General features: G+C 60.8%; 34 protein-coding genes and 1 tRNA gene. 25 read left to right on the top strand and 10 right to left on the bottom strand.

Annotation, left to right across the window (positions count from 1 at the left end):
- Positions 1 to 67 precede the first annotated feature (67 nt).
- The 6 genes from EN990_RS21530 (at position 68) to EN990_RS21555 (ending at position 13,271) form a co-directional block, all read left to right on the top strand.
- A complete protein-coding gene (locus EN990_RS21530; protein WP_206526351.1) occupies positions 68 to 9,691 on the top strand; it encodes a hypothetical protein in 9,624 nt (3,207 codons plus the stop codon).
- 139 nt (positions 9,692 to 9,830) lie between these two features.
- Positions 9,831 to 10,337, top strand: coding sequence for a tail fiber protein (locus EN990_RS21535; protein ID WP_013528764.1), 507 nt, complete (start codon positions 9,831 to 9,833; stop codon positions 10,335 to 10,337).
- Between the two features lie 13 nt (positions 10,338 to 10,350).
- The gene (locus EN990_RS21540) at positions 10,351 to 10,851 is read left to right on the top strand and encodes a tail fiber protein (protein ID WP_127366767.1); all 501 of its coding nucleotides are present in this window, start codon (positions 10,351 to 10,353) and stop codon (positions 10,849 to 10,851) included.
- Between the two features lie 9 nt (positions 10,852 to 10,860).
- Entirely contained in the window at positions 10,861 to 11,385 is a 525-nt protein-coding gene (locus tag EN990_RS21545) for a tail fiber protein (RefSeq protein ID WP_013528766.1), read from the top strand.
- Positions 11,386 to 11,412: 27 nt separating this feature from the next.
- The gene (locus EN990_RS21550) at positions 11,413 to 12,723 is read left to right on the top strand and encodes a hypothetical protein (RefSeq protein ID WP_127384855.1); all 1,311 of its coding nucleotides are present in this window, start codon (positions 11,413 to 11,415) and stop codon (positions 12,721 to 12,723) included.
- 11 nt (positions 12,724 to 12,734) lie between these two features.
- Positions 12,735 to 13,271 (top strand): GNAT family N-acetyltransferase, encoded by a 537-nt coding sequence (locus EN990_RS21555; RefSeq protein ID WP_245461126.1) that lies wholly within the window; start codon positions 12,735 to 12,737, stop codon positions 13,269 to 13,271.
- A gap of 72 nt (positions 13,272 to 13,343) precedes the next feature.
- On the opposite strand, the gene EN990_RS21560 is transcribed toward EN990_RS21555, so the two are convergent.
- Positions 13,344 to 13,613, bottom strand: coding sequence for a hypothetical protein (locus EN990_RS21560; protein ID WP_064992649.1), 270 nt, complete (start codon positions 13,611 to 13,613; stop codon positions 13,344 to 13,346).
- Positions 13,614 to 13,882: 269 nt separating this feature from the next.
- Here EN990_RS21560 and EN990_RS21565 point away from each other — a divergent pair, with 269 nt between their 5' ends.
- On the top strand, positions 13,883 to 14,671 hold the full coding sequence (locus tag EN990_RS21565) for a SapC family protein (RefSeq protein ID WP_063169576.1): 789 nt from the start codon (positions 13,883 to 13,885) through the stop codon (positions 14,669 to 14,671).
- A 43-nt stretch (positions 14,672 to 14,714) separates the two neighbouring features.
- On the opposite strand, the gene EN990_RS21570 is transcribed toward EN990_RS21565, so the two are convergent.
- Positions 14,715 to 15,278, bottom strand: a complete 564-nt coding sequence (locus EN990_RS21570) for a type 1 glutamine amidotransferase domain-containing protein (RefSeq protein ID WP_127384856.1) — start codon at positions 15,276 to 15,278, stop codon at positions 14,715 to 14,717.
- A gap of 424 nt (positions 15,279 to 15,702) precedes the next feature.
- Here EN990_RS21570 and EN990_RS21575 point away from each other — a divergent pair, with 424 nt between their 5' ends.
- The 4 genes from EN990_RS21575 to EN990_RS21590 all read left to right on the top strand — a co-directional run bounded on the left by EN990_RS21575 (position 15,703) and on the right by EN990_RS21590 (position 20,877).
- Entirely contained in the window at positions 15,703 to 16,998 is a 1,296-nt protein-coding gene (locus EN990_RS21575; protein ID WP_164766137.1) for an integrase arm-type DNA-binding domain-containing protein, read from the top strand.
- A 194-nt stretch (positions 16,999 to 17,192) separates the two neighbouring features.
- Positions 17,193 to 17,966 carry a hypothetical protein gene (locus tag EN990_RS21580; protein ID WP_127367971.1) on the top strand — a complete coding sequence of 258 codons (774 nt, stop codon included), beginning with the start codon at positions 17,193 to 17,195 and terminating at the stop codon, positions 17,964 to 17,966.
- Positions 17,967 to 18,052: 86 nt separating this feature from the next.
- Positions 18,053 to 18,298, top strand: coding sequence for an AlpA family transcriptional regulator (locus EN990_RS21585; protein WP_245460873.1), 246 nt, complete (start codon positions 18,053 to 18,055; stop codon positions 18,296 to 18,298).
- 74 nt (positions 18,299 to 18,372) lie between these two features.
- The gene (locus tag EN990_RS21590; RefSeq protein WP_164766138.1) at positions 18,373 to 20,877 is read left to right on the top strand and encodes a phage/plasmid primase, P4 family; all 2,505 of its coding nucleotides are present in this window, start codon (positions 18,373 to 18,375) and stop codon (positions 20,875 to 20,877) included.
- A gap of 889 nt (positions 20,878 to 21,766) precedes the next feature.
- Here the strand turns inward: EN990_RS21590 and EN990_RS21595 are convergent.
- From EN990_RS21595 to EN990_RS21605, 3 genes are read right to left on the bottom strand one after another with little or no spacing between them, the layout of a single operon-like run.
- Entirely contained in the window at positions 21,767 to 22,201 is a 435-nt protein-coding gene (locus tag EN990_RS21595; protein WP_127367969.1) for a DUF6527 family protein, read from the bottom strand.
- A complete protein-coding gene (locus EN990_RS21600) occupies positions 22,188 to 23,369 on the bottom strand; it encodes a ThiF family adenylyltransferase (protein WP_127367968.1) in 1,182 nt (393 codons plus the stop codon). Before EN990_RS21600 ends, EN990_RS21595 begins: the two co-directional genes overlap by 14 nt.
- Entirely contained in the window at positions 23,344 to 23,628 is a 285-nt protein-coding gene (locus EN990_RS21605; RefSeq protein ID WP_127367967.1) for a multiubiquitin domain-containing protein, read from the bottom strand. Before EN990_RS21605 ends, EN990_RS21600 begins: the two co-directional genes overlap by 26 nt.
- Before the next feature lie 122 nt (positions 23,629 to 23,750).
- Between EN990_RS21605 and EN990_RS21610 the strand changes: the two genes are divergently transcribed.
- From EN990_RS21610 to EN990_RS21625, 4 genes are all read left to right on the top strand, one after another.
- Positions 23,751 to 24,095: a helix-turn-helix domain-containing protein gene (locus tag EN990_RS21610; RefSeq protein ID WP_127367966.1), complete on the top strand. Its 345-nt coding sequence runs from the start codon at positions 23,751 to 23,753 to the stop codon at positions 24,093 to 24,095.
- Position 24,096: 1 nt separating this feature from the next.
- Positions 24,097 to 24,672, top strand: a complete 576-nt coding sequence (locus EN990_RS21615) for an ImmA/IrrE family metallo-endopeptidase (protein WP_127367965.1) — start codon at positions 24,097 to 24,099, stop codon at positions 24,670 to 24,672.
- Positions 24,673 to 24,932: 260 nt separating this feature from the next.
- Positions 24,933 to 25,433: a hypothetical protein gene (locus EN990_RS21620; RefSeq protein WP_127367964.1), complete on the top strand. Its 501-nt coding sequence runs from the start codon at positions 24,933 to 24,935 to the stop codon at positions 25,431 to 25,433.
- 11 nt (positions 25,434 to 25,444) lie between these two features.
- The gene (locus EN990_RS21625; protein WP_127367963.1) at positions 25,445 to 25,888 is read left to right on the top strand and encodes a hypothetical protein; all 444 of its coding nucleotides are present in this window, start codon (positions 25,445 to 25,447) and stop codon (positions 25,886 to 25,888) included.
- Between the two features lie 138 nt (positions 25,889 to 26,026).
- Here EN990_RS21625 and EN990_RS21630 read toward each other — a convergent pair whose 3' ends face one another.
- Both EN990_RS21630 and EN990_RS21635 read right to left on the bottom strand, forming a co-directional pair.
- Complete coding sequence (locus tag EN990_RS21630) at positions 26,027 to 27,229, bottom strand: ATP-binding protein (RefSeq protein WP_127367962.1); 1,203 nt, start codon at positions 27,227 to 27,229, stop codon at positions 26,027 to 26,029.
- 721 nt (positions 27,230 to 27,950) lie between these two features.
- Complete coding sequence (locus EN990_RS21635) at positions 27,951 to 28,454, bottom strand: hypothetical protein (RefSeq protein WP_127367961.1); 504 nt, start codon at positions 28,452 to 28,454, stop codon at positions 27,951 to 27,953.
- A 140-nt stretch (positions 28,455 to 28,594) separates the two neighbouring features.
- Between EN990_RS21635 and EN990_RS21640 the strand changes: the two genes are divergently transcribed.
- Positions 28,595 to 28,834, top strand: a complete 240-nt coding sequence (locus EN990_RS21640) for a helix-turn-helix transcriptional regulator (protein ID WP_245460872.1) — start codon at positions 28,595 to 28,597, stop codon at positions 28,832 to 28,834.
- 42 nt (positions 28,835 to 28,876) lie between these two features.
- Here the strand turns inward: EN990_RS21640 and EN990_RS21645 are convergent, their stop codons facing one another.
- Positions 28,877 to 29,560 carry an HNH endonuclease signature motif containing protein gene (locus tag EN990_RS21645; RefSeq protein WP_127388385.1) on the bottom strand — a complete coding sequence of 228 codons (684 nt, stop codon included), beginning with the start codon at positions 29,558 to 29,560 and terminating at the stop codon, positions 28,877 to 28,879.
- A gap of 730 nt (positions 29,561 to 30,290) precedes the next feature.
- Here EN990_RS21645 and EN990_RS21650 point away from each other — a divergent pair.
- The 5 genes from EN990_RS21650 (at position 30,291) to EN990_RS21670 (ending at position 41,742) form a co-directional block, all read left to right on the top strand.
- Positions 30,291 to 30,866, top strand: coding sequence for a hypothetical protein (locus EN990_RS21650; RefSeq protein ID WP_127367959.1), 576 nt, complete (start codon positions 30,291 to 30,293; stop codon positions 30,864 to 30,866).
- 252 nt (positions 30,867 to 31,118) lie between these two features.
- The gene (locus EN990_RS21655) at positions 31,119 to 34,625 is read left to right on the top strand and encodes a helicase-related protein (RefSeq protein WP_127367958.1); all 3,507 of its coding nucleotides are present in this window, start codon (positions 31,119 to 31,121) and stop codon (positions 34,623 to 34,625) included.
- Positions 34,626 to 34,642: 17 nt separating this feature from the next.
- Positions 34,643 to 35,464 (top strand): hypothetical protein, encoded by an 822-nt coding sequence (locus EN990_RS21660; RefSeq protein WP_127367957.1) that lies wholly within the window; start codon positions 34,643 to 34,645, stop codon positions 35,462 to 35,464.
- A complete protein-coding gene (locus EN990_RS21665; protein ID WP_127367956.1) occupies positions 35,461 to 38,376 on the top strand; it encodes a DUF1156 domain-containing protein in 2,916 nt (971 codons plus the stop codon). Before EN990_RS21660 ends, EN990_RS21665 begins: the two co-directional genes overlap by 4 nt.
- 9 nt (positions 38,377 to 38,385) lie before the next feature.
- Complete coding sequence (locus EN990_RS21670) at positions 38,386 to 41,742, top strand: DUF499 domain-containing protein (RefSeq protein WP_127367955.1); 3,357 nt, start codon at positions 38,386 to 38,388, stop codon at positions 41,740 to 41,742.
- Between the two features lie 189 nt (positions 41,743 to 41,931).
- On the opposite strand, the gene EN990_RS21675 is transcribed toward EN990_RS21670, so the two are convergent.
- Positions 41,932 to 42,006, bottom strand: a tRNA-Gly gene (locus EN990_RS21675).
- Between the two features lie 254 nt (positions 42,007 to 42,260).
- Between EN990_RS21675 and EN990_RS21680 the strand changes: the two genes are divergently transcribed.
- The 4 genes from EN990_RS21680 (at position 42,261) to EN990_RS21695 (ending at position 44,871) form a co-directional block, all read left to right on the top strand.
- Complete coding sequence (locus EN990_RS21680; RefSeq protein ID WP_127384857.1) at positions 42,261 to 42,758, top strand: prolyl-tRNA synthetase associated domain-containing protein; 498 nt, start codon at positions 42,261 to 42,263, stop codon at positions 42,756 to 42,758.
- Positions 42,759 to 42,842: 84 nt separating this feature from the next.
- Positions 42,843 to 43,844, top strand: a complete 1,002-nt coding sequence (gene trxA / locus EN990_RS21685; RefSeq protein ID WP_063169575.1) for a thioredoxin — start codon at positions 42,843 to 42,845, stop codon at positions 43,842 to 43,844.
- Between the two features lie 106 nt (positions 43,845 to 43,950).
- On the top strand, positions 43,951 to 44,622 hold the full coding sequence (locus EN990_RS21690; RefSeq protein WP_013528774.1) for an LON peptidase substrate-binding domain-containing protein: 672 nt from the start codon (positions 43,951 to 43,953) through the stop codon (positions 44,620 to 44,622).
- A gap of 9 nt (positions 44,623 to 44,631) precedes the next feature.
- On the top strand, positions 44,632 to 44,871 hold the full coding sequence (locus EN990_RS21695) for a Trm112 family protein (RefSeq protein ID WP_127388386.1): 240 nt from the start codon (positions 44,632 to 44,634) through the stop codon (positions 44,869 to 44,871).
- Positions 44,872 to 44,966: 95 nt separating this feature from the next.
- On the opposite strand, the gene EN990_RS21700 is transcribed toward EN990_RS21695, so the two are convergent.
- Positions 44,967 to 45,658: OB-fold nucleic acid binding domain-containing protein (locus EN990_RS21700; protein WP_245469200.1), on the bottom strand; the 692-nt coding region annotated here is incomplete at its 5' end.

The following is a 45,658-nucleotide window of genomic DNA, read 5'->3' on the forward strand; positions in this document are numbered from 1 at the left end:
CTACTACGCCGATGGCGGCCTCGCCGGCGCCGGCACGCTGGCCGACCCGACGACGCTGGACGACGCCGTGACCAAGTCGGGTGCGAACGGTTTTGTCGTGGCGCTTGGCGGCAACGGCAATCTGACGACTGGCGGGGTGACGCTTGCCAATGGACAGACCGTCATCGGCGGCGGCGAAAGCGTCACCGCAAGGCTTTTCGGCGGCGGCACCAGCACCTTCAACCTGGGCGGCAGCGACGGCACGATCCAGGGCACCAACGTCGCCAACCCCGTCTTTACGCTCGGCAACGGCAACACGCTCAACGGCATCACCATCACCGGCGGCGGCGACGGCATCTTCGGCAACAACATCACCGGCGCGACGCTGACCAATGTGACGGTCACCGGTGCGGGCGGCAACGGCGCCGACTTCACGGGCAGTTCGACCGGCATCACCGGCTCCAACTTCACCGCCACCGGCAACGGCCTCGACGGCCTGCACATCGACGGCGACGGCACCTACAATTTCACCGGCACGACGCTGCTGAAGGGCAATCTCGACGACGGTCTCGATATCACCGGCAAGGGCACCTACACCTTCGCCACCGTCAATGCGCAGGACAATACCGACCGCGGCATCACCGTGCAGGGCACGTCGACCGGAGGCACGTTCACCACCACCGGCGGCACCGTGTCAGGCAATGGCGGCACCGCCGTCTTCATCGATCCGATCACCGCCCATGTGGTGCTGGACTCGATCAGCCAGAGCGGCGGCACGTCGGGTGTCGTGCTGGAGAATGTCGCGGGCAGCTTCACCGTCAACGGTGCGACGACGATCTCCAACACGACCGGACCGGCGATCGCCATTTCGGATTCGCCGGCGACGATCCGCTTCGGCGACATCAGCATCACCAACCCCGGCGCCGACGGCATCTCGTTTGCCGGCGTCAATGCGGCGGTGGTCGCCGGCAACATCGTCATCTCCGGACTGGGTGTCGGCACCGGCCTCGACTTCTCCGGATCCAAGACCAATTTCACCGCGCAGTCGCTCAGCAGCACCGGCACCGGTGCTGCCGGCTCGATCGGCATCGATCTGACGTCGCCGAGCGTTGGCGGCGCGGTGATCATCATCACCGATGGCGGCGTCATCACCAATGTCGATACCGGCGTGCGGCTGGGCATTGCCGGCACGCCGGGCGCCACGGCCAACGCCGAATTTACCTTCGGCGGCAATTCCAGCTCCATCTCCGGCATCACCGCCTCGCTCGATGCGCGCGGGCTCAATGAGGGCAGCGGCCACTACGCTTTCGGCACGACCGCGTTTTCCGGCCCGCAACTTTACGATCTGCGCAATTACATCTTCGTTGCGGCCGGGGCTTCGGGCGGCGGCACGTCGATCACCGACCTCGCCTCGATCGAATATGCCGACAGCATTACCGCCAGCGACGCGATCATTGTCCTGGTCAACCGCGGGACAATCGACGACGCCACCGGCTTCTCGCTGAGCGACGGACAGGAACTGGCCTCGTTCGGCAATGACCGCGCGTTCTCGCTCGGCGGGGTGCCGTTGAATGTCACCGGCACCAACATCCATCATGACGAATCCATATCGGATTCAGCGGGTGCGGCGACGCTGACCAGTTCCGGCGGCGGTAATGTCGTGACGCTGGGCAACGGCAACACGCTGCTCGATTTCAACGTTTCCGGGGGTTCCGGCTCGGCGATCTACGGCCTGGGCATCAACGGCCTGACCGTCCAGGGCGTGACGGCCAGCAATGTCGGGTCCGGCCTCTACCTCAATGGTGTGACCGGCACGGTCTCGGTCGACGACCTGACCGTCCAGACCGCATCTCAAACCGGCATCGTGCTTGTCGATTCGAGCGCGACCGTCGATTTCACCGGCAACACCAAGATTACCAGTGCCGCCAACGTCGGGCTGTTCGCCAACAATTTCGACGGCATCGCCACCTTCGACGATCTCGACATCAGTGGCGGCGGCAGGGGCGTGGCCATCTGGAGCGGCTCGAGCGGCACGCTGACTTTCGCGGCCGCGAGTTCCATCACCAACACGGACGATGTAGCCTTCAACATCAACGGTGCGGTGCCCAACGTCACCTACAACGGCACGATCGACCAGGCCAATGCGGCCAACGCGGTCAGGATCATCGGCCAGACCGGCGGCACCGCCACCTTCGGCGGCAAGATCACCGCCAGCACGGGCTCGGCCAACGCGATCGACCTGTCCGCCAACACCGGCGGCACGGTGAAATTCACCGGCGGGCTGGACCTGACCACGACGACCGGTACCGGCTTCGATGCCACCGGGGGCGGCACGATCACAGTCGCGGCCGCGGGCACGGAGCAGATCACCACCGGCACCGGCCGGGCGATCAATCTCGACGGCATCACCATCGGCACCGGCGGCATGGCGTTCGACAGCATCACGACAGGCGTTGCGACGGCCACGGCGCTCAACTTCAATGCCGTCTCGGGCGGCCAGTTCCTGGGTGGCAATGTCACTGTCGGCGGCACCGCTGCCGGCATCAACGGCCTTGCAATCAACGCTTCGTCATCGACCTTCACCATCACCAATCTGGTGACGACCAATGTCGCGGGCACCGATGTCAGCCTGACCAACAATACGGGCTCGATCACGATCCTCGGTGGCACCATCGCCAATTCGGGCGCTGGCGACGGTGTCGTCGTTTCCGGCGGCAGCGCGACAGTCGGCGTAGCGGCCAACGTCTCCAGCTCGGCAACCGCGCCAGGCGCGGCGGTCAAGGTCGACGGCACCACCGGCGGCTCGGTGACCTTCAGCGGTACGGTCACCTCGACCGGCACCGGCGATCTGTTCGATGTCGGATCGACGCTGACCCCGGCCGGCGGCGCCATCAGCTTCACTGGCCCGACCTTGTCGGCGACGGGTGGCGGCGGGGCGCTTGTCAGCAGCCTCGGCGGCACCGCGACGTTGAACGTGACCGCGCCGCTGTCGATCACCAATGCCACGGGCACCGGCCTGTCCGTCACCAATGTCGCCAGCACGGCATCGGCGAGCTTTGGCGAGGTCACCGTGACGACGCCTGGCGGCACCGGCATCTTCATTGCCGACAATGGCACGGTCACCTTCGGCACAACCCAGGTTACGCTGGGAGCGGCAAGCACCGCCGGCATCGAGTTCCTCGACATCAACGAACATATCAGCTTCGGCACGACCACGATCGACGAGGTTGGCGCCAACCAGACCGGCATCGACTTCAGCGGTTCCTCGAGCGGTTCCTCGACAAGGGCCGATTTCGGCCTGACCACGATCACCGGCACCGGCAGCCTGACCTCGCGCGGCATCGACCTGTCGTCGACGACCGGCAACAAGACCATCGCCTTCCTGCGCGGCTCCAGCATTTCCAATGTCGGCGTCGGCGTCGAATTGTCGTCGAGCGGCGCCACCGCGACCTCGGCCAACGCCAACTTCACCTTCGGCGACGGCACGTCCGCCGATGGGCTGCAGTCCTCCATCAGCGCCGCCGCCGGCGGCTACACCGTCAATACGATCGGGCTCGATCCGACGCTCGGCAATTATGATTTCGACGACGTCAACTTCACCGGCGCCGCCCATCTGGCCAGCGCGGTCGGTGGGACCATCATGATTTCCCAGGGCGGTGGCATCGTCCACGCCAACACGGACGGGCTCAGCGCCGACGTGACCACCTACACGGTCGCCGAGGCCGATGCCATGACCGGCACGCTGAACTTCGCCTTTGTCGGCACCGTCGATCTCAGCGGCACCCCGTTCACGCTCGATTCCGGCCAGTCGATCATCGGCTTCGGCAACGGCGCCTCCATCCTCACCTCCGGTACCGTCCAGCCGGTCAATGTCCAGGGCAATCTCGGCGCTACTGGCGGCAACGTCACCGGCGATGAGGGCGTGGTCAAGAGCACGGGCAGCGATACCCTGCATCTGCTCGGCAACAACCAGGTGCGCGACACCGCTTTCGACTTCAGCGGCGGCAGCGGCTCGGTCTTCCTCGTCGACGGGAGCGCGGCTGGCTTCGTCAATACCGGCGGCATCTTCATCGAAGGCGTCACGGTCAGCAATGTCGCCGTGGGCCAGACGGCGTTCAAGGTCGCCGGCCTCGACACCAATTTGTCGATCGCAGACAACAACGTCAACGTTGCCGGCACGCTGCTCGACGTCGATGGCGGCGCCGGCAACATCACGGTCACGCGCGGCACCTTGCCCAACAGCGGACCGGCCGGCACGCTGACCGGCGGCGGCATCAACCTGCAGAACCTGACCGGCACGGTGACCATTGGCGACGGCACGCTGACCAACACCGGCGCGAACACGGCTTTCAATGTCGGCTCGACGACTGCCGGGAGCGGCGGCAGCGCGATCATCTCCTATGCCGGCACCATCAACAGCAACGGCACCGGCGCGGCTGTTTCGATCCAGAGCATGACTGGCGGCTCGGTGACGCTGTCGGGCAACCTGACTGATACCAACGCGGCCGCTGGCGGCAATATCGTCATTGCCGGCAACGACTCGGCCGCGATCACCTTCTCGGGCACCAGCAAGGTGATCAGCTCGGGCGCGACGGACGCCGTCAGCCTGGGTCTCGTTGGCAATTTCCCCGCAGGCACACCGGCCCCCAACACCAATTCCGCGATCAATTTCACCAATGGCGGTCTCGACATAACGACGACGACCGGCACCGGCTTCATCGCCTTCGGAGATTTTACCACCGGCGCCGTTACGGTCACCGGCACGGGCAACGAGATCAATTCCGGCGCCGACGGTCTTATCTTGTTCGGCGCCAATGTCGGCGCCGGCGGCGTTGCCTTCGACAGCGTCTCGGCCGTATCCACGAGTACCGGCGCTGGTGTGCTGCTTGGAGGTATCAATCTCGGCGGCGACGTCAACATTGGCGGCCTGAGGGATACCGGCTACATCGGCGCTTCATTGATCGGCCTGAGCGGCGCCGGCGTGGTCAATTTCACAGGCAAGACCGATCTCGACGTCAGCTACAGAGGGTTCGATATTGGTGGGCCGCTGGTCGGCACCATAAACATCGCCAATGTCGCCGGATCCACCCTGAACATCGATGACGCCGAGATCGGTATCGCATTGACGACCTCGAGCGGGACCGTCAACGTTGGCGGGAATGGCGGCAGCGCCAGCATCGGCGCGACGACAAGCACCACTGGTTCAGCGATCACGCTCGCCGGCGGCAATGATCTTGTCCACGCCACACTTAACTACACCGGCTCGATCAACGTCAGCGCGGGCAGCGTCTTGCAAGTCGGCGGCGGCGACTGGAGCGAGCTCAACATGAGCGGTTCGGTCGTTTCGACCTCGGCAGTAGCACTGCCGGGGACAGCGGTCTTCACCTTCAGCGGCAACGCCGAGGGCGTGTACAATATTTCGAGCACGATCAATCATACCGGGAGCGCCGTCGGCGTCTTGTTTGACGGATCGTCCGAGGGAACGGCCACCTTCTCCGGCACCTCGAAGATATTCGACACCAGCAGCGGCGCCAACGGCGCCATCGTCAAGCTCCCCAGCATCGGTCCGACCCAGGGCACGGGCACACTGGCCTTCACCAATGGCGGCCTCGTCATCACCACCTCGAGCGGCGCCGGCTTCACCGCCAGCACCTTCGCCGCCGGCACGGTCAGCGTCAGCGGCGCCGGCAACACCATCACCACCGGCACGGGCACCGCGCTCGATCTCGACAGCGCGACGGTCGGCGCAGGCGGCATCACCTTCGATTCGATTTCGAGCAACGGCGCCGCGACCGGGGTGTCGCTCAACAATGTCGGCGGCGGCGCCATCGACCTCGGCGCGGTCAACCTGCAGAACATCACCTCGCGCGGCGTCGACATTTCCGGCACGCTCGGTTCGGCGCTGAGCTTCGACAGCCTGAACATCGGAATCGCGGCCAGCGCCACCAACGCCGTCGGCCTCGACCTCAACGGTGCGGCGCTCGGCACGAGCACCATCACGGCGGACGATTTTGATGTCGATGGAGGCAACTCCACAGGGTCGATCGGCATCGACATGGCCGGCACGACCGGCACCGGCACGATCCAGCTCGGTGACCTCCTCAACAACAATCCTGGCCCGGCTGGCCAGACGTCGACCATCACCAAGGTCGCCCAGGGCGTCCAGTTCTCCAGCGCCACCAACGCCAGGCTGGTGTTCGGCGACGGCGGCAGCCCGGCCGAATCGAAGATCGAGACCTTCGGCAACGGCCAGGTCATCCACGCCACCGACACGCTGCCGACCAATGGCGACTACAATTTCAACGACGTCAATTTCAGCGGCGACACGTCGAACCTGTCTTCGTACAAGGTCTACTATGTCACCGCCGATGCCACCGCCCTTGGCGACGGCAGCCTGCTCAATCCAGGCACCTATGCCAACGCCCAGGCATCTACCGCCAATGTCATTGTGCTCATCAACAAGAACGTCGACGGCGGCCAGGCGACGATTGACCTCGGCGGTACGTCGTTCCAACTCGATGACGGGCAGGTACTGCTCGCCTTCAAGAGCGACGACGCGGCCGTCGATGTCTCGCAGCTTGGCGTCGATACCAGCGCCGGCGCTTCGGCTGCGTTCCATTTCACCACCGTGCAAAACTCGCCGATCATCGCGGCACCGGCGGGCATCGACACGCTACGGCCGATCCTGCAGAGCAACACAGCCGGCTCGGTGGTCGATCTGGCGACATCAGGCTCGGGCGTCGTCACCGGCGGCCTCCAGAACCTCATCATCCGCAACACAGGCACCGGCACTGGTGTCGCCGTCAACGCGACGTCCGCCTCCAGTTTCTTCCTCCGCAACAACGACATCGCGGCCGGCGGCAGGGCGCTCGATTTCTCCACATCAGCTGCGCCGGCCAACACGCTTCTGCTTTCGATCGACGGCAATACGCTGAAATCGACGGGATCGGCGCTGGCCGCGTCCTTTGCCGGCCAGAACATCAGCGCGACGGACAACTCGGTCGAGATCCAGTCCTTTGCCGACAACACTGTGCTCGGCGGCACTGGCGGCGGCATCGCCTTCAACAATGTCCGCTTCGACTCCAACGGCGCCGGCGGCACTGTCAGCGCCGGAACGATCGGTGTTGGCTCACCAGGCCCAGGGCGCGTCCAGGGCGACGGCCTCAGCTTCACCAACACCAGCGGCACCCTCGATCTCGGCGCGTTCAGCGTCTTCAACAATGGCGGCACCGGCGTCCTAGCCAACACCAAGACCACCAATTTCACGCTGAACAGCAGCAGCGGCGGCGTCTTCACGGGGAATGGCGCGGCGTTCGATCTCGATCCGCTGACCGTCAACATGGTGGTGACCAGCATCAGTTCAGGCGGCAGCAGCGGCGGCATCATTTTCGACCGCATCGCCGGTACCTTCACCGTCACCGGCAACACGAGCGTTGCCGCGGCGACGACTGCCGGCATTATGGCGATCAACGCCGGCAACACCGGCGTCTTCACCTTCAACACGGTGACACTGAACAGCGCCGTCACGGCGGGCGGCGGCATTCAGGTGGCGAGCGGTACGCTCAACATCACCGGCCTCGCCAACATTGACACGACCACCGGCGTCGGCGTCTCGCAAACCGGCGGCACGGTCAGCTTCACCGGCGGCGTGACCATCGACACCGCCAGCGGCACCGGCATTGTTGGAACCGGCGGCACGATGGGCATCACAGCTACCGCTGCCGCAGAAACGGTGAGGGCGACCACCGGCCAGGCGATCAATCTCTCTGGCGTCGCCGCCAGCATCGCGCTCGATTCGACCAATTCGGTCGGCGGCGCCAACAATGTCAGGCTGACCAACGTCAGCGGCACGGTCGACCTCGGTTCCGGCGCGCTGAGCGGTGCAACGGGTACGGCGTTCCTGGTTTCGGGCGGTTCGGCCAATATCGATTACAATGGCACCATTACCCACACCGCCAACGCCACCGCGATCGACGTCCAGAACCACACCGGCACCGCCGGCGGCGGCAGCACGATCTCGTTCGACGGCGCCATAACATCGAATAGCTTTAGCGACGGCATCAACCTGGTGGCCAATGGCGGCACCAACGGCACGACGATCAGCTTCACCAACAAGCTGGCGATCGATACCTCAACCAGCGACACCACCGGCTTCAGCGCCACCGGCGGCGGCACGGTTACCGCCACCGGCCCCGGCAGCACGATCAATTCGGGGACCGGCACCGCGCTCGATGTCGAGAACACGAATATCGGCTCGGGGAACCTTGTCTTCCAGAGCATCACATCGAATGGCGGTAGCGCCAACGGCATCATCCTGGTCAATACCGGCACGGCGCTCGGCAATGGCGGCTTGCATGTGACTGGAAATGGCGCCAACGTCGGCGCGACCGGCGGGGGCGTCATCGCCAACAAGACCGGCGCCGATGGCAGCGCCACGCAAGGCACCGGCATCTACCTCAGCAATACGAAGGATGTGCAGCTCAATGGTCTGCAGCTGAACGATTTCGACAATTTCGGTATCCGAGGGTTCGAGGTGAATGGCTTCGCGCTCACCAATAGCGTGGTGAACGCAACCTCTGGCACGAACGGCACCAGCGCCGCGGCCGACGAGGGCTCGATCAGCTTCCGCGCCGCCGATGCCGCCCATAACGGCCTGACCGGCACGGTCGCCATCACCAATTCGGTGATCGCGAACGGCCTTGAGGACAATTTCAACGTCTTCAACAACAGCGGCACGTTGAACATCACTGTTTCGGGCTCGACCTTCCGCGACACCTCCGTGGGACCGCCAGGCAATGTCGGCCTGCTGCTGCAGGCCGACGGCACCGCCAACATCACCGGCCTTGTCACGAACTCGTCGTTCCTGCGCAATTTCGCGAGAGGTATCCAGCTCATCAACAACGGCTCGGGCAACATCGATTTCGATGTCGGCCAGGCCGGCGTCGCCGGCAGCGGCGGCACCTTCACCGACAATTTCGTTGGCGTGGACATGGATCAGAACGGCGCCGGCACCTATAATTTCAATGTGCTGAACGCGACCTTCACCACGGCCAACTATGCGACCCTGTTTGGTGCCGGCGGCGCGGGCTCGCAGATCAACGTCAACCGCGGCGGTGCCGCATCGCCGGTCGTGCGTGGCCTGTTCACGGGCAACATCCTCAACAACAACATCAACAACGCGGATTCCGGCACCGGACCAGGTATCAGTGTCTCCGTCAACGGGACCGCCACCGGCAGCAACACGGTGACCGTCAAGCTCGACGGCAACACTGTCACGCACGTCGCGAACTATGGCATCCTGGTCGCGAACGGCGACGGCAATGGGATCGTCAATGCCACCATCACCAACAACACCGTCAGCACGACGACCGCAGCCGCGCTCGAGGCGATCCGCGTCAATGGCGGGATAACCTCGAGCCAGGCTGGTGCCTCCGGCACGCCCGACAATGGCACGCTGACTTTTGATATCCATGGAAATACGCTGAGCGTCGATCCGTCAGCTGGCGTCACCGATATCCGCGTGCGGCAGCGGTTCAATGTGATCGACAAGATCGAAGGCTATGCCGGCAGCGCCACCGACGACACGGCGGTTCAGGCCTATCTCGCCAGTCTCAACAGCCATTCGGGTGGCGGTGCCGCGACAGTGGCCGCCGACCACAACAACACCGGCTTCGGGACCATTGTTGGGGTTACGGAGCCGCCCCTGCCATAAGCGGGCGTTGCGCGCGTTGGCGCTGGAATAAATTACAAAATGTATTGGCCGAGCAGATTGCTTTGTGCCGGTGGGTGATCTAACGTAACGTCATGTAGAGATTGGCTTTTTACTACAAATTGAACGTTTGGGGGTGTATATGGCCGAGCCGTATCTCTCGGAAATCAAGTTGATTTCTTTCAACTTCCCTCCCCAAGGTTGGGCGTTCTGCGACGGGCAGCTCCTGCCGATCAACCAGAACCAGGCATTGTTTGCTCTGCTGGGCACGACCTATGGCGGCAATGGGCAAACGAATTTTGCATTGCCCGACCTGCGTGGGCGCGTTCCGACGCACACCGGTGGCCAAGGTCATCTTCTCGGCGAACGGGGCGGCGAGCAGGCGCATACGCTCACACTTTTGGAGATCCCCCAGCATTTTCACAGCGCCAGCGCGACATCGGCTTCCGGCGATCTCTTCGTCGCCACCGGCAATGTGCTTGCGGCATCGCCCGCGCAGCTTTACGCGCCGGGAACGTCCAATCTGACTGCGCTGACACCGAGCAGCGTCACCGCGATGGGCGGCAGTCAGCCACACGACAACATGCAGCCCTATCTGGTGCTGAATTTTTGCATTGCTCTGGTAGGCATCTTCCCGTCGCGGAATTGAAGGACGCGCAGCCATGACAGTTTACATCGGCGAGATTCGCATGTTCGCGGGAAACTTCGCGCCCGCCGGCTGGATGTTCTGTCAGGGCCAGACGATACCCATTTCCGAAAATGATGCCCTGTTCCAGTTGATCGGCACCACCTATGGCGGCGACGGTGAGGAGACATTCAAACTGCCGAACCTGGCCAGCCGCGTGCCGCTCCATCAGGGGACCGGATTTATCATCGGGCAAACCGGCGGCGTCGAGGACGTGACGCTGAGCATACAGCAAATGACCGGCCACACGCACGCGATGCTGGCAACGACCAGCGTCTCCAGCCAGACGAGCCCCGCCAACAATGTCGTGGCCCAGTCTTCCACGGGCAAGCTCTATGTCGAGGACACGCCCACGGCGAACCTCGCCAATCCCGTGGTCGGCATGTCTGGCGGTGGCTGGCCCCACACCAACCTGCAGCCTTATCTCTGCGTCAATTTCATCATCTCGCTGTTCGGCGTTTTCCCGACCCCAACATAGGACAGGACCATGTCGGACCAATTCGTAGCAGAAATCCGAATTTTCCCGCTCAACTTCGCGCCCGTGGGCTGGGCGGTCTGCGACGGCCAGATCCTGCCGATTTCGCAAAACACGGCCTTGTTCTCGCTGCTGGGTACGACCTATGGCGGCGACGGCAAGTCGACCTTCGCCTTGCCGGACATGCAAGGCAGTGTGCCGATGCAGCCCGGCCAAGGTCCAGGATTGAGCTTTTATGATCTCGGGCAGTTCGGCGGCTCGGACACGGTCACCTTGCTCGAATCGGAAATGCCGATGCACAACCACAGCATCCGCGCCGTAACCGACCCCGCCGACCTCCAGATCCCGACGCCGACGCGGGCGATCGCCAGGTCGACCAACGCCAACGCCTACAAGAACACGACCGTCAACATGGTGCCGATGGCGGCCAACATGCTGGCTCCGGCGGGTGGCGGCCTGCCGCACAACAACCGGATGCCCTACCTCACACTAACCTTCTGCATCGCGCTGCAAGGCATTTTCCCACCAAGAGGCTGACCGAGCCAACAGGGCAGGACCGATATCATGGCCAAGAACGCAGAACCGAAATCGAAGGCCCCCGCGGCGAAGACGCCGGCGCGGAAAGCGCCCTCCACGGCCAGGGCCCGCCCGGCGCCGTCCAGCCCCCCACCCATTTACCAGCACAAGCCGGCCGGCGCTTCGTTCTTCGAACTGTCGCGGCTGATGGTGGTGGGGATCGATTCCGCCAAGGGGCAGTTGATCCAGAAGGCGCAGCTTTCGCCGAACGGGCCATGGCCTTCGGCCTGGTCGTTCATCGCGCCCGGCGCCTGGGTGATCATGACGGCGGGGCTGACCAGGGACGGCCGCGTCGCGGTGGTCGCGCAGCCATCGGGAACCACCAACCTGTCCTTCATCACCGAGGACGCCAACCAGATCGGCCCGGTCGAGAAATGGACCGCGCCGATGAGCATTGGCACACCGCCCGGTGCCACCTCCTATCAGAAACTGACGATGGCGCGCGATGCCGATGGCCGCGTCGAAATCTTCCTCACCGACAATCTGGGCCGCATCTGGTGGATCTACCAGAACCCGGATGTGATTGTTCAAGTGCAGAAAACCATCACGCCGCCCGGCACGACGACGCCGATCGTCGTCACCGTCGACGAGCTCAGGCCGCCCGTCCAGCCGTGGAGCGCCTGGATCCAGCTGACCGGGCAGCTCGTGGCGATCACGGCGCTGCGCCAGGCAGACGGCCGCATCGCGCTGTTCGGCATCAACTCCGCCCTCCATCTCTATCGCTGCCAGCAGGCCAAGGCCCAGGCGCTGACGGTCGCCGACTGGACGCCATGGGTGCAGATCGACGCCGGCTACCCCTTCACGGAAATGGCGCCGATTGTCGGTCCGCTGGGCGGCACCAATCTGTTTGCCATGACGCAGCAAGGCCAGGTCCTGCACACCAAGCAATTGCCGGCCGGCTCCGATACCTGGACGGCCTGGGCGACGCCCGGCTACAGCAGGGTCCCCAAATACACGCTCTGCGCCGGCATCCAGGGCGATGGCGACATCATGCTGGTCGCCTCCGACCAGCAGCATGTCCACTCCTTCAACGCCCAATATGACGCCGCGACCCAGAACTGGTCGGGATGGCGCGATTTCAGCGGCTCGGGCGCCAACACCCGCCTGTCGCTCGATTACAATGCCGATGGCCGCCTTGCCCTGTTCTCGATGATGGTCCAGAACGACGGCACAAATGGTCTGTGGACCATCAACCAGATGGCCATGGACAGCTCCGAATGGGAGTGGACGTGGACGGCGCTGGCCACCAGCAACCTCAAGCAGATCGTCGTCGTGCGCGACCTGACGCCGCCGGTCTGACGTCAGGCAGCGTGACAGAGGCGAAGCAGGCGTATCGGCTCGCAGCCTGGTCCCGGTCGGAGAAGGCCGGGCTCGGCTTCCGCGCCGCGACAGAGGCGGATCTGCCGTTCCTGTCGCGGCTCTATGCCTCGACGCGCGTGGAAGAACTCGCCGTGACGGCGTGGACCGAGGCACAGAAGGCCGAATTCCTCGGCATGCAGTTCCAGGCGCAGCACGCGCATTACCAAAAACACTATCCCGAGGCCGACTGGCTGGTGGTGGAACGCGCCGGGCTGGACATCGGCCGCCTCTATATCGAGCGCTGGCCGAGCCAGCACCGCATCATCGACATTGCCTTCCTGCCGCATCATCGCCGCAAGGGCTACGGCACCGCACTGCTGCGCGATCTCATCGACGAGGCATGGTTAGCCGGCAAATCAGTATCGATCCATGTCGAGAAGCACAATCCGGCCAGGTGGCTCTATGTCAGGCTCGGTTTTGCGGTGGTCGAGGACAAGGGTGTATACGATCTGATGGCGTGTGCGGCGCCGAGGGGCGGGGCGGGGTGAGACGATGGCTGTCCCGCTGGCGTCAAGGTTTCGCGCCGCAGCGCAAGCGTCGCCTCAAAAAGCAAACGTCGCCTAGTTGAACACCGCTTCGTACAGCCGCCCGGCCGCATCGGCGGCGACCGGCACGATGAAGATCTCGTGGCTGCCGCTTTCCCCGGTGAAAAGGTAGGTCGCCTGCGGCAGCGCGATGTCGCGCGGGCCTCTGAACAGCAGCGAGAAACCGCCGCCCGGGCGCGGGCTGGCGGCGATGGGTTTGACCGCGCTCAGTTCGAGCGGGATCTGCTTGCCCCCGGCTTCGATGGTGAAGGTTTGTCCCTGCTCGAAATCCGATACCGACGCCATGCTATCAACCTCAATCCACCTTGCAGGCGGCACTGTCGCCGCTTCGCCGCAAGCTGTCCAGAGGCGGGCAGGCGGCGGTCGTGTTCCCCAAGACAATCGATCGCCGCAAATCCCAAAGATACAGCACCGCCTGTCCTTTTATGCGCGCAAGAGACGCTGTAGTACTTTGTCCTGCGCGGGATTCCTTTCGATCCAAGATCAGCGCAAACAAAGCATAGATCCCGGCTTCGGGACCATTGGCAGCCTGATGGGCGTGCGGGAGACGGATGATGGCGGATGCAAAGACGGACGTGACGGGCGATGCGCTGCCGCTGTTCTATTCGAGGCCCGAGGCGCTCAATCCGGCGCGGCACGGCTCGCTTGGCCTGACCGCGCGCAGTGACTTCGGCTTCGCCCGCTCGGCGCACGCCATTCCGGTGGTCGCGTCGGAAATGCCGGCGGCGATGCGCTCCTACCCGATCGTCTTCATCGGCCCGGCCAAGTCGCCGGTGATCATCACCGGCGTGCGCCAGAACGAGAATTTGTTCGTCGATGCCGACGGCAAATGGACCGGGCCGCACTACATCCCCGCCTATGTCCGGCGCTATCCTTTCATCCTGGCCGAAGACCCGACATCGGCCGGCCGGCTGACGCTGTGCGCCGACCGGGCCAGCAATCGCATCGTCGACCAGCTGCTGGCGCCGTTGCGCGACGACAAGATCCTGCCGTTCTTCGCCGGCAACGAGCCGACCGAAGCGACCAGACAGGCGCTCGCCTTCTGCAACCAGTTCCAGATCGACTTCCGAGCCACCCGCGAGATGGTCGAAAAGATCGATGCGCACGGCCTGTTTTCGCCGCGCCAGAGCAAGGTGACGCTGGAGGGTGGCGAGGTGCTCAACCTCACCGACTTCCAGGTGATCGACGAGCCGGCCTTCAACAAATTGAGCGACGAGGCGTTTCTCGACCTGCGCAAATCAGGCGCGCTCGGCCTGCTCTATTGCCACCTCGCCTCGACCAACAGCTGGACCTCGCTGGTGCATCAGGCATCGCTGCGGAAGGCGGATGGGGCGAAGGGCTGACTGTGAAAAGCTTGCGCGGTCGATCGTCTGGGCGGACAGGCGGCTAGGCAGCAACCCTTCTGTCGTGCCGCCCTTCCCTGATCTCCTCGGCGAGCTTGTCGCAGAACGCGTCGAGATCGCCGGGATTGCGACTGCTGACGAGCCCCTGGTCGGTGACGACTTCGGTGTCCTCCCACAGACCGCCGGCGTTGATCACATCGGTCTTGATCGATTTGTAAGACGTGACCCGGCGACCCCTTACGATGCCGGTCTCGGCGAGAAGCCAGGGCGCATGGCAGATCGCGCCGACGACCTTCTTGGCCGACCAGAACGATTCGACGAAGTCCAGGGCCTTTCGCTCGACGCGCAGCAGATCCGGATTGATGACCCCGCCAGGCAGGACGATCGCGTCATAGTCGTCCGACCGCGCCTCATCCAACGTCTTGTCGACAGGAATCTCCCGACCCCAGTCCTTGAGGTCCCAGCCTTTGATCTTGCCGCTTGCGAGCGACACGACATCGACCTCGGCGCCCGCCTCGCGTAATTTTTTGAGCGGAACTTCAAGCTCGGATCGTTCGAACCCGTTTGTCGCAAGGATAGCGACGCGCTTACCGGAAATATCCTGCATTGGTTTTTCTCCATCGTTAGGTGGTGGAGGGCTAACGAGGCGAGGCGGGAAGCGTTCCTGGCTGTAATTTTATGTGACATGAGAGGCGGATGGACGAAGCGCAGTTCGGCCCAAGCTCCCAGTTCGACAATGTCCAAAAACGAAAAAGCCGCGGCGGACCGCGGCTTTTCGATGCTTGATTTCCTTAGAGGAAATTGGAGCGGGTGAAGCGATTCGAACGCTCGACCCCAACCTTGGCAACCCATTGATTCGACGACGCTTTTCGTCACGCCAAGTAACTCCTTCATCCAGAAAACGATTGTCTATGGGCGCGGGGAGCGGAACGATCAGTTCCGTCGAGTTCCGTCGAAAACCGCGCCCTGCGGCTCCCCTCGGAAACCCGGCGAACGATCAACGAAGAGGACCCGGATACCCGGGGGAGCAAATGGCCACGACCAGCAAGAAGCGCCTTACGAACCAGTTCCTTGAACGCATGACACCGCCTAAGACCGGTCGGCTAGAGGTCGGTGACGACTTGTGCCCCGGTTTAATCCTACGGGTCTCCGATCAAGGGGCGAAATCCTTCTCGGTGATCTACCGGGTCCTCGGCGAGGGCGGCCAGACCGAATCCGGCCGCCATTTAGCCGGCAAACAGCATCGAATCACGCTTGGAAGATGGCCGGTGGTCAGTCTGGCAGACGCCAGAGAGCGTGCCCGGGCAATCTTAGGCAAGGCCGGCGCCGGCGCAGACCCGAGAGCCGAGCTGGCCTCTAGCGTGCGAGAGCGGCGGGCAAATACATTCTCGGCGGTATTGGAGCGACATATAAGGCAGGACGCAGCAAGGACCATATCGAGCTGGCCAAACGTCGAGCGGGTGTTGCGCCTGCACGTTGTGCCGCATTTGGGTGACACACCGATTGCGGATATCCGGCGATCCGACGTGCACGAAATCATCGACAACATTGTTGCAAGCGGCCGGATTGGAACGGCGCGTGAGGTCCGCAAGCAGATGTCACGCATCTTCAACTGGGCGGCCGACCGCGAGCTCATCGCCAACAACCCACTTAGCGGTATGAAGCGAAACGATCTGGCGCGAAACACGGAGGCCGGACGCGCGCTTAGCGACATCGAAATCCGCTCGATCTGGATGGCTGCGGACGATTTGCGTTATCCGTTTGGCTCGCTCTATCAGACGCTTATGCTTACAGGCCAGCGCCGGGCGGAGTGGGCCTTTTGCAAGCGTTCCGAGATCGATGCAGACAATCGGTGGCTGGACCTTGGCAAGGAGCGCTTCAAGAGCCGTCGCGAGCACATCGTGCCGATGTCGGCACCGCTCTGGGCTTTGTTCGAGCGGCTGCCAGTTTGGACCGGCGCCAACGACTACTTTGTTTTCTCGTCGCGGCATGGTCGTGTTCCAGTTGCCGGCTTCTCCCAGGGCAAGCGTGCGCTGGACGACCTGGCCCAGGAATATCTGCGGAAGGAACTGGGCAAGCCGGAAGCCATCCTCCAACACTACCGCATCCACGATTTCCGGGTGACCTGCGAAACCCGACTAGCGCATCTGGGCTTCAACCAGGAAGTTCGCGACGCCGTGCTCGGCCATGCCAAGCCGGGGTTGCAGAAGACCTACAACAAGCACGACTACCTGGAGGAGAAGCGGCGGGCGCTGCAGGCGTATGCTGAACACGTGCTGACCGTGGTTGTGCGTGGTAGCCAAGGGCGGCTATCGACTGCGGCCTAGAGCGGAAAAGCAGCCGGCGGCGTGGCCACGGTGATGGCTGGAGCGGCGAGCAGATCGGCAGGCTTCAACATGTAAACGGCCAAAGCATCACCGGCCTTGCATGTCCGTGAAAGCTTATTAGATGCGTTTCACAGCCAGCATCGATCGTCCGACAAAGGGATGGCCGAACGTCCTTGGCGACCGGAGCATCCGACTTGACAGAGAAAATCGCTGAGGTTGGGGAGAATCCATGTCGTGCACCATCTGAGGGAGAAACCACTACCATTTCATCTCAGGACGCGATGGAGGTTGCACGCCGCGTTCGGCGCGTTAATCCGACGGGCGACCCGAAGAGAGATACGCCCTTAATCGGCAAAGAGAGCAGCCTGTTCGAAGCAATGAAGCGAGCCGAACAAGCGCACAGAGATGCCCTGGGGATCGAGGCTGCGGCTCCACGCCAAAGGACGGCAAATCGAAAGCTGCTAAAGGCGCTGGAATCAGCTTTGCATGCCTTGGAGAATTCGTCGGTCAATCTGGCAATGATAGACCTCGATCTCGACAGGTCGTATGAGGAACCAGACAGCAATCGTGACCTGCGCGGCTTGCTTAAGAGAGCCGTAGCTGGCCTGAGAGCGGACGAGCACCTTATCCCCACGACCACGGACAGGTCTCTTCGCACTCCGATGAAGGATGACGCGGGCAAGGAGGTTCGCGTCAAGACCAGCGGTCTAAAGGCATTAGTCGGCGTGCTATTCGACTACGTCCGAAGTGAGACTGATATACCCTGGAGCGATCAATCGGACGAAGACGGGTCGATAGTCAACAATGGCGTGAGGCTGGCAAAGAAATTGAAGGCATCACGGAAAACGAGGTCGACTGTGAAGAAAAGGGCATCGGCACCGGCTCTCATGATGGTGTATGAGGTGGCCCGGCTCATCGACCCCGGATACACTGTCGACCAATGCTCGAACGCCATGCGGCCGCGCTAAACTTTGCACCCCTCGCCGGGTTAGCGCTTTTGCCCTGAGCACATTCATCACGCATTCCTCCGGTCACTGGTTACTGGAGGTGAAGAGTGGCAGATCGCTTTATCAGCATGGACGAGGTCATTGACCGGATCTCGTTCTCCAAAACGCACATTTATCGCAAAATCGCGGCAGGCTCGTTTCCGAGGCCAGTACCCCTTGGGCCACATAAAATTGCTTTCCTTGAACGGGAGATCGAGCAGTGGATGGCTTTGCGATTGGACGCGCGCGACTCTTTTGAGGGGGTACACGAGCGCAAGCTGCGCGCGGCTCGTGCCGCCAAAGGCACTCAATGAATCTCGGGTCGAAGGTTGTGCACCTCGAGGTGCCGTCTGGAGCGGCCGAAGGGGTAGATGGGCAGCAAGCCATCATGCCCGAGATGACGCCGGAAAAAGGCGACGGCATGGACGACAACAGTTTGCATGCGTTCCTGACAAGTCGACTGCCTCTGGCCTTGGTAAGAATTGACAAACGCGCCAGCTCAAATCAGCGATCAACATACTGCCGCGTCTTCAGAGACATTGACCAGGCCGTAGCATGGGCTCAGGCGAGCAACCTGGAAGGCGATCATATCTACGTCATCAACAATGCGCCGCCCGAAGGGTGGGCACCCCGGAATGGAAACCCACCAAAGGAAGCTGAGATCGCGCTGCGTACCCGGCTTCAGGTTGATCTTGACCCTGCAGGCGAGGATCATGATACCGCCCGCAAGCATGCGCTGGAAGTAATAGGGAGCATGCCATTACAGCCCACGATGATTGTGGACAGCGGTCGCGGTATTCAGGCGCACTGGGATTTGGTCGAACCCACAGGCGACATGCAGAAAGCGAAATCCGCAAATGAGGCCCTGATCGCTTGGCTACGCAAAGCGACCTCGCCAATGTTGGTAAAAGTTGACGGTGTTGCAAACGCGAATCGGATGATGCGCCTTCCGGGCTGCATCAACCACAAGACCGGCCGGACTGCGGCTATCATTTCAGCCAGTTCGGACCGCACTTATTCGCTCGAGCACTTCGCTGCCTTTTCGGTTGTAACAGTCGTGCCGGTGTCGTCACCGGCACGAGACGACAAGCCGTTCCATCCGAACTTCGCAGACAAGGTCAGCGGGGCGGACCCAAGCCCGATGCAGCGTGATCTCCTGCACGCGTTGTCTCACCTGACACCTGGAGATTTGGATTCGGTACCTGACTTGGCGAATCTTCCGACAGATTTGGCCCGGATGCAGGCGCGGCTGGGTGTACGAGGACCGAAGGACGTTAGGCTAAGCGGCGACGGTCAGGCGATCAGGGTTCCGCTTGACGAGGCGGGATATACTGAGAGCGAGGCTTCTCTTGCCTTTGCGGGAGAGTGTGTCCGAAGCGGCGCCCCATTGGAGCTCGCACTCTCCTTTCTGGTGAACGCCCACTGGGCGATCGGAGGTCATGCCAGCCGCCAGAACGACAAGTTTCGTGCGGCGCAGCGGGCGCTCGCAGAGGCGATCCTGAATAATGAGCCGGCGCCTCGCGTTGCCGGTGTCGACGGCGCGCCGGCATTCAGCCAAGAGCACCTGGCGCTGACTTTTGCCGAGGCGCACTGCAGCTCCATGCGCTACGTTCCGGAATGGGATCAGTGGCTCGTTTGGGATGGCCATCGGTGGGCAAAAGACAAGACCCTTGACGTTCACGACCGGGTTCGCCACCTGGCGCGCGACGCTGCCCGCCGAGTTGACAAAGCTTCTGAAGCTTACAGGCTCTGCTTGGCGAGTACCAGCGCTGCCGTTGAGCGCCTCGCGCGCTCCGACCGGCGCCTGGCGGTGCCGGCAGAGATCTGGGACGGAGACCTGAGGGTGTTGAACACGCCGGACGGCATCGTCGACCTCGATACGGGAAAAGTGCTTTCGCACGATCCCAGTGCGCATTGCACGAAGATGGCCCGCGTTGGCCCCGCAGGTGAAGGGATTGCGCCCGAACGTTTTCTCCGCTTTCTGTCGGAAGTGACTGACGGCGATCAGGAATACGTCGACTATCTTCAGCGGATGTGCGGCTACTTCCTCTCCGGCGAAACGTCGGAGCATGCATTGTTCTTTGCGTGGGGCACAGGTCGCAATGGCAAGTCGGTGTTCGTAAACACGGTCCGATTCATCCTGGGTGACTACGGTACATCCACGGCGACGGACACGTTGACCGCCAACAGCCAGCCGCAGCACCCGACCGAATTGGCTGATCTTCGCGGAGCGCGGCTCGTCACGGTGCAGGAGACCGAGGACGGTCGGCGATGGGCTGAGGCCAGGATCAAGCAGATGACCGGTGGCGATCCGATCAAGGCTCGCTTTATGCGGCAGGACTTCTTTGAGTATCTCCCGCAGTTCAAGCTATTCATTGCCGGAAACCATCGGCCCGGTTTTACCACAGTAGACGAGGCGATTCGGCGACGTATCCATCTGCTGCCGTTTACGGTCACCATTTCCGAGAAGAACGTCGACCGGAATCTGGAAGGAAAGCTGCGCGAGGAGGCGCCGGCCATCCTGCGCTGGATGATTGATGGGTACAGTAAGTGGCGCGCAGACGGACTGGAGCGACCTGCCCGGGTCAAGGCTGCCACACAGGAGTATCTGCAGGATGAAGATCTACTGGGCCGATGGATCAGCGAGTGTTGCGATCGTGATTTGACCCACAAGGAACCCGTTGCGGACCTCTTCGAGAGCTACATGATCTGGTGTCGGGCAGCCAATGAACGCGCCTTTTCTAAGAAGAAGTTCAGCTCAAGCTTGAAGGATCGCGGCGAGCGGCATGACGACACCGGCGGAAAACGCGGGTTCATCGGGCTGAGGCTGACCGCCGATGCCCGGGCCGCCGTGCGGAGTGCTCGGTCGGTCGTTGACGCCCCACCGTTCTGAGAGACGTCATGCGGATTATGCGCATGTCCTGCTTTCCCAAAAGAGGGGGGGCAGGTTGGCTGTGTCTTTCTGTTACAAAGCAGGGCGTCCGCATAAAGCGCATGATCTCCCCCTGTCTGTGCTCTCCGTCCCGCTGACTGCTGGTCGCGCTAACCTCGTCGAGCGGTCCCACCTTGGCGCATGTGCCAGCTCCATGGCCGCGTGTCACAACCGCGCCCAGCCCCGGCGGATGGTCGTCCGGGCACCGCAAGGAGCAAAAATGAACGACAAACTTTCTCGGAATACAGATCTCCGTCTTGCACTCGGTGAAACCGACAAACGTGAAGAGTGGGAGCAGTTCTATGAGCGCTACCCTACCCTGCGCGTCCGGCACGTATCACAGGCGATCCGACAGCGTACCCCTCTCCGATCGCGAAATTCCCTCGGAGGAGACGGCTTCTCAGGGTTCCAAGTCACTGCAGATGGACGAAGCTACACCGTCGTCGTCGTCGCTGATGACCCAACGGAGTGGACAATATTCGGCATCCACACGTTTCGCTCCTGGGTCCAATCGATGCTAGACCCGATGGCAGTCCATCATATCCTCGCCCTTTCGCAGAAGGCTGCGAGGAGTACGCATACCGCTGACTTTGACGTTTAGTCAAAACTCTCTCGGTCGACGGTCCGCATATGCCAAGGCCGGCCTGGTTCCAGACCGGCCTTCTTCCTGGCTACATGGCGGACCACTCTTCCGCGCGATTGTCATGACAGCGGCGGACCGTATCTAGACCGGGATGGGCCGCCAGCGTTAGGTCTGCGGACTATGAGGGTCCGACGCGAATGCAAAAAGCGCCTCGCCCATGCGCGCGTCGATGGCAGATCTTTCAGAAGCGAGCGCCAGAAGCCGAAGCTATTTGCGCCACGGCCGCTGGATTGCAGCAATCGTCGACGTCCAGGCAACCAGAGCGCCGGCCAGCAGTCGACGAACCCAACTGGGCCTCGGTGGTGCAAGGCGCACAGCATCTTCGACATCCCGCCTTTGCACAGCGGCAATGGCCTCAGGTGACATCGACCTTGCCCATAGAACACGGTTGTCCGAAACGATGTAATGCGACCGGCAAGGAAAACTCCAGTTGCCAACGGAAGGGGTCAGCGAGACCCTGCCATTTCGTTCGACTACGCCCCATTTGGCGGGGTTCAGCGGCGTCACCACTTCAAGACCGCAGCCGCAACAGCAAAGATGGGTGGCCGTGGAAAAACGTCGCGAGACGTACAGTACGCCCGCCTCGACATCGTCGGGGATGTATTCGACGAACCTTGGCTGAAGACGATCAACCGGCGCCATCAAGTCCCTCGGTGATGATTTCGCCGCTTGCGATGGAGTATCCGAGGTAGACCGACTGCCGGCTATCCCGATAAATCGTCGCCAGCTTCTTCCATTGCATGACCGCCAAGGCGGCGTTCAGCGCGTTTAGCTCGGCGACCTGGATGTTGCTGGTATATTCATTGGCGCCGCCGGCGTCGTCGGCATAGGAAATATGCGGTGCGGCAAGGCCGCGTGTTTCGGGCGTGCTGACAGTGACACGTACAATGCCCCCAAGGCGCCCATCGTCGACTGTCACGCCCATGCCGGCGTCGACGAACGAGATGCCATTGGCCACCAGATAGTCAATGACTGCGCGTTTGGCGTGACCGACATCCATGCAGACGAAAACAAAATCGAGGCCGGCCAGCGCCCCGACGTTCGTCTCATCGAGAAAAAATGCGTGCGGTTTGATTCCGCGGTGCAAGCGCGAATAAATACCAGCAAACCGGTCGACTTTCAGCATGCCATCCTTCAGTTCGTCCAGACTGGCAGCTCCTGGTGCGCGGAATGCGTTGTGCTGGGAAAACACGTCTCCATCGAAGAGATGGATTTCGGCGACCGAGCTCTTTGCGACGAGATCAAGAATATAGCTGCCTGTGCCGCCGAGGCCCGCAAAGCCGATCTTTTGTCCGGCAACCTTCGAGTTAATCGCGCCAATGCCGGCGCGGCTCGTTGCCGTGTCGACATACTGGAACACTGACTCCTCGGCCTCGGCTGCGATAGCTGAAAAAATCCGGGCTGTGGCGGTCGGATCGAGCTTTGCTGCCTCGCCGGCGATGCGCCCTATGTATGTCGTCATCTTGTGGTGGTAGTCGCGGTAGTCGGCCTTGGCGGAGAAGGTAAAGGCCGCATGCAGGCCAGGGGCCAGGTCCTGCGGCCCGGCTCCATTTTCGATCGACCTGATTTTGGCGCCGTCTGCATGGCACGGGTGTGCTCCAGTCCAGTAGCAGACATGCTTGCGGGGCTTCGCGGTGACATCCCCTAACAGCGACAGCGGCGAGATCAGTGTCGCGCGTTCTATGCTGCATGTGGAAGTGACAAAGGGGACGTTCCTGACAAGCAGGAAACCGTCCCGAATGTCGATGTCATAGCCCTCATTTTGCAGACGGAGCAAATCACGACTAAGAGCGATTGGTCGACGTGACATCGAACTCCATCCCGTCCTTGGTTTTCACCGACTGGCCTTCGACTAACGTGCCCGCCGGCTTGTTTCCTTGTCCGCGGGTGTACTGGACCGTGTACTGGATACCATCGCCGGTAGGATGGCCGGGAAAGGCGATGTCAACCACCTCGTCGAAGGAGATCTCCTCCTTCTTGGGCAAAGTTTTCGCACGTCCGTTCACGATGATCGTGACCGTCTTCTCTTTCCCGTGCGGGGCATTTTGTGCGGCGTCGGCGACGTCCATGGCTTTCTCCTTGATGCGGGTTCGAGCAATCAATTGCGAAATCGCAATCGATTTGATACCAGTATGGAGATTCGGGATAATTGCAAGATCGCAATCGATTCCTTTTTTGCAACGGAGACGACGTGACAGACAACTTTGATACGGAATCATTCTTCGCAGCACTGAACGCGACTCGCCTGATCAAGCAAATGACTTGGAAAGATGTCGCGGAGGCGACTGGAGTTGCCGCCTCCACACTATCTCGGATGGGCCAGGGCGCAAAACCCGATGTAAACGGGCTGGCTGCCCTTCTGAAATGGTCGAAGCTCAAGGCCGAATCGTTTATTCCTGGAACGACAGCAGGCGAGGCACCGGCACTAGCCAAAATCACCGCGCTTTTACGCGCCGACCCCAACCTCACGCCGACAAACGCCAAGCTGATGGAGGAGATTGTTCTCAGCACCTACAACAGGTTGAAGGAGAGCTAACTTGGCATTTCGGCATGGCTTCAAGGCTGAGGCAAACCGCATCGCGCTTAAAGTGCGCGATAAGATGGGGCTTGGGCCGATCGATCGAATCGATCCCATCGCGATCTGCGCCGAGTTCGACATTGTCTTGCTGAAGCTCAGCGAACTCGACTGCGACGCCAAAGCATTTCTCGGCAGGGATCAGTCCGCATTTTCTGCCGTGACCGTGCCGCGCGGTGCGACCACTGCGATCGTCCACAACGATTCGCACCATCCGCACCGACAGCGCAGCAACATCTGCCACGAACTGGCGCATTGCTTCCTCGGACATAAATGCACGCCGCCGCTGACAGCAAAGGGCGAACGCTCCCGCGATGGTGGAATCGAGGCGGAAGCCAACTTCCTTGGCGGCTGTCTACTCATCTCAAATGAGGCAGCGCTCAATATCGTCAGCCAAGGGCTGGTATCGGTTGCCAAGCAGCTGTACGGCGTCAGCCAACCAATGCTCGACTATCGATTGCGCGTCAGCGGCGCCCACACCATCCATGCGCGCCGGGTCGGTGCGGGCAGCCGCAATCGCGCCGGCGCCATTTCTTAGGCTGGCGTGACCTCGCCGCCTGTCGGGTCGGCGGACTGACCTCCATCGCGTCGCGATTGCCGCGGGAGGGACCCCTGCAAGGAACGGCGAGCCAGCTTTTTTGACCGGGGCGGGGACTCAGCCGGGTTCAACCGCCGAGGGATCGTACACTGGAAAAGTTATCCAATGTATGCCTGTCATGCATTGACAGAGAGCAATGTGCAATGTATCCCTCCTATACGTTGAATGATTGCGCAACAGACAACATAAGGGAGGCGACGATGACTATGGAAACCGAAAAGTTCACGGTGAACGTAAACAAGGAGGCGATGGCTGCCATTCGCGAAGAGGCTCGCGCCCAGGGCATCGAGGCCAGCGCTCTGATCCAGCGCGCCATCCATAAGCTCGCGATCGACACCGAGTGGATGGACAAGGCCACCAGCACGATGCTGAAGGCCCAGTACAAGACCATCGACAAGTTCGTTGAGCTCTCAAAGGTGCTTTTTGCCACGGGCCGCTTCGACGAGCACTTCGTGCTGACTGTGTTCCAGGCCGCCATGGAAAAGCCCGAGCTGAAAGCTCAGTACGAGCGCGCGATCGGCGGCGATGCTTACGCGGTCAAACTACCGGGCAAGACGCCGCTGAATATGTATCTCGGCTGGTACATCAAGAACGCGATCGGCGCCGAGCCCAAGGTCGACGCGAACAATCAGCCGGTGCGCGCACAGGTGCGCGGCGAACCAATCCAAAGCTACACTCTGTTGCGTCACAGCGGTCAGTAAGGGAGAAGGTCATGCAGATGACGATGGACAAGCTGAAGGCAATGTCGCCGGAACGGCGGGCAACGCTCTACGAAAATGCCAGGAAGCGCCTCGAACAAGGCGGTCAAGAAATTATAGACCTGATCAACGCGTCCGGCCTGCCGCTTCGTTCCGGCGGCATCACCTTCTCTGACCCGGTTCACCTCCGTATGGAAGAGATCGCATGGTCCAGTCAGGGCAAGAGACTCATGTTGGAAGCAACAGAGGCAGGTCTACCGGCCTTGGCAGGCGTCGAACCGTTGATCGTCGCTGACCTTGGACCTCTCTATCACCCGCATGACCTTGGGACCGTCGACGCCGGCTCCATAGTTGGTCAAGTGATGCGCCATCTCGGCTATGAACTCGTCGATCGCAACGACATGCCGCCGGGTTCCGTGGCGAAGACTGCCGCGACATGGAGGCCACGGGTTAGGTAGTTGACACGCGATGGATTGCAAAGCGCCATGGCGACGAGTCCGAGCACTTGTTCTTCATCATGATCTTTACGGATTCTCGGCCGCGCGCGCCTGGAAATGACAGATCTGTCTGGCCATCGAGGATGCGACAACGAAGCGTCATGGAGCGGCGTTAACGGCTGGTGCCGCTTGTAATTCGGGCAGGACGGCTGCCGCTTGCGTGGCCAGATAACCCTCGATCGTTTTCTTGGAGGCGAAGCTCTGCAATGCTCTAAGTGGCTCTGCGCGGATAGCGTCCTGCAGCGCGGCTATTCCCTCTTGAGTGATGTAGCGACGTTTCACCTTCGCGTCGTACTCATGGTATGGCAGTTCCATCAGGTTGAACGCCTTTAGCAGCGGCAAGACCCCGCTCTGGTTCAGTGCAACTTCGTTGCCGCACACCTGGTGCACGACGTCTGCCAACGCCGCTGCTGCTTCTGAGGGAAGGTTCTTGTCAGCTTCGGCAAGGGGCGCCCGGACAACTTCGCCTAGCGACACCTTTCCGACCACCATGTAAGCTGGCGATCCTTCTTCCTCCTTCTCAGTAAAGCGTCCCTCCTCAATGAAGTTCATGGAGCGCGCAGTCTCGTGCGACACGTACAGGTTGGTAGACTTGTTGGCATCGCCGAACGTGGTGATGTCTACAACTCCAGCGCGTTCCACGCCGACTCGCTCGACGGCTTCGATGGTCTCCAGCAGCATCGTCATGCGCCGCTCTTCGCGCGCATCGAGTAATGCCTTGAGTTCCGGGTAGCCGATGGCCGAGGTACGAGCCGTATAGCGGTAGTAGATAGTGGCCTCGATGATTACTGGCTCGGTTACCTTCTTGCCGGTTGGATCCGTGAAGCTCCGATTGCGTGTCTTGGTGCAGATCACCGGCCGGTCAAGCGCCGGCTCGACGGCCATAGCGAACACGGTTTTGCCGTCCACCTCATAAACCTTGCTCTCGAACGGCAGTTCTGGCGCGAAGTCTTGGCGCAGCAGCGTGGAGATGTCTGCCTCGTCGGCGATGTCCGCCGGCGGCGTGCCGACTATGACGCGGGGATTGTTGTCGACGCCAAAGACGAGAAAGCCGCCCTGGGTGTTGGCGAACGCAGCGATCGTGCGCTCATAGGCTGGAAGGTTGGCACGAACGAACGCCTGCTTAAATTCGAGCCGTTTACTTTCGCGGCTGGTCACTCTCAGCGTTCCGGCGTCATAGGCAATCAGATCGGACAGTTTTTCCGGCAACATCTCGTGGATCCTTGAAGCGTAGCTCCCGTCGGCGACACTTTCGTCGCACAGATAAGTGGCCGCCACCACCATGTGCTTTGGCGCGATCATGCCGGTATCGGCCGATCGCCGAATCGGCTCAATGCGCGCACGTTAGAGGCAAGATCTGTCTGGCACGAGTTCGCGCTGACCCTCCCAGGCTCTTTGACCGGAGGGCCACGGCCGCTGAAAAAGCGCTGCTGCTCCCCCGACGCTCCCCGAACACCGGACCAGCGCCGGCAAGACGCCCGCATCAACAGGCTTTGCGTCCCGGCACCCTAACCCTTACAGGAGTATGCCAGCCTATCAACTGCCCCGAGCGGCTGCGCTGGATCAGTTTGAACCTGTAGGCACGTTGTGCAAGTGTGGGAACGTGAGCAGGTGGAGGGAACGATGGTACCGTATCGTGCGCACAAGGATGCGATTGTTGGGGTGCTCCGCGACCGCGCCAAGCAACGTCGGACGATCTTCTACAGCGAGTTGGGCTCGGCACTAGGTATCCCAGCCCAGGGCCCATGGAAGCCAATCCTGGACGAAATATCTCGCGAAGAAACGTCAGCAGGTCGGCCGGACATCACGTATCTCGTTGTCTCAAAGACTACGAACTTGCCGGGTCAAATAGGATTCACTGCGGCAAGGCCGCCGTCGATGGACCAAACAAAGACAGCGCTCGGAACGATAGAAGCCGTTTTCGGGCACTACTCTTGAGCCACCTCGCCTGGCTTTCGTTTTCAATTCGAGCCCTTTTGCCCGGCTAAGAACCTGAAAGGGATGGGGCGAGCCTCTTAAAGCCCTACTGGGCAAAGCCTCTGAAACAAGGCAGCATCTTAATCGCTGCTCCCAGCCCAGAAAGGTCAAATTCGTGCTGGACCTCAGCACCGTCAAATAAATCTGTGACGCCAATCACAATGGTCTTTCCGGATATGGCCTGTCGGGTAAATTCTGGCACTTCTGAATCAGGAACGAAGGCAGCGTCGTTCTCCGAAGAAAGCGCCCAGCTCTGGAGGGGCGAAGGCAGTGATTTATCGACCCGATACCGCACGCTGACGTCATAGTTATCGCCAACCATATATTGCCCGATGTCGGTCAAAGCCTCTAAGTCCGGACCTCTGCAGCGCCAACTCAGCCTGGTATCTTCGCCAGGACTGTAAGTGACGATAAGACTCCGGTCTTCGTCGGTGACGCCGTCCTTCTTTTCTATGAACCTGAAACTGCCGATAGTGTCGTTTGCTTCGGCTGATATTGATATAAACGAGATGAGGCAGCATCCAAGTGCCGCCAAATAGGCGAATCGCATTGATATGACCCTCCCAGGCCGAGCGGTCGATAGCTGATGCCGACGAGCTCGCCCCCAGACAACTCTGTCACAATACCCTAATTTGGGGTACACCGATTTAGGGTTTTATTGAACAGCCAGTCTCAGCACTGGCGCTGCCCTTGTCCTCACTTCGTTCCGATCTCTACCGCAAGATGATCGTGCTTCTCGTTGAAGTGCGCAAGGATGCTGGCATCACCCAGGTCGAACTGGGTAGGCGCCTCGGGCAGCGGCAGACATTTGTCTCGAAGTTCGAGCTGGGAGAGCGGCGCCTGGACGTGGCCGAGTTCGTCACCGTTGCGAGGGCGATCGGTGCTGACCCTCTTGAGATCATACGGGTAGCGGAATCTGAAAGTCGCTGAGCGCGCGTCAATTAGTACCCCGATTGGGTTCCGGACGGCCGGCTACGTGGACGTCTGATCGGCTTGCATTTCGGTAGTTAGATTAAGCCGTTTCCGCAGCGCCGCCGCCAGCTTAAATGCATCATGAATCTTGGCGAAGAGCGGCCCAAGGTCTAGGCCGTGATACCGGCCGTATTCCTTACGTACGGGTTCCATGACGACCAGCTTCCAAGTGCTGGGCTCCAGCATGATGACGCCGGCGTCGAATAGCCGGTGCAGGTCGGCGCGCAACGGGATGCCGTTCCATCCTTCGTCGCAGCCGCCGCAGGACACGGGCAGAACGTGGGCAGCCTCCAAGGCCATCAGTGTCTCGCACCCGGTCACGAGACAGCGCGCACCGAACAGGTCGAAGACCGCGCGGCGAAACTTGGCTTGACCCGGGCGCTCCCAAACCTCGGCCAGACGGCGCTGGCGCTCGGCCGTGCTCTCCGCCTCGTCCTCCGGGCTGTCTATCAGCTGGAACTCCAAGTTCTCGAAGTATCGTCGGAATACGTTGGTAATCGGGTTGTTTGTCATAGGGCTCCCGGCGATCTCGTTCGCCAGGCGCCCAAGCGGCTTCACAGGGTAAGCCGCGCCCTCGTGCATCAGGAATCCCGTGCTGGATCTGCGCGTCTGCCCGTTGGGTTTGGGATAGCTCTCATAAAGCCATTCCCGTCCGTTGGCTTTGGCCAAGCGGATCGCGTCCAAAGCGTGGTTCCGTTCGAAAATTAGGTCAGTCACCGGTCGGCAGCCCTCCCATCGCTTTCGGATGCCAGTATACGCTATCGCGGGATTCCCGCGGCATGCAAGCCGTCGACGTACTCAGCCAAGGCGGGGGAGGACACCGTTTTCCCACCCGTGGGACGCAAGCCTTTCTTCTGGCCGGGACGGGAGCTAAGTCGCTGAAAGAGCGTTGCCGCACTGCGCTCCCCAGCGACCGGCCCAGCGCCGGTACGACCGCGCGCGCTCCCGGTTCCAATGCGAAAGGCATCTCCAATCTGATCGAATTGGACCGTGGGCTGCCCGCAAATCCTCACCTCATAGCAGCCCACCGTGAACTAAAAGTTTTCCCCATGAACTTCTCTGATTTTTATCCAAGTTGTTGATTTACAACAAACTACTGCGCCTTGACTGCCATGCTCATCCAAAACGGTATCTAGATACTCTTGGTCTGGTCGTATAAATTTTTGCCATTAGCAGCCCTTGATCGCACGGAGACCAAACATGTTCTGGAAATCACTATTCGCCCTTGCGAAGATCGAACCACTGCCCGCGGTCGTCATTATTGCCTTGGCGGCACTCATTGTCGTCGGCATCGCCCTCACAAAAATTCCGAGCTGAGATGGAGGCCGTAGCTCAGAGCCGGTGGTCGCGCCTTCCCACGGCCTGGATTCATGATACGGGTCTCAGGCTTTTCAGGACGGGACACCTCCTGGGTGTGTCCACCGCAGCGCTGAAGGTGCTCCTGGCAATCGTTGTCCGCGCCGAGAACAAATCTACCGCACAGGCAGCGCAAACCCAGGGATCTGCATGTATGTCATATGACGAACTGATAGACCTAACAGACTTGTCGCGCGCTATGATTTCGTCGGCGGTTAAGCTACTGACGAGTGCTGGCATCGTTATTGTAAAGCGGGAAGGCCGGGGTGGGAAGAATCGCTACTTTCTTACCGGGTATGGAGAAACGGATCGGTACGGTAAGATTCCCAACAAGACGCTTTACAGGCAGGCTCCGTCGGATCGGCTGTCGGCGCTTCATGAGCTCTCATGTCGGCGCGAGTCGGACATGAACGCACTGAAGCTCTACCTGCTCTTCTGCGCCTTTCGGGACGGAAAGACCAATGCCGCTATGATCGGGTACGAGAGGATTTGGATTTACACAGGAATCCCGGAAGCAAAAATCCGCCGTGCGATCTCTGTACTGATCGAACACGGCTTTATACAAGTCGATCGTGATCGATCATCGGCCGAAAAGAAGAACCATCCAAATCGCTACGAGATCCTGGGTCTCTGATGATCGCATGCCTACAGAACTTGCTCACAGTTTGGCGCACAGCCACAGCGAGAGCTCTAGCAATTTCTCGATGTATGGATTTTGCGTCATGCTGTGGTACGGGTGGCAGCCTATGAGCAACCTTCGCTACGACAAGCAAGGCGGAGCGTTCCAAATTCGTATTGCGTTCTGTTGGCAATTGATTTTGTCGCTGTCGCCTGGCGGGCTTTCTCTGCCCCGATCCGTGCTCCGTTGTTCTCTCATCGAGGTTGCATGAGCACGTTCGAAGGAATCAAGCCTGGTGCGCGTATCAAAGGCCTCGATGCCGCAGGTATCGCGGAGGTCGTTTCGGTTTCCAAATTCGGACCTGACGCGGTGAATCTGGTTTTCCGGGTCAATGGCAAAGTCGCAGAGCGGCTTGTCTACCGCGGCGAAGAAACCGGCTTTGAATTCGTAATGGCTGGCCGTACTTACGCCTTTGATGCGGATGGCGCCCTTCTGCGCTTGGCGTCCGAAGCATATCGCATTCGGCTTGCCCACCTTTTCGATCCCTACCTGGCGGTCAGTGCTTCACAGATCGAGGCGCTTCCGCACCAGATCACGGCCGTCTACGGCGAAATGCTGCCGCGACAGCCGCTTCGCTTTCTGCTTGCAGACGATCCAGGCGCCGGCAAGACAATTATGGCCGGGCTCCTGATCAAGGAGCTCTTGATTCGAGGCGACCTTGAACGTTGCCTGATCGTCGCGCCTGGAAGCCTTGTCGAACAATGGCAGGAGGAAATGGCCGAAAAATTCGGCCTGCATTTCGATCTCCTAACGCGTGATCAAATCGAAGCCTCCGTCACGGGAAACCCGTTCGCTGAAAAGAATCGCCTCATCGTTCGCCTGGATATGGCGGCTCGATCGGAAGAGCTGAAGGCTAAGCTCGGAGCGGCTGGGGATTGGGATCTGATCATCTGCGACGAAGCCCATCGCATGGCCGCGTCGTATTTCGGCGGCGAAGTTAAGGAAACTCAGCGTCACAAGCTTGGCAAGCTGCTCGGGACGCGAACCCGGAACTTCCTTCTGATGTCCGCGACTCCGCACAATGGCAAGGAAGCTGACTTTCAACTTTTCATGGGATTGCTCGACGCAGACCGGTTCGAGGGCCGGTTCCGCGAAGGCGTTCACAAAGCCGACGTATCCGACATGATGAGGCGGTTGACCAAAGAAGAACTCTATCGCTTCGACGGTACGCCGCTTTTCCCTGAGCGCCGGGCCTATACCGCTAGCTTCGCCTTGTCCCCTGTCGAGGCCAAACTCTATCAGGCGGTCACGACCTACGTGCGCGAAGAGATGAACCGCGCGGATCGGACAGGCGACGATAAGCGCCGGTCGAATGTGGGCTTCGCGTTGCAAATCCTTCAGCGCCGCCTTGCCTCTTCGCCGGCCGCGATCCACCGCTCGCTGGAACGACGCCGGAAGCGCCTGCAAGACCGATTGCATGAAGAAAGACTTATGCGTCAGACCGACTCGGCCCCACTAACCCACGCGCCGGTTCTGCCCAGCTATGACCCTGACGACATTGATGAGGTGCCGGGCGCGGAAGCGGAAGCCGCCGAGGAACAGATCGTCGATCGAGCAACAGCGGCCGCCACCCTTGCTGAGCTTGAAGCCGAAATCCTTATTCTGAAAGATCTCGAAGACCGTGCGCTGAGGCTGAAGCTTTCCGGCCAGGATGCCAAATGGCGCGAGCTTGAATCCATTCTCGACGAGCCGCTGATGCTGGACGCCGCAACTGGCCTGCGTCGCAAGGTGCTGATCTTCACTGAGCCGAAGGACACACTCGAATATCTGCAACAGAAGATTGCAGCACTTATGGGCGATCCTTCGGCTGTGGTCGTCATTCACGGCGGCATCGCGCGCGAAGCTCGGCGCGGCGCCATTGCCGCCTTTAATTCCGATCCGCGTGTGCGCGTGATGATCGCGAACGACGCTGCAGGTGAGGGCGTGAACCTTCAGCGTGGCGCGCATCTGATGGTCAACTACGACCTGCCGTGGAACCCGAACCGCCTCGAACAGCGTTTCGGCCGCATCCATCGCATAGGCCAGACTGAAGTTTGCCACCTGTGGAATCTCTGCGCAGCAAACACGCGTGAAGGCGAAGTCTATCGCCGCCTGCTTGAGAAGCTTGAAGAGGCCCGTGCCGCGCTAGGCGGCAAGGTCTATGACGTGCTCGGCGAGCTGTTCGAAGGCCACGCGCTACGGGATCTCCTCGTCGAGGCAATTCGCTACGGTGATCGGCCGGAAAAGAAGGCCGAGCTTTTCCGAAAGGTAGATGGTGCGGTTGATGTCGAAGCTATCGAGAAGCTGGTCGCCGAACGCAAACTAACCTCCGAAGGCATGAACCCGAGTTCGGTCGCCGATATTCGCGAACAGATGGAGCGCGCGGCAGCCCGTCGCCTGCAACCGCATTTCATCGGCTCGTTCTTCCGAGAAGCCTTCACGATGCTCGGCGGGCGGATTGCCGAACGCGAAAAAGGCCGATTCGAAATCCTGCGTGTACCGTCGATCCTGAAGGAACGCGACCGGCTGATCGGGCGTTCCGATCCGGTGCTTGATCGTTACGCGCGCATCACCTTTGAAAAATCCCTGATCATCGGACAACCGCAGGCCGAACTCGTGGCGCCAGGTCATCCGCTGCTCGAATCGCTGGTCGACGTTATCCTCGAACGTTTCCAACCACTCCTCAACCAGGGCGGCGTGCTGGTGGACGATGCAGACGAAAGCGTCGAGCCAAAGCTCCTCGTCTATCTCGAACATGCAATCCGCGATGGACGGGCCGGCCGGTCGGGTGAACCCCGCGCCATTTCGCAGCGGCTTCAGTTCCTGTTCCTGAAGGAAGACGGATCGGCGACCGACGGCGGACCCGCGCCCTATCTGGATTATCGCCCGATTACGCCCGAAGAGAGTGTATCCGTCGCTGACGCCATCGTCGCGCCCTGGCTATCGGATAATGTCGAGGCGCAGGCACTCGGCTATACCGTTCGGTCCCTGGTTCCCGATCATCTCAACGAGGTAAGGACGCGCCGGATCGCCGAAATCGACAAGGTCGAGCGCGAGGTGCGCGCCCGCCTTAATCGCGAGATCAACTATTGGGATGCTCGCGCCGCGCGGCTGCGAGAAGAGGAGCGGGCAGGCAAGGAACAGCGCATCAACGCTCAAAACGCAGAGGCGACGGCCGCACGCCTGGTAGAGCGGCTGCATCGGCGCCAATCGGAGTTGGATCGCGAGCGGCAGATTTCCGCTTTGCCGCCGGTCCTGAAAGGTGCGGCGCTGGTGATCCCTGGCGGGCTGCTGAAAGCCAAGGTCGCGTTAGCCACGGCCAGCAAGTCGACCGGATTCGCCGAAGACCCGATCCTGCGGGCTGAATCCGAGCGCAAGGCCATGCAGGCCGTGTTCGCGGCTGAACGCGCCCTGGGCCATGAACCACGGGACGTATCTGCCGAAAAGAAGGGCTGGGATATTGAAAGCCGCGATCTCCAGGCGGGCCATCTGCGCTTTATCGAGGTGAAGGGCCGTCACGCCGAAGGGCGTGACGTCATTTTGACCAAGAACGAAATCCTGGCGTCGCTCAACGTCGCTGAGGCTTTCATTCTTGCGATTGTTCAGTTCGATTCTGGCTTCGTGCATGAGCCCATCTATGTTCGCCGATTCTTCACAAGAGAATTGGGTTTTGCCGAAACGGCGGTGGTGTTCGACATCGCGGACCTGATATCGATTGGAACAAAGCCTAGTTAGGGCTGCGAGGAGCTTATATGGAAGAGCAGATAGCCAATCTCTTGCGGGCGGCTGGGGGGCATCTCACAAGATTTCAACTTTGGCAGGGTTTGGCGCTGCCAGACGATGAGCCCACGCAGGAATATTCGGAGGCAGAACAAAACCTCGTTGATCAGCGCCGTATTGAGCGAAGGCGAGGACGAAATGGCGGAATCTATCTAGTCGAACAACCTGCCGAGCCGGAGGCTGTGGATATAGACGCGCCGGTTCAACCAGAGGAACCGGCGGCCCAAGAACGCCGTCTGGAGAATGACTACTATCAGCCCGCTCTCGACCAAATCCTAGCCCACTGGACGGAGCAGCCCGGATTTACGCATGTCTTTGGAGCAGTGACTGCTGGTCAAGGACGCCGCCAGACAGGTGGGCGGTGGAGCAGGCCCGACCTCGTTATCTGCACCGTGTCGGATTGGCTATTTTCCTCCCGATCAGAGGGCGATGTTCGAACTATTGAGATCAAGCGCTTCGAGGCATTGGATGTCCTTGCGGTGTATGAGGCTGTGTCTCACAAATCGAAGGCGCACTACGCCTATCTTCTGATTGTGAATGTTCCCGACGAGTTGGATGACGATCAGAAAGGCGACCTTGAAGCTGTCCTCGCTGTCGCAGGTAAGCACGGCATCGGAGTCATAGCGGCTCGCCGAGCCGAGGATTGGTCTACGTGGGTCTTTGAGCTTGATGCTACACGAAGCGATGCGGACCATCAGTCGATTAACCAGATGCTTTTAGATCAGGTGCCGCCGGAGGTTCGCGACAGATTTCGAACGACACTTCGGGAAGTGGCGGTCAGGGTAGTGTTTTGAACGAGAAAGCTGTGCGTAAGAAACTCATCGAGGTTTCGATCCCCCTAGAAGCGATCAACGTTGCCTCCGCGCGAGAGAAATCGATCCGACACGGACACCCTTCGACGCTGCATCTATGGTGGGCCAGACGCCCTTTGGCAGCGTGCCGGGCAGTTTTGTTCGCGCAGCTAGTGGACGATCCTTCCAGCTGGCCTGATCGATTCCCGACTGAGGAAGCCCAGGATGTCGAGCGCCGGAGGTTGCACCGTATCATCGAGGCTATGGTGCCGTGGGAAGCCTCGAACAACGAGACGATCCTAAACGCAGCCCGCTGGGAAATCGCGCGCTCAGTGGCCTGGGGCCTTGGCGAAGAACCGCCTGCCCAGGGCGACGCCAAGGCCATCTTCGACTACCTGCAAAACAAAGCGCCACCGGTGTATGATCCCTTCTCGGGCGGCGGGTCGATCCCGCTCGAAGCCCAGCGCCTCGGCCTGCGTGCCTATGGATCGGATTTAAATCCAGTCGCAGTCCTGATTGGCAAGGCATTGGTGGAAATCCCGCCGAAGTTCGCCGGCAGGCCTCCGGTGAATCCGAAATCGCGCGTCGCGATCGCGCGCGGCGGCAAATGGAACGGCAAAGGTGCGGAGGGCCTCGCCGAGGATGTGCGCTACTACGGCCAATGGATGCGCGACGAAGCCGAGAAACGGGTTGGGCATCTCTATCCGAAGGCGAAACTGCCAGATGGCTCAGAGGCGACGGTGATCGCTTGGCTTTGGGCTCGGACCGTCCGCTCTCCCGATCCGGCGGCGAAAGGTGCGATGGTTCCTCTAGTCTCATCATTCATGCTCTCAACTAAGGAGGGAAAAAAGGCGTGGATTGAGCCCGAGATCGATCCAACGGCTAAGGATGGTTACCGGTTCAAAGTCATGACGGGGACACTTTCTAAGCCTGATCAAGAGAGGCTTAAGAAGGGAACGAAGGCTGGCCAAGGCCAGGCCTTTACGTGTGTTCTGACAGGCTCGGTCATTGATAGGACCTATGTGCAAGTCGAGGGCAAGGCCGATCGCCTTGGGGTTCGCCTGCTTGCAATCGTTGCCGAGGGCAATCGACGCAGAGTTTACTTGTCGCCGCTCGAAGAAGACGAGTCCCTTGCTAGGTCGATGTCTGATGACCCCGATATAAAAGATGCTCGAGAGGATCAGCTGTCTGCGGCTACGCCAACCCGTGCCCAACTAACGGGAGGCGTATGCTCCGCGTATGGCTTGCGCACTTGGGGACACCTTTTTACGGACCGACAGTTGATCTCACTGAGAACACTGACTGGACTAGTTGAAGGCGCCCGCGAGGCGGTCTTAGCCGACACCTTGTCGGCAGAGATTAGCGATGATTTGATACCACTCAGGAGTAACGGGCGAGGCGCAAGTGCATATGCCGACGCCGTGGCCACCTATCTAGCATTCAGCGTTAGCCGACAGGTAAATAGGGGCTGCACATTGAATTTTTGGGACAATACCAGCCAGAAAATCCAGCAGGTTTTTGGGCGACAGGCGTTCGCAATGACTTGGGATTTCGCTGAAACTAATTTCTTCAGCCAATCAACCGGCAATTTCCTGGATCAAGTCGAGTACCCTGTAAAATCAATCGCCAATTGGCCAATCGGAACTGCAACAGGCTTCGTAAGTCAAATCGACGCTCCCAAGAACAGCTTTCCAGTACGGCCTGTGGTAATTTCTACAGACCCCCCATATTACGACAATATTGGGTACGCTACGCTCGCTGATTTCTTTTACGTTTGGCTTCGACCCGCTTTAAAGAATATCTGGCCGGACCTTTTTCGCCGACTCACGACGCCGAAAGAAGAAGAGCTTGTTGCGACGTCGTTTAGGCATGCCAACCGAGCAAGTGCCGAAGAGTTTTTCATGCAGGGCATGGGACTAGCTCTAGGCGCAATGCGTGAAGCCGCTACCGAGAGCGAGCCCCTCGCCATCTACTATGCGTTCAAGCAATCTGAATCATCATCCGAAGGTGTAAGCTCGGCAGGATGGGCCTCCTTCCTTCAGGGCGTCATCAATGCTGGGCTGCTGATTGATGGAACATGGCCGATCAGAACAGAACTTACAGGAAATTTGAAAGGCAAATTGAACGTCCTCGCATCCTCGATTGTGCTTATTTGCCGCAAGCGTCGCGTTAGCGCCGACACAATCACAAGGGCGGAATTCATCCGCTTGCTCCGCCGCGAGCTACCGGATGCGATAGATGATATCCGCAAGGCAGGCGTTGGCCCGGTCGATATGCAGCAATCTGTAATTGGCCCGGGAATGGGTGTTTTTTCGCGCTATGCCAAAGTGCTGGAAGACGACGACAGCGCCATGCCTGTTAAGACTGCACTCGCGCTTATCAATCGAGTCTGGGAAGAGATTGATCAAGAGCTCGATGCAGCTTTCGATGCGGAAACGCAGGTCGCTCTCGCTTGGTTTGCAACCTATGGCTTCGATGCCCGTCCGTCTGGCGAACTGATCACCCTCGCCAACGCCAAAAATATTGGCACGAACGCACTCTTCGATTCGGGAGTATTCAAGGACCTAAAGGGCAAGACCGCGCTGACGCCTCGCGACGAACTGCCAAAAGCCTGGACACCAGCCAAAGACAAATCCCTCACCGTCTGGGAATGCGTCCAGCACACTGCGCGCGTCCTCAACGCTGAGGACGGTGGGGGCGCTGCTGCGGGTCGGCTCGTCGCTGAAATGGGGCCAAAGGCTGCGGAAGCCCGGGCGCTCGCCTATCGTCTGTTCGAAATCGCCACGCAGAAGGGTTGGGCGGCCGAGGCGCTTGTCTACAACGAACTGGCCCAGGAATGGCCGAGGCTCGAAGATTTGGCTACCAAAGATGCGACGGATGGCTCACGAAAGCCCGCACAGGGTACGTTGCTTTAAGGAGCGATCATGTCGCACGAGATCGAAGGTACCAAACGGGTCCGCGATACACTCGACTTCACGCTAAAGTCAGTGCTCGACGGCTTCGTCGAAGCGAACATGGAGGCGAAGCACGGGCAGCGCTGGCTGCATTATGCAAGCCGCTCTTCGGGACAAGGTCAGAACGACACGCTGGACGTGTACGGACTGTGCAAAACTATCCTCGACAATTGGAACGAGGTATTTGGCGCGCGGTTCGATCGGAAGCATGTTAACAAGGCACGCAGGCTTGTCTCGACGGTCTTTGAAGCCCGCAATGCAACAGCGCATCTGAATGTGCCACTGAGCGACCCGGAAGCGTTGTCGTTTCTCTGGGCGATTGTCGAACTAGCGATGCTCCTGAAGGCACCGGAAAAGACAATCGAGACACTTAAGGCCGTCTATGGGGCCCAGCGCTCTACAGGCATTGAGGCGGGCAGGATAGACCCGGCAACCCCGACAGAGCCTAAGCTTACAGTAGAGCCGGGATCGGCTCAGCAGATGAGCTTCAATTCCGAAAGTGGTGTAGCCAAAGCGCTGAAGCCGTGGATCGATGTCGCCTTGCCACACCCGGACGTGATTGCGAACCGCTTTAAGGAGGCCGAGTTCGCTGCCGATCTTTTTGCGGTGGATGCTGGCTATGCCGGCGAAGGCTATGCGACACCGAACTCTTTCTACGGAATTACTTTCCTGACCGAAGGCTTGAAACGCGTACTAACCACCGCGACACAAAGACTTGGCGCCAATGGTGGCGATCCGGTGATTGGCCTGCAGACCGCTTTCGGCGGCGGCAAGACGCACACGATGCTCGCGATCTTCCACCTCGTGAAGCATCTGCGCGACGGAGGCGATCCGCGCGGGCTGCCGGGTTTAAGCGATATACTTGATCGTGCGGGTGTGAATTCGCTGCCGAAGCCCAAGATGGCTGTGTTCGTCGGTTCGGCCGATGGCCCGGACGTTAGCCTTAAACTGAACGAGGGACCTCGGGTTCATACGGCTTGGGGATATATCGCATGGCGCCTTGCAGGCGAACCGGGACTTGCGCTTGTCGCAGAAGCTGAAGCAGCTCGCACGAGCCCTGGCTCTCGTATCATGGTTGAAGTCTTCAAACTTGCTGGGCCAAGCGTTATCTTGCTCGATGAGCTGACCATGTTCGCCCGCCAGCTCGACGACGACCGGTTCGAAGCTTTTCTCTCCTTCATCCAGTCGCTCACCGAAGCGGCAAAGATGGTCCCGGGCATCCTGATCGTCGGCTCGCTGGTCGAGAGCAAAGCCGAGGCCGGCGGACCGCGCGGCGAGGCCGCGCTGCTTCGTCTCGAGAAAATTTTCGGCCGTGTGCAATCAGCATGGCTACCAGCTTCTGGCGATGAAACTTACGAAATCATCCGGCGACGTCTGTTCCAGCCCCTTGATGCCGAAGGCGAGATGGCGCGGGACGAAACAGTCAGGGCTTTTCACGATCTCTACAAAAAGAACCCGGCCGAGTTCCCGCCTGAGGCCAGGGAAGCACGCTATCTGGAACTGCTCCGCCTGTCCTATCCGATCCATCCGGAGCTGTTCGATCGGCTGTCGAAGGATTGGGCGAGCCTCGAAAAGTTCCAACGCACGCGCGGCGTTCTGCGCTTCATGGCCAATGTCGTGGGCGTGCTCTGGCATGGCCAGATGCGTGACCCGCTAATAACACCCGCTCGGGTGCCGGTTGCGCACGAGCGGGTGCGCGTGAGCGTTCTTTATCCCCTGGATCCGGCTTTCGGCTCAGTCGTCGATAAGGAGGTTGATGGTGAAGGGTCTTTGCCTAACCGAATGGAAGCAAATCCTTCGAGAAGGATTTCGCAGTTGCGCGCCGCAACACGCGCTGCGCGGTCGGTATTCATTTGCACGGCACCGCTAGTCGGCCAACCGAATGCCGGTCTCACCGGCCAGGGCTTGCGCCTTGCTTGCGCCGAGCCTGGCGACCAACTGGCGATCTTCGGCGAAGCACTTCGCGAACTCACCGAGAAGGCGACCTACCTCTATGAAGAGGCGGGTCGCTATTGGTTTTCGACCCAGCCCACCCTGAACCGCCTAGCTGACGATCGCGCCAAAGCGCTGCCGGATCACGAAGTCGATGCCGCAATCACCGAAGTGCTCCGCGAGGACGCAGCCAGCAAAGGCGGGTTCCATCGCGTCTTCGCCGCGCCGGACGATCCGGTGACGATCGACGAAGCGCATTCGCTTTCGCTTGTAATCCTGAATCCTAGTCTGGTTCACGCAGGGAGAGGAGCCGCAATGTCGCCAGCGAGTGACGCCGTGGCGGATGCACTAATGAGGTGCCGTGCTTCCCAACGTCGCTTGCGGAATACGCTTATCTTCGTCGCTCCTGATGAAGCGAACCTAGACACCGCGCGGGAAGTGATGCGCAAAGCGATGGCGTGGGCTTCGATCGACCATGACGTGAACAACGAGAAAGGTCGCCTCCGATCGCAGACAACAAGAACGCAAGCCGACGATGCCAAGGATAAGGCGAAGACCAACCGCGAGTCGGCGCTGAAAGCGATCCGCGCTGCCTGGAGCCACATACTTTATCCGGTAAAGAGCGAAACCCCCGGAAAGCCCTTCGATCTTGAACATAGCCTGATCTCCTCTCGCGACAGGGCCGCGATCCCACATGTTGTCTACGATAAGACAAAGGCCGACGGGATTGTCCTTGAAAAGCTGGGCACCGAGCGGCTTTGGCACGCGCTGAAGCCGATCTGGCCAGATGATCGCCCCCACCTATCCATTACCGAAATCGCCGATTGGTTTGCGGCTTATGTCTATCTGCCGAAATTGCGCGATAGGATCGTCCTGGAAGGCTCGGTTCGCGATGCTATTGCGAAACTCGATCCACAGTTCGGTTATGCCGATGGCTTCGACCAGGCCACGGGAAAGTACCATAGGCTGATCTGGGCAAAGAACCCACCGGAGTTCGCGTCTCTAACGGCGATGATCGTGCGGGAAGCGGAGGCGCAGAAGCAACTAAACGAAGAAGGCGTCCCTGCGCCTCGGTTGGAGCCAGGGGCATTGCCTGGCTCGACAGCTCATCCGGGCAGTCCCGACCCTGGCGGAACAAGACCGTCCGCACCCGGCAAACCTCGACGTTTCTATGGCTCTGTCGAGCTCGACATGGTCCGCCCCGTTAAATCATTTGACGCGATCCTCAATGCCGTGGTGATGGAGCTTCAGCGCACACACAGTGCGAAGGTGAAACTAACGCTCGAAATCGAGGCCGAAGCGAGCGACGGCTTTGCAGACAGTGAAGTTAGCGTCGTTCGCGACAACGCCCGGCAGCTCAAGTTCAAATCCGAATCAACCGGCTTTGAAGATTGATTCAGCTTTAATGAAAGTTAGAAAGCGGAATTTCACGGAGATGCGTCGGCCTGCCCGAAAATTGACTGAACATGTCGACCGCGCGGGTGACTGTGCCGATCTACGCACTCCCCCTGGCGCTCCCCGGCGCCAGATAGCAAAAAGGCCCGGTTACCCGGGCCCTTTATGCTTTTCAAATCTAAGAAGATTTGGAGCGGGTGAAGCGATTCGAACGCTCGACCCCAACCTTGGCAAGGTTGTGCTCTACCCCTGAGCTACACCCGCTCGCACGGCGTCTTGGCCGCAAGCCGGGCCTATATGGCTGAAGAGCGCGGCGATTGCAACAGGGAAATCGCAGGCTTTTTTACGACCCGGCAAGCGAGGCCGGCAAGCCGCCGGCGGGCGCGCGAGTGGCACGCGGCGGGGGCGCCACCGCAAAGGGCGGGTGCCGCTCACCGTGATGTCGCATGACGGTCTTGTGTCGGCTGCCCCATTGGCCGTAAACGGCTGGCTAGAGAAACGGGACGAAGACGAAACCGATGCCGAAGACCGAAACCGATTTGATGGCCTTTCTCGCCGAACTCGGGATTGCCGCCTCGACGAAGCGCCATCCGCCGCTCTACACGGTCGCGGATTCGCAGGCGCTGCGCGGCGAGATCGCCGGCGGGCACACGAAAAACCTGTTCCTGAAGGACAAGAAAGACAATTTCTTTCTGGTCACCGTCGGCGAGGACGCGGTCGTCGACCTGAAGCAGATCCACCAAGTGATCGGCGCCGCCAGCCGGGTTTCTTTCGGCAAACCGGAGATGCTGATGGAGCTGCTCGGCGTCACGCCGGGCGCCGTCACGGTCTTTGGCATCATCAACGACACGGCAAACAGGGTCAAGCTCGTGCTCGACAAGGATTTGATGGAGCATGCGGTGATCAATGGGCATCCGCTGACCAATGAGGCGACGACATCGATCGCAGCGAGCGACCTGATCAGATTCGTCGAGGCAACCGGGCACGATGCTGCTATCTTGAAAGTCTCCGCGTGATCGCCACATGGATGGCTTAAAACCGATGGTCTGAAGCATAGGGCGCCTGGCCGCCGGCCGGCGGCGCCACGGAAGGGTAAAGAGATGAGCGACAACAATCCGTTCGGCGGCCCCTTTGGCGGCAATGGCGGCCAGTACACCACCTCGGTGCAGTATGGTGGAACCGCGCCGGCGCCGGCGAAAGTCGCGCTTGGCGATACGCCCGCCGCTCCCGCCGATGTGATCAAGGACACGACGACGGCTGCCTTTGCCGCCGATGTCATCCAGGAATCGCGCCGCCAGCCGGTGCTGGTCGATTTCTGGGCGCCCTGGTGCGGACCTTGCAAGCAACTGACGCCGCAGCTGGAGAAGGCGGTCAAGGCCGCCGGCGGCAGGGTCAAGCTGGTCAAGATGAACATCGACGACCATCCGTCGATCGCCGGCCAGCTCGGCATCCAGTCGATCCCGGCGGTCATCGCCTTCAAGGACGGCCAGCCGGTCGATGGCTTCATGGGCGCCATCCCGGAGAGCCAGATCAACGAATTCATCACCAAGGTCGGCGGCAAGGGCAATGGCGCGCCGCCGGTGGCCGAAGCTCTGGCTGCGGCGACCGAGGCGCGCGACGCCGGCGACATGCAGACCGCGGCCGACATTTATGACGCCATCCTGGCGCAGGCGCCGGAGACGATCGAGGCGATCGCCGGACTGGGAGAGCTGCTGTTCGAGGCCGGCGACACGGAAGGCGCCGAGGCGCTTTTGGCAACAGCCCCGGAGGCCAAGAAGGATGCGCCGCCGGTGGCAGCCCTGCGCGCCAGGATGGCGGTTGCGGCGCAGGCGGCGGCTCTCGGCAATCCAGCCGAATTCGAGCGGCGCCTTGCGGAAAATCCCGGAGATCACCAGGCGCGTTTCGATCTGGCCATGATCCAGAACGCCAACGGCGACCGTACGGCCGCCGCCGACAATCTGCTGGCCATCATCAAGGCCGACCGGGCCTGGAACGAGGATGGCGCGAGGACGCAATTGCTGCAGCTGTTCGAGGCCTGGGGCATGACCGACGAGGCGACGCTGGCCGCGCGCCGCAAATTGTCGGCGCTGCTGTTTTCCTGAGCCGGCTGCCGGTTGTTTTGCCGCACGGGCTTGGCGTCGGCGATGATTGCGCCAGATTAGGGCCAAGAACTCACGCGCTTTTTGATGGCGCGATCGGAGGAATGAGGTGCAAGCGGGAAACGCGCATTACCGGCTCGCCAAGGATTTGCCGTCGACGATCCCTATCTTTCCGCTCGAGGGGGCGCTTTTGCTGCCGGGAGGCCGCATGCCGCTCAACATCTTCGAGCCGCGCTATCTGCAGATGGTGGACGAGGCGATCGCCGGCTCGCGGCTCATCGGCGTCATCCAGCCCAGTCTCGACGGGGCCTTGCGCGACGACGGCGAGCCGGAACTCTGCAATGTCGGTTGCGCCGGGCGCATCATCGCCTTTTCCGAGAGCGGCGACGGCCGTTACCTGATTTCGCTGCAGGGCGTGTGCCGGTTCCGCATCGCCCATGAATTGACGGTCAAGACGCCGTTTCGCCAGTGCAAGCCCTCGCCTTTCCTTGCCGATCTCGATGAGGACCAGGCGGGCAACGAGATCGACCGGCCATCGCTGCTCAAGGCATTTCGCGCCTATCTGCAGGCCAACGACCTCGAGGCCGACTGGGAAAGCGTCAGCCGGGCCGAAAATGCCATGCTGGTCAATGCGTTGTCGATGATGGCGCCCTACGGGCCAGCCGAGAAACAGGCGCTGCTCGAAGCGGCGGATTTGAAGACCCGGGCCGAGACGCTGATCGCCATCACCGAAATGGCGCTGGCGCGCGAGAATGAGGATTTTGGGTCGAGTTTGCAGTAAGAGGGCGCGATGGCGGACGGACGTGACGGGAAGAAGGTCGACCCCAGGCTGCTGGAACTCTTGGCCTGCCCACTGACCAAGGGGCCGCTGGCCTGGGATCCGGAGCGCGGCGAACTGATTTCCAGGGTCGCCAAGATTGCCTATCCGGTGCGTGACGGCATCCCGATCATGCTGCCTTCCGAGGCGCGGACGCTTTCGGTGGAGGATGTGCTGGCCCCGCCACCGCCACGTTTGGGTGGGCCGGGCTGAGGGGCACGTTTCTTGTACCCAATAGGCCGGCAGGACAGAGGGGGCGCGAAGGATCGCCGACGTCCGCTTTCGTTCCGTTCTTGGCATGGCCTTGCCTACTGAAAATTCCGCCCCTTGGGCATGACCTGTTCCGCTTCTTCCGACAGCGTTGCGAGATCCTGCCGGATCGGCGCGCTTTGTTTGGCGGGGCTGAAGCGATCCGAACCGTCCTTGGCGAGGTCTCTCGGAGGAACCACTGGTGCAGCCTCGCTGACCTTCTCCAGAAGCACGGTCAGCCAGGGCGTCAGATCCTCGATCTTCTCGGCAACGATGTGGACCACACCCGATTCCGACTGCAATTTCCCGGTGACCTTGACGAACCGGGCCCCCATGACGATAGGCCGATAGCGGTCGAAGGTTCTTTGCCAGAAGATGATGTTGGCCACCGCCTTGTCGTCCTCCAGCGTCAGGAAGATCGCATTGCCCTTGCCGGGGCGCTGCCGCACCAGCACGAGGCCGGCGACCGAGACGCGCCTGCCATCGCGCACGGAAGGAAGATTCGCATTGGGGATGACGCCGGCGCGGTCGAGCCGCTCGCGCAGGAAGGCGACCGGATGCGCCTTCAGCGACAGGCCGAGCGCGCGGTAATCGTGGATGACATGCTCGCCGAGCGGCATTTTCGGCAGCCTCGTCTCCGGTTCCAGCTCGCGCAGGCGAAGCGCCGGCTGGTCGAACAGCGGCAGCCTTTCGGCGGCGCTCTTGCCGTCGAGCGCGCGCACCGCCCACAAGGCTTCGCGACGATCAAGAC

This window comes from Mesorhizobium sp. M7A.F.Ca.US.005.03.1.1 (assembly GCF_003997975.1).
In the GTDB taxonomy this organism is placed as follows: Bacteria; Pseudomonadota; Alphaproteobacteria; order Rhizobiales; family Rhizobiaceae; genus Mesorhizobium; species Mesorhizobium ciceri.

What these genes read in the sequence shown, in the direction of transcription:
- EN990_RS21595 (WP_127367969.1), bottom strand. Translation starts at nt 22,201, where the DNA reads ATGGCGCCGGTTGATCGTCTTCAGCCAAGGTTCGTCGAATACATCCCC.
- trxA (WP_063169575.1), top strand. Translation starts at nt 42,843, where the DNA reads ATGAGCGACAACAATCCGTTCGGCGGCCCCTTTGGCGGCAATGGCGGC.
- EN990_RS21635 (WP_127367961.1), bottom strand. Translation starts at nt 28,454, where the DNA reads ATGCGATTCGCCTATTTGGCGGCACTTGGATGCTGCCTCATCTCGTTT.
- EN990_RS21535 (WP_013528764.1), top strand. Translation starts at nt 9,831, where the DNA reads ATGGCCGAGCCGTATCTCTCGGAAATCAAGTTGATTTCTTTCAACTTC.
- EN990_RS21670 (WP_127367955.1), top strand. Translation starts at nt 38,386, where the DNA reads ATGTCGCACGAGATCGAAGGTACCAAACGGGTCCGCGATACACTCGAC.
- EN990_RS21620 (WP_127367964.1), top strand. Translation starts at nt 24,933, where the DNA reads ATGACTATGGAAACCGAAAAGTTCACGGTGAACGTAAACAAGGAGGCG.
- EN990_RS21625 (WP_127367963.1), top strand. Translation starts at nt 25,445, where the DNA reads ATGCAGATGACGATGGACAAGCTGAAGGCAATGTCGCCGGAACGGCGG.
- EN990_RS21630 (WP_127367962.1), bottom strand. Translation starts at nt 27,229, where the DNA reads ATGATCGCGCCAAAGCACATGGTGGTGGCGGCCACTTATCTGTGCGAC.
- EN990_RS21560 (WP_064992649.1), bottom strand. Translation starts at nt 13,613, where the DNA reads ATGGCGTCGGTATCGGATTTCGAGCAGGGACAAACCTTCACCATCGAA.
- EN990_RS21695 (WP_127388386.1), top strand. Translation starts at nt 44,632, where the DNA reads ATGGCGGACGGACGTGACGGGAAGAAGGTCGACCCCAGGCTGCTGGAA.
- EN990_RS21655 (WP_127367958.1), top strand. Translation starts at nt 31,119, where the DNA reads ATGAGCACGTTCGAAGGAATCAAGCCTGGTGCGCGTATCAAAGGCCTC.
- EN990_RS21680 (WP_127384857.1), top strand. Translation starts at nt 42,261, where the DNA reads ATGCCGAAGACCGAAACCGATTTGATGGCCTTTCTCGCCGAACTCGGG.
- EN990_RS21545 (WP_013528766.1), top strand. Translation starts at nt 10,861, where the DNA reads ATGTCGGACCAATTCGTAGCAGAAATCCGAATTTTCCCGCTCAACTTC.
- EN990_RS21600 (WP_127367968.1), bottom strand. Translation starts at nt 23,369, where the DNA reads ATGTCACGTCGACCAATCGCTCTTAGTCGTGATTTGCTCCGTCTGCAA.
- EN990_RS21565 (WP_063169576.1), top strand. Translation starts at nt 13,883, where the DNA reads ATGGCGGATGCAAAGACGGACGTGACGGGCGATGCGCTGCCGCTGTTC.
- EN990_RS21590 (WP_164766138.1), top strand. Translation starts at nt 18,373, where the DNA reads ATGCCCGAGATGACGCCGGAAAAAGGCGACGGCATGGACGACAACAGT.
- EN990_RS21660 (WP_127367957.1), top strand. Translation starts at nt 34,643, where the DNA reads ATGGAAGAGCAGATAGCCAATCTCTTGCGGGCGGCTGGGGGGCATCTC.
- EN990_RS21550 (WP_127384855.1), top strand. Translation starts at nt 11,413, where the DNA reads ATGGCCAAGAACGCAGAACCGAAATCGAAGGCCCCCGCGGCGAAGACG.
- EN990_RS21575 (WP_164766137.1), top strand. Translation starts at nt 15,703, where the DNA reads ATGGCCACGACCAGCAAGAAGCGCCTTACGAACCAGTTCCTTGAACGC.
- EN990_RS21605 (WP_127367967.1), bottom strand. Translation starts at nt 23,628, where the DNA reads ATGGACGTCGCCGACGCCGCACAAAATGCCCCGCACGGGAAAGAGAAG.
- EN990_RS21570 (WP_127384856.1), bottom strand. Translation starts at nt 15,278, where the DNA reads ATGCAGGATATTTCCGGTAAGCGCGTCGCTATCCTTGCGACAAACGGG.
- EN990_RS21540 (WP_127366767.1), top strand. Translation starts at nt 10,351, where the DNA reads ATGACAGTTTACATCGGCGAGATTCGCATGTTCGCGGGAAACTTCGCG.